At 32.9% G+C, this 42,580-nt stretch carries 41 protein-coding genes and 5 pseudogenes; 44 read left to right on the top strand and 2 right to left on the bottom strand.

Annotation, left to right across the window (positions count from 1 at the left end):
* Window positions 1–298 precede the first annotated feature (298 nt).
* The 27 genes and pseudogenes from EV203_RS14155 (at window position 299) to EV203_RS09945 (ending at window position 23,991) form a co-directional block, all read left to right on the top strand.
* Window positions 299–964 carry a methyl-accepting chemotaxis protein gene (locus EV203_RS14155; protein ID WP_207910885.1) on the top strand — a complete coding sequence of 222 codons (666 nt, stop codon included), beginning with the start codon at window positions 299–301 and terminating at the stop codon, window positions 962–964.
* A gap of 161 nt (window positions 965–1,125) precedes the next feature.
* The gene (locus tag EV203_RS10060; protein WP_132040421.1) at window positions 1,126–2,184 is read left to right on the top strand and encodes an Rpn family recombination-promoting nuclease/putative transposase; all 1,059 of its coding nucleotides are present in this window, start codon (window positions 1,126–1,128) and stop codon (window positions 2,182–2,184) included.
* Between the two features lie 115 nt (window positions 2,185–2,299).
* Entirely contained in the window at window positions 2,300–3,232 is a 933-nt protein-coding gene (locus EV203_RS10055; protein ID WP_132040419.1) for a glycosyltransferase family 2 protein, read from the top strand.
* A 5-nt stretch (window positions 3,233–3,237) separates the two neighbouring features.
* Window positions 3,238–4,506, top strand: a complete 1,269-nt coding sequence (locus EV203_RS10050; RefSeq protein WP_132040417.1) for an O-antigen polymerase — start codon at window positions 3,238–3,240, stop codon at window positions 4,504–4,506.
* Window positions 4,503–5,444 carry a glycosyltransferase family 2 protein gene (locus EV203_RS10045; protein ID WP_207910884.1) on the top strand — a complete coding sequence of 314 codons (942 nt, stop codon included), beginning with the start codon at window positions 4,503–4,505 and terminating at the stop codon, window positions 5,442–5,444. The genes EV203_RS10050 and EV203_RS10045 overlap by 4 nt, the downstream gene beginning before the upstream one ends.
* Entirely contained in the window at window positions 5,441–6,511 is a 1,071-nt protein-coding gene (locus tag EV203_RS10040; RefSeq protein WP_132040415.1) for a glycosyltransferase family 4 protein, read from the top strand. Before EV203_RS10045 ends, EV203_RS10040 begins: the two co-directional genes overlap by 4 nt.
* A 29-nt stretch (window positions 6,512–6,540) precedes the next feature.
* Window positions 6,541–7,593, top strand: a complete 1,053-nt coding sequence (rfbB, locus tag EV203_RS10035) for a dTDP-glucose 4,6-dehydratase (RefSeq protein WP_132040413.1) — start codon at window positions 6,541–6,543, stop codon at window positions 7,591–7,593.
* Between the two features lie 12 nt (window positions 7,594–7,605).
* Window positions 7,606–8,520 carry a glucose-1-phosphate thymidylyltransferase RfbA gene (rfbA, locus tag EV203_RS10030; RefSeq protein ID WP_132040411.1) on the top strand — a complete coding sequence of 305 codons (915 nt, stop codon included), beginning with the start codon at window positions 7,606–7,608 and terminating at the stop codon, window positions 8,518–8,520.
* Window positions 8,521–8,542: 22 nt separating this feature from the next.
* Window positions 8,543–9,454, top strand: coding sequence for a dTDP-4-dehydrorhamnose reductase (rfbD, locus tag EV203_RS10025; protein ID WP_132040409.1), 912 nt, complete (start codon window positions 8,543–8,545; stop codon window positions 9,452–9,454).
* Window positions 9,441–9,992 carry a dTDP-4-dehydrorhamnose 3,5-epimerase gene (gene rfbC, locus EV203_RS10020; RefSeq protein ID WP_132040407.1) on the top strand — a complete coding sequence of 184 codons (552 nt, stop codon included), beginning with the start codon at window positions 9,441–9,443 and terminating at the stop codon, window positions 9,990–9,992. Before rfbD ends, rfbC begins: the two co-directional genes overlap by 14 nt.
* Window positions 9,993–10,061: 69 nt before the next feature.
* Window positions 10,062–11,432 carry a nucleotide sugar dehydrogenase gene (locus EV203_RS10015; RefSeq protein ID WP_243700663.1) on the top strand — a complete coding sequence of 457 codons (1,371 nt, stop codon included), beginning with the start codon at window positions 10,062–10,064 and terminating at the stop codon, window positions 11,430–11,432.
* Complete coding sequence (locus EV203_RS10010) at window positions 11,432–12,367, top strand: SDR family oxidoreductase (protein ID WP_132040403.1); 936 nt, start codon at window positions 11,432–11,434, stop codon at window positions 12,365–12,367. The genes EV203_RS10015 and EV203_RS10010 overlap by 1 nt, the downstream gene beginning before the upstream one ends.
* Window positions 12,368–12,372: 5 nt before the next feature.
* Window positions 12,373–13,536, top strand: coding sequence for a glycosyltransferase family 4 protein (locus EV203_RS10005; RefSeq protein ID WP_132040401.1), 1,164 nt, complete (start codon window positions 12,373–12,375; stop codon window positions 13,534–13,536).
* A gap of 23 nt (window positions 13,537–13,559) precedes the next feature.
* Window positions 13,560–13,802 (top strand): glycosyltransferase, encoded by a 243-nt coding sequence (locus tag EV203_RS13910; RefSeq protein WP_243700662.1) that lies wholly within the window; start codon window positions 13,560–13,562, stop codon window positions 13,800–13,802.
* Window positions 13,789–13,938 (top strand): glycosyltransferase, encoded by a 150-nt coding sequence (locus tag EV203_RS13905; RefSeq protein WP_243700661.1) that lies wholly within the window; start codon window positions 13,789–13,791, stop codon window positions 13,936–13,938. The genes EV203_RS13910 and EV203_RS13905 overlap by 14 nt, the downstream gene beginning before the upstream one ends.
* Window positions 13,939–13,995: 57 nt before the next feature.
* On the top strand, window positions 13,996–14,682 hold the full coding sequence (locus tag EV203_RS13900; RefSeq protein ID WP_243700660.1) for a glycosyltransferase: 687 nt from the start codon (window positions 13,996–13,998) through the stop codon (window positions 14,680–14,682).
* Window positions 14,683–15,929: 1,247 nt separating this feature from the next.
* Window positions 15,930–16,922, top strand: coding sequence for a WYL domain-containing protein (locus EV203_RS09990; protein WP_132040399.1), 993 nt, complete (start codon window positions 15,930–15,932; stop codon window positions 16,920–16,922).
* 151 nt (window positions 16,923–17,073) lie between these two features.
* Window positions 17,074–17,331, top strand: a pseudogene (locus tag EV203_RS14150) (glycosyltransferase); the annotation flags it as partial.
* A gap of 9 nt (window positions 17,332–17,340) precedes the next feature.
* Window positions 17,341–17,937 (top strand): glycosyltransferase, encoded by a 597-nt coding sequence (locus tag EV203_RS09985; protein ID WP_279432263.1) that lies wholly within the window; start codon window positions 17,341–17,343, stop codon window positions 17,935–17,937.
* Between the two features lie 21 nt (window positions 17,938–17,958).
* Window positions 17,959–18,861, top strand: a complete 903-nt coding sequence (locus tag EV203_RS09980) for a hypothetical protein (RefSeq protein WP_132040397.1) — start codon at window positions 17,959–17,961, stop codon at window positions 18,859–18,861.
* A gap of 41 nt (window positions 18,862–18,902) precedes the next feature.
* Window positions 18,903–20,318 carry a sugar transferase gene (locus tag EV203_RS09975; RefSeq protein WP_132040395.1) on the top strand — a complete coding sequence of 472 codons (1,416 nt, stop codon included), beginning with the start codon at window positions 18,903–18,905 and terminating at the stop codon, window positions 20,316–20,318.
* Between the two features lie 13 nt (window positions 20,319–20,331).
* Window positions 20,332–21,282, top strand: coding sequence for an SDR family oxidoreductase (locus EV203_RS09970; RefSeq protein WP_132040393.1), 951 nt, complete (start codon window positions 20,332–20,334; stop codon window positions 21,280–21,282).
* 13 nt (window positions 21,283–21,295) lie between these two features.
* A complete protein-coding gene (locus EV203_RS09965) occupies window positions 21,296–22,369 on the top strand; it encodes a sugar phosphate nucleotidyltransferase (protein WP_132040430.1) in 1,074 nt (357 codons plus the stop codon).
* A pseudogene (locus EV203_RS13895) lies at window positions 22,362–22,460 on the top strand (capsular biosynthesis protein); the annotation flags it as partial. The gene EV203_RS09965 and the pseudogene EV203_RS13895, both read left to right, overlap by 8 nt.
* A 219-nt stretch (window positions 22,461–22,679) precedes the next feature.
* Complete coding sequence (locus EV203_RS09955; protein WP_243700658.1) at window positions 22,680–23,093, top strand: hypothetical protein; 414 nt, start codon at window positions 22,680–22,682, stop codon at window positions 23,091–23,093.
* A 47-nt stretch (window positions 23,094–23,140) separates the two neighbouring features.
* Window positions 23,141–23,530, top strand: a complete 390-nt coding sequence (locus EV203_RS09950; protein WP_043883915.1) for a helix-turn-helix domain-containing protein — start codon at window positions 23,141–23,143, stop codon at window positions 23,528–23,530.
* The gene (locus tag EV203_RS09945) at window positions 23,527–23,991 is read left to right on the top strand and encodes a preprotein translocase subunit SecB (RefSeq protein WP_132040391.1); all 465 of its coding nucleotides are present in this window, start codon (window positions 23,527–23,529) and stop codon (window positions 23,989–23,991) included. The genes EV203_RS09950 and EV203_RS09945 overlap by 4 nt, the downstream gene beginning before the upstream one ends.
* Before the next feature lie 252 nt (window positions 23,992–24,243).
* On the opposite strand, the pseudogene EV203_RS09940 reads toward EV203_RS09945, so the two are convergent.
* Window positions 24,244–24,558 (bottom strand): annotated as a pseudogene (locus EV203_RS09940) (hypothetical protein).
* 138 nt (window positions 24,559–24,696) lie between these two features.
* Between EV203_RS09940 and EV203_RS09935 the strand changes: the two are divergent.
* The 17 genes and pseudogenes from EV203_RS09935 to EV203_RS09855 form a co-directional block, all read left to right on the top strand.
* A pseudogene (locus EV203_RS09935) lies at window positions 24,697–25,321 on the top strand (Rpn family recombination-promoting nuclease/putative transposase); the annotation flags it as partial.
* Between the two features lie 179 nt (window positions 25,322–25,500).
* Window positions 25,501–26,787 carry a type III-B CRISPR module RAMP protein Cmr1 gene (cmr1, locus tag EV203_RS09930; protein ID WP_132040389.1) on the top strand — a complete coding sequence of 429 codons (1,287 nt, stop codon included), beginning with the start codon at window positions 25,501–25,503 and terminating at the stop codon, window positions 26,785–26,787.
* On the top strand, window positions 26,771–27,172 hold the full coding sequence (locus EV203_RS09925) for an HI0074 family nucleotidyltransferase substrate-binding subunit (protein ID WP_132040387.1): 402 nt from the start codon (window positions 26,771–26,773) through the stop codon (window positions 27,170–27,172). Before cmr1 ends, EV203_RS09925 begins: the two co-directional genes overlap by 17 nt.
* 11 nt (window positions 27,173–27,183) lie before the next feature.
* Entirely contained in the window at window positions 27,184–29,424 is a 2,241-nt protein-coding gene (gene cas10 / locus EV203_RS09920) for a type III-B CRISPR-associated protein Cas10/Cmr2 (protein WP_132040385.1), read from the top strand.
* Window positions 29,418–30,512 carry a type III-B CRISPR module-associated protein Cmr3 gene (gene cmr3, locus EV203_RS09915; RefSeq protein ID WP_132040383.1) on the top strand — a complete coding sequence of 365 codons (1,095 nt, stop codon included), beginning with the start codon at window positions 29,418–29,420 and terminating at the stop codon, window positions 30,510–30,512. The genes cas10 and cmr3 overlap by 7 nt, the downstream gene beginning before the upstream one ends.
* Window positions 30,509–31,726, top strand: a complete 1,218-nt coding sequence (locus EV203_RS09910; protein WP_132040381.1) for a putative CRISPR-associated protein — start codon at window positions 30,509–30,511, stop codon at window positions 31,724–31,726. Before cmr3 ends, EV203_RS09910 begins: the two co-directional genes overlap by 4 nt.
* 2 nt (window positions 31,727–31,728) lie before the next feature.
* A complete protein-coding gene (gene cmr4, locus EV203_RS09905; protein ID WP_132040379.1) occupies window positions 31,729–32,691 on the top strand; it encodes a type III-B CRISPR module RAMP protein Cmr4 in 963 nt (320 codons plus the stop codon).
* Window positions 32,688–33,143, top strand: a complete 456-nt coding sequence (cmr5, locus tag EV203_RS09900; protein WP_132040377.1) for a type III-B CRISPR module-associated protein Cmr5 — start codon at window positions 32,688–32,690, stop codon at window positions 33,141–33,143. Before cmr4 ends, cmr5 begins: the two co-directional genes overlap by 4 nt.
* Entirely contained in the window at window positions 33,140–34,117 is a 978-nt protein-coding gene (gene cmr6, locus EV203_RS09895) for a type III-B CRISPR module RAMP protein Cmr6 (protein WP_132040375.1), read from the top strand. Before cmr5 ends, cmr6 begins: the two co-directional genes overlap by 4 nt.
* Window positions 34,118–34,510: 393 nt before the next feature.
* On the top strand, window positions 34,511–35,536 hold the full coding sequence (locus EV203_RS09890) for an Rpn family recombination-promoting nuclease/putative transposase (protein WP_132040426.1): 1,026 nt from the start codon (window positions 34,511–34,513) through the stop codon (window positions 35,534–35,536).
* Window positions 35,537–35,699: 163 nt separating this feature from the next.
* Window positions 35,700–36,251, top strand: a complete 552-nt coding sequence (locus EV203_RS09885) for an ATP-binding protein (RefSeq protein WP_132040373.1) — start codon at window positions 35,700–35,702, stop codon at window positions 36,249–36,251.
* A gap of 54 nt (window positions 36,252–36,305) precedes the next feature.
* Complete coding sequence (locus EV203_RS09880; RefSeq protein WP_132040371.1) at window positions 36,306–38,123, top strand: heme NO-binding domain-containing protein; 1,818 nt, start codon at window positions 36,306–36,308, stop codon at window positions 38,121–38,123.
* Between the two features lie 14 nt (window positions 38,124–38,137).
* Window positions 38,138–38,683 carry a phosphodiesterase gene (yfcE, locus tag EV203_RS09875; protein ID WP_022588866.1) on the top strand — a complete coding sequence of 182 codons (546 nt, stop codon included), beginning with the start codon at window positions 38,138–38,140 and terminating at the stop codon, window positions 38,681–38,683.
* A gap of 24 nt (window positions 38,684–38,707) precedes the next feature.
* Complete coding sequence (locus tag EV203_RS09870) at window positions 38,708–39,622, top strand: aldo/keto reductase (protein WP_132040369.1); 915 nt, start codon at window positions 38,708–38,710, stop codon at window positions 39,620–39,622.
* 279 nt (window positions 39,623–39,901) lie between these two features.
* Window positions 39,902–41,164, top strand: coding sequence for an Nramp family divalent metal transporter (locus EV203_RS09865; protein ID WP_132040367.1), 1,263 nt, complete (start codon window positions 39,902–39,904; stop codon window positions 41,162–41,164).
* A gap of 60 nt (window positions 41,165–41,224) precedes the next feature.
* Window positions 41,225–41,602 (top strand): nucleotidyltransferase family protein, encoded by a 378-nt coding sequence (locus EV203_RS09860; RefSeq protein ID WP_132040424.1) that lies wholly within the window; start codon window positions 41,225–41,227, stop codon window positions 41,600–41,602.
* Complete coding sequence (locus EV203_RS09855) at window positions 41,602–42,111, top strand: ribonuclease toxin HepT-like protein (RefSeq protein ID WP_132040365.1); 510 nt, start codon at window positions 41,602–41,604, stop codon at window positions 42,109–42,111. The genes EV203_RS09860 and EV203_RS09855 overlap by 1 nt, the downstream gene beginning before the upstream one ends.
* 220 nt (window positions 42,112–42,331) lie before the next feature.
* On the opposite strand, the pseudogene EV203_RS13550 reads toward EV203_RS09855, so the two are convergent.
* A pseudogene (locus tag EV203_RS13550) lies at window positions 42,332–42,580 on the bottom strand (DDE-type integrase/transposase/recombinase); the annotation flags it as partial.

Raw genomic sequence — 42,580 nt, 5'->3', positions numbered from 1 at the left:
GAAGAAGGTATAAAGCAGCTTAAGAGGTATATAGAAAGTAGAGGTTTAAAAGATAGAAAGGATGTAAAACAAGCACTTGTCATATTCATAGGCAAAGATGAGTACCAAGTAATTGAAATATAGCCTAAAATACCTATCTAGTTTTTGTTTCGAAAAATATTCTGCTTGTGTACATTTGTTAAAAACATCACAATTAGATTCGGTAATCGAAGTAACAGGTAATCCTAAAGTACAGGAATTATTGCGCACGCATAAAAATGAGCAGACGGTAATAATTGATGCCAATGCAGCTAGACTGATGATGCGTATTGTCGAAGCAAAAGAAGACATGGCAAGAAAGCTTTATCTACAAGTGCAAGAACTAGCCAGAGAAGCTGAGAAATTGAGCAATACTATTAAAGAAATTAAAAATGCGGCTCAAGATGTAGCAGGTGGTGCAGAAGAACTTGCTGTGCGAAGTTCAAATTTAAACGACTCTGCAAATAGAGCCAGAAATTATGCCCAAAACATAGGGGATGTACTTTCGTTTATAAAAAGAGTGGCTAGCCAGACAAAATTGTTGGGTTTAAATGCAGCAATTGAAGCAGCGCGAGCAGGTGAACAAGGAAAGGGGTTTGCTGTTGTAGCTGAAGAAGTTAGAAAATTGGCAGAAGAAAGCGCACAGGCGGTAGAACAAATTGGGAATATTTTAAAAAATATTGAAGGTTCGGTGGAAACAATTGTAGGAGAAATAGATAAGACAACCCAGATTGCTGGACTTCAGGCTGGTTCTACTCAGCAGATTGTTAGGGAAATTATGCAGTTGGAACATACAGTTAACAATTTAAGAAATGTGGCACAGCAGCTGATAAGTTTAGGTTTATACATTTTACCTCAAAGAGTTATAAAATTTTCCTTAAACAAGAAGGAAAATCTTATTTTTTGTCGAATATATATTAATTGGATTGGTTATCCATTTTTCTGACATGATCCAGCAGGGTTTATGCGGCTGTTTCGGCGCCCGTAGATTCTGCTGGTGGTAATAGAAACACAGGGAAGGGGAGGGTGTTTTTCAAAAACACCTAATCCCTAATAGAAGGCTATTACCTTTTTTCTTAAAATGATATAATATAGGTGAGAGATATTATGAAAAATAATGAAAATGGAGATTTTTTGAATGCTCCTCACGATAAAGGTTATAAATACTTGCTTTCTCACAAAAAAGTCTTTATTGAGCTTTTAAGAAGTTTTGTCAAAAAGGACTGGGTAAATGAGATAGATGAATCCAGTTTAATCCGTATAAACAAATCTTTTATACTGCAGGATTTTAAAAATAAAGAAGCGGATCTCATCTATCGAGCAAAATTGAAAGATAAAGATGTTTTCTTTTACATATTGATGGAGTTTCAGTCAAAAGTTGACTTTCAAATGCCTTACAGGCTGCTTCTGTACATAGTTGAAGTTTGGAGAGAAATCTTAGGAGATATTCCAATAGAAGAGCAAAAAAGGAAAGATTTCAAATTGCCTGCAGTTATTCCTATTGTGCTTTATAATGGAGTCAACAGATGGACTGCTTCTTTGAACTTCAAAGAAATAGTAGACTCATATCAATTATTTGGAGAGAACTTAATAGATTTCAGGTATATATTAATTGATGTAAATAGATATGATGAAGAAGAGCTTTTGCAGTTATCTAATTTGATAAGTAGTATATTCTTACTCGATAGGCGAATAGATAAAGAAGAATTAATTGAAAAATTGAGGAAAGTAGCGGATACCTTGAAGAACATATCTGAGGAAGAATTCATAATACTTAGAAATTGGCTTTTCTCAGTTGTATCGAGGTTTCTGCCGAAAGATAAAGAAAAAGAGGTAAAAGAGATTTTGATGCAAAGTGAGGGGGTGAAGGAGATGATTTCTAATCTTGAGCGAAGCTTGAGAGAAGAATTTAGGAAAACGAGAAGAGAAGCACTACAAGAGGGATTGAAAAAAGGAAAACTAGAAGGCCTAAAAATAGGGAAAATAGAAGGGAAAATAGAAGGAATACGTATGGTAGTGTTTGAACAGCTCAGAGAAAAATTTAAAGATATTCCGACAGAATATATAGAAGGTATTGCAAAACTGGATGACAAAACTTTGCTCCAGTTAGCAAAAGACATTTTAAAAATGGAAAAATTAGAGGAGTTGGGAAAATATATAAATTGAAATAAGTTTGAACTATTTTTTCACCTAAGGAAAGAAAAAAGCTAATTGTACGAAATCATAATTTAGTATAATTGGGTAGGTAAGGTTAAAATGAAAAATGAAGAGGTGAAATACTATGGATGTAGATGTATCGGTAATTACTCCTACATACAATAGAGCTACGCTTTTGTTAAGAGTATGGAATAGCCTTAAAGATCAAGATATAAATTTTGAGTGGATTGCTGTTGATGATGGATCTACTGATAATACAGAAGAAGTTGTGAAGAAAATTGACGATGAAAGGGTAAAATATATAAAATTTAAACAAAACAAGGGAGTTAATGCAGCAAGGAATGCTGGTGTCCATTTTGCAAGTGGGCGATATATCGTATTTTTAGATAGTGACGATGAGTTATATCCGAATAGTTTAAAAACGATGGTTGAAATTATGGATAATGCTGATTATAGTATAGGTGCAGCAGCATTTGCAACGGTTATTGCCAATACAGGCAAGCAAGTATCCCAATTAAAAGATGGTGAAATATTGAATGAATACGATATTGTATGTAAGAGAAAAATTTATGACGGCGAAAAAATATTTGTATATAGGCGTGAAGTATTTAAAGATTTTCATCTTCCTGAAGATCTAAAGGGATGTGAACACGTTTTTTTAAATGAAGTTTCAAAAAAGTGGAAGTTTATAACTATTAATAAACCATTAAGAATTATTCATCGTCAAGAAGATAACTTGTCAAATGCTGACAGTTTAATCAAACGTTCGTATGATATAGCAAAATCCTATGAACGCGTATTAATAAATCATAAAGAAGTTTTAAAAGATCAAAATGAAGTTATTTTGTTTTATCTAAAAAAAACAATCTATAGATACGGCGTTGCTGGTTCACGCAAAGATGTGTGGCGGGTGTATAAAAATATGATTAAATATTCGAAAAAAATCTCGGATTATTTTGAAGCAACTGGTTTGTTATTGCTTGGATTAATTGGTGCAAAATATATTGAGTTTTTAAGGATAAATAGAATTAACAAACGATTATTGGAGGGAAAATAAATTAAATGCTTTTAATTATTTTTTTGTTCATGTTAGTTTTATTAGCAATTCTAAACTATTATATAGGAAAAACGCTATTATACCCTCCGGTGGTTTTCTCTTTATGGTGGGCATTATTATTATTTTCTTTGGTTATAGCAGGAGATATATTCTATGAAATATCAGCAGAAACTTTACTTATATATTTTATGGGAGCTTTTGCATTTAGTTTAGGTGGAATTATTCCATTTTTAGTTGCGAGAAAAAATATTAAGTCTGTATATACTATACAAAAAGCCTTTGAATATAAATCCTTTCACAAAAAAGTTATTAATGCAGGTTTATTGATATCTTTGATAGTGTTACCTTTCTTTTGGTTTAAATTAAGAGAAATTGCAACTTTATCGCATATTGATAATTTCTGGGTTGCTATAAGATATGAAACTGTGTACGGAAGTGCTAATTTAGGGTTTTTTAGGTATTTTCTTGGAGTTCTTAATCTTTTTACCATATTTTCTTATCTAGAAAGTTTAGATAAGATATCAAAAACTGATAAAATAAAAGCTTATTTCGTGATAGTGATAGCAATAATTTATAATCTATTACTCATGCAAAGAATTGGAATAATTTTTTTAGTGTTTGCATTTATAGGAGTAAAATTCATATATGAAGGGGAAATTAATTTTCAATTTTTATTTAAATCCATAGCTGTTTTAGTTATTTTGTTTGGTATACCTGCAGTATTGTTAGGTAAAGGTGGAAGTATACATAATAGCTTCATAGAGAATATAAAAGGCGTTTCAAAAATGGTGGCACTGTATACCTTAGGTGGAGCGGTGGGGTTTAATAATGTGGTCATGAATCCTAGTCGTTATATAGGTACAGGCTTTACAACTTTTAGATTTTTTTATGCAGTTTTGGATAGAATAGGTTTAGCTCATTACAATCTGCCTAAGATGGTGCCTATATATACCGATACTCCTTTACCTACAAATGTGTATACTATTTATTATACATATTTTTTGGATTACGGATATTTAGGTGTATTTATTCTAATGTTCATAATAGGTATATTTTCTTCACTTGTATTTAAACGTGCTTATATTAAAAAAGAGAAAATTTATATTTTTTTATATGGCATGGTATTTGCTGGGCTTATAATTAGCTGTGCTAATGAGTTTTTTTTCACAACAGTTAGTTATTGGATTCAAGCAATAATTTTCTTATACATTATTTATAGATTTCCAAAATTATTATTACAACCAGTGAAAAGGTGTGTGGAGGGTAGAAGTTGAAAAAATTGGATATAGTTATAGTTAATTGGAACAGTGGAGAACAATTGAAAAGTTGTCTTGAATCTATTGTTAAAACAGATAAAACCGGGTTTGAATTAAATAAAGTTGTTGTTGTAGATAATGCATCATCTGATAATTCGTTGTTTGGGTTAGAAGAAATTGATTTGCCGTTAAAAATAATTAGAAATTCTACAAATCGAGGTTTTGCTGCAGCTTGTAATCAAGGTGCTAAAGAGAGTGATGCAGATTATTTATTGTTTCTCAATCCTGATACTGTTCTTTTCAAAGATTCTCTTTCAAAACCGATTGCTTTTATGGAAAAAGCGGAAAATAGAAATATTGGAATAGTTGGAATTCAGTTAATTAATGAAAATAAAGAAATTAGTCGTACATGTGCACGGTTTCCTACATTAGGACAATTTGTTTCAAAAATTTTTGGTTTAGATCGTTTGTTTCCTAAATTAAGTTATTTTATGGCTGAATGGGATCATAAGAGTGATAGATTTGTTGACCATGTAATCGGTGCGTTTTTTTTAGTACGTAGACAATTATTTGAAAAACTTAATGGTTTTGATGAAAGATTTTTTGTTTATTTAGAGGATTTAGATTTTTCATATCGAGCAAAACAATTAGGATATAGTTCTTATTATTTAACATCAGCTCAAGCATATCATAAAGGTGGTGGTTCTTCAGAAAAAGTTAAAGATGTGCGATTATTTTATTCGTTGCGTAGCAGGATATTATATGGATATAAGCGCTTTAATTGGATTTCAGCAACTTTTCTTACTTTTTGTACGTTAATAATTGAGCCAATAACAAGAATTGTTTTTGCAGTTATGAAGGGCGCATTTGTTGAAGTTATTGAAACATTAAAGGCATATAAATTACTTTGGTCTGATATTCCACGTTTGATATTAAAGGGGAGAAAGTTTGAATGAAGGTATTACTTTTAAGCCGTTATGGTAATCTCGGAGCCAGCAGTAGAGTACGAACGTATCAATATATTCCTTATTTAAAACAGGAAGGTATTGATGTCACCATTGCTCCCTTATTTAATAATGAGTATGTTGAAAGTTTATACGAAAAAGGCAGAAAAAAGCTGAGTATTGTTTTATCTTCGTATTTTAGAAGGCTATTCGATCTAACAAAGATAAGAAAATATGATTTATTATGGGTAGAAAAAGAATTGTTTCCTATGTTACCTGCATGGGTAGAAGAGATTATTGCAAAATTAAAAATTCCATATATAGTAGATTACGATGATGCAATTTTTCATAATTACGATTTAAATAAAAACCCTATAATACGTGTGTTACTAAGAAATAAAATAGACAGAATTATGAAAAATGCATCAGTAGTTATTGTTGGAAATGATTACCTAGCGGAACGGGCCCAAAAAGCAGGTGCGCGGCGAATTGAATATCTTCCAAGTGTGGTTGATTTAAATCGCTATAAGTTAAAAGAATGGGGGACTGACCCGTATAATAATGAAACTTTCAATATTGGATGGATAGGTTCACCGGCAACATCAAAGTATTTATTCCATGTATATCGACCATTAAAAAAATTCGTTAAGAATAAAAATGCACGCTTAATACTCGTTGGTTCAGGTAAAATTAATTTACCTGATATTCCATTAGAAATAAGAGAATGGAATGAAGAGAAAGAAGTTAAAGATATACAAGATTTTGATGTTGGCATAATGCCGTTGCCTGATAAGCCTTGGGAAAGGGGTAAATGTGGTTATAAGTTAATACAATATATGGCTTGTGGTGTCCCTATAGTTGGTTCACCAGTTGGCGTAAATAATAAGATAATCATTGATGGAGTTAATGGTTTTAGGGCAAGCACGGATGATGAATGGATATATGCTTTCGAAAAATTATATAGTTCAGCTGAGTTAAGAAAACAAATGGGATTAAAAGGCAGAAAAATGGTAGAAGAAAATTATTCTTTTCAAGTTACTGCACCCAGATTAATTAAAATATTTAAATCGATATTTTAAAGTTATGTTGAAAAGGAGGCAAATAATCAATGAAAACAGTATTAGTTACAGGTGGGGCAGGATTTATAGGAAGTAATTTTATCAGGTATATGCTTTCAAAATATGAAGATTACAAAATCATAAATCTTGATAAACTTACATATGCAGGAAATCTTGAGAATTTAAAAGATGTAGAAGATAATCCTAATTACACTTTTGTTAAAGGAGATATATGTGATAAAGAGCTTGTAGAAGAGATATTTTCACAGGATATTGATTATGTAGTCAATTTTGCGGCAGAATCTCATGTAGATAGAAGTATTATAGACCCTGAAATATTTGTGAAAACCAATGTACTAGGAACAGTAACTTTACTTAATGTAGCAAAAAAAGCATGGGAAGAGGGAGATAGTTTTAAAGAGGGGAAAAAGTTTTTGCAGGTATCGACAGATGAAGTTTATGGTTCTTTAGGTGAGACAGGCTATTTTACAGAAACTACACCACTTGACCCTCATAGTCCATATTCATCGAGTAAAGCAGCGGCTGATTTAATAGTCAAAGCCTACTATGATACATATAAAATGCCTGTAAATATAACAAGATGTTCAAACAACTATGGTCCATATCAATTTCCCGAAAAATTGATTCCCTTGATGATAAATAATTGTTTAAATAAAAAGCCTCTTCCTGTTTATGGAGATGGACTTAATATAAGAGATTGGCTTTATGTAGAGGACCATTGTAAAGCAATAGATTTGGTTCTTCATAAAGGAAAAGCGGGAGAAGTATACAATATTGGTGGCAATAATGAAAAGACAAATATAGAGATAGTGAAGTTAATTGTATCATATATTCACGACAATGTAGATCCAACTGTAGATGAGAGCTTGATTACGTTTGTAGCAGATAGAAAAGGACATGATAGAAGGTATGCTATTGATGCGACAAAGATTAAAGAGGAATTAGGATGGTATCCCGAAACCAAATTTGAAGATGGCATCAAAAAAACGATAGAATGGTATCTTCAAAACAGAGAATGGCTTAAAAATGTTACATCTGGAGAATATCAAAAGTATTATGAAAGAATGTATTCCAATAGATAGGGGGAAAAGCAAATGAAAGGTATAATTTTAGCAGGCGGGTCAGGTACAAGGCTTTATCCTATAACAAAAGCGATATCGAAACAAATTTTGCCTATCTATGATAAGCCAATGATATATTATCCTTTGTCCGTTCTAATGCTTGCAGGAATTAGAGAAATACTGATTATATCTACTCCTAGGGATATAAACACCTTTAAAGAGCTTCTGGGAGATGGAAGCCAGTTAGGATTGCACTTTGAATATGCTGTACAGGAGGCACCTCGTGGTATAGCTGAGGCCTTTATCATTGGAGAAGATTTTATTGGCAAAGACAACGTTGCTCTTATATTGGGCGATAACATTTTTTATGGCTATGGATTTACTGAAAGGCTTGAGAGAGCGGCAAGCAGAAAAGAAGGGGCTACTATATTTGGCTATTATGTAAGCAATCCAAGTGATTATGGTGTTGTAGAATTTGATGAAAACTTTAATGTTATATCAATTGAAGAAAAACCAAAACATCCCAAGTCCAATTATGCTGTACCTGGTCTTTATTTTTATGATAATGAAGTGATTGAAATAGCCAAAAATATTGAGCCATCTGCAAGAGGAGAACTTGAGATTACCTCAGTTAACAACGAGTATCTGAAGAGAGGAAAACTCAAAGTTGAATTGTTAGGCAGAGGGATGGCATGGTTTGACACAGGCACACCAAGCGGGCTTTTAAATGCTGCTAATTTTGTTGAAGCGATTCAGACGAGACAGGGGCTGTATATTGCCTGCATTGAAGAAATTGCCTATAGAAAAGGCTTTATAGATAAGGAACAGCTATTAAAACTTGCTGAACCTTTAAAAAAGGTTGAATATGGGAAATATCTTTTAAAATTAATAGATGAAGAGGAAAATGATGCAATTAAAGAAGTAGCGGCTACAAGTGAGATCTTTTAATAAAAGGAGTTGATTTGGCAGAATGAAGATACTTATTACAGGGGCTAGAGGGCAATTAGCTTTGCAACTTCGTTCAATTATAGAAAAAGGCAGAAGTGAGATTGGAGAAATAGATCCCATATATAAAGAGGCTGTAATAAAGTATACATCTCATGATGAACTGGATATTACTGATTTAACAAGTGTTTTAAGATTCGTGGATGAGTATAGACCAGATATTATAATAAATTGTGCAGCTTATACTAATGTAGACAAATGTGAGAGTGATATTGATACTGCCTTTAAGGTAAATGCTATAGGGCCAAGGAATCTGGCAATAGCAGCTCAGAGAGTTGGAGCAAAATTATTACATGTATCTACAGATTACGTTTTTAATGGAACGGGAGATATTCCTTTTAGGGAATATGACATTCCACAACCGATAAATGTATATGGAAAAACAAAATTTCTTGGAGAACAGTATGTAAGAGAGTTTTGCGATAGATATTTTATAGTAAGGACGGCATGGCTCTATGGGAAATACGGAAAAAATTTTGTGTACACTATCCTGAAAGCAGCAAAGGAGAAGGAATATTTAGAAGTTGTGAATGATCAGAAAGGAAATCCAACAAATGCGGAAGATTTGGCCCATCACATTTTGAAACTGGTACTTACTGAAGAATATGGAATATATCATTGTACAGGAAAAGGCAAGTGCAGTTGGTATGATTTTGCCTGTAAAATTGTAGAATATGCAGGAATAAATTGCACTGTAGTTCCTATTACTTCTGATAAGATAAATAGGCCTGCCAAAAGACCTTTTTATTCCTCTCTGGATAATATGATGTTAAGATGTACTATTGGGGATGAAATGAGAAACTGGGAAGATGCCTTAAAAGCTTTTATTGATGATTTTAAAAATACGGGGCAGGAGGATTTGTATGGGAAAGTTTAAGTTCATAGAAACAGAAATAGAAGGATTGTACATAATAGAGACAGGAGTTTTTGAAGATAATAGAGGATATTTTATGGAATCGTACAATTACAGAGATTTCAAAGCAGCAGGGATTGATGTAGTGTTTGTACAGGACAATCAATCAAAATCCAAAAAAGGTGTTTTAAGGGGATTGCATTTTCAGAAGAAACATCCGCAGGGCAAACTGGTGAGAGTTTTAAAGGGAGAGGTTTTTGATGTAGCAGTTGATTTAAGAAAAAACTCCAAAACTTATGGTAAATGGGTGGGGGTTATTTTGTCTGACAAAAACAAAAGGCAGTTTTATATTCCAGAGGGATTTGCCCATGGTTTTTTAGTTTTATCAGATGAAGCTGAGTTTTTCTATAAATGTACCGATTTTTATTATCCTGACGATGAGGGCGGGATAATATGGAATGACCCTGATATAAATATACAGTGGCCATTGGAGGGTATTGAAGAAGTAATTTTGTCTGAAAAGGATAAAAAATGGCCGAGATTAAAGGATATTGATATATAAAAATTTAAGTTTGTTGATTTTTAGTGAAAGTTAATCCAGCAGAGGGGATGTATAAATATGTCAAGTAAGTTGAAAGAAAGAATACAATTAAAAAAAGCTACTGTAGGAGTTATAGGTTTAGGCTATGTAGGTTTACCATTAGCTGTTGAATTTGCTAAAGGTGGATACAAAGTTATTGGATTTGATATAAATGACAGGAAAATACATACATTGTTAGAAGGCAAATCATATGTTTTAGATGTTCCATCAGAAGAAGTAAAAACCCTGGTTGAAAATAAGCAATTAATTCCAACCACAGATTTTAGTAAGATATTAGAGATAGATGCAGTGAGTATTTGTGTTCCAACGCCTTTGAGAAAAACAAAAGACCCAGATATTTCGTATATAATCGATGCTATTTCGAGAATAAAAAAGTATTTCCATAAAGATTTACTGATTATTTTAGAAAGTACAACATATCCTGGTACCACAGAGGAGTTAATCCAAAAAGAATTTGAAAAAATGGGGTATGTAGTGGGAAAAGATTATTATTTATGTTATTCACCAGAAAGAGTAGATCCTGGTAATAAAAAATACAATACAAAAAATACACCGAAAGTTATTGGTGGAGTTACTAGACAGTGTTTGGAATTAGGATATTTATTGTACAGTAGCGTGATAGATACTGTAATACCTGTTTCATCTACAAAAGTAGCTGAAATGGTTAAACTACTTGAAAATACATTTAGAGCTGTAAATATAGGACTTGTAAATGAGCTGGCTATGATGTGTGATAGGATGGGTATTGATATATGGGAAGTAGTTGATGCGGCAGCTACTAAACCTTTTGGTTTTATGCCATTTTACCCAGGACCTGGTATTGGAGGGCATTGTATTCCCTTAGATCCGCAATATTTATCTTGGAAGGCTAAAACATATGATTTTTATAATAAATTTATAGAGTTAGCAAGTGATATAAATGGTAATATGCCACGGTATGTAGTAATGAAAATTAATGAGGTACTTAATAGACATAAAAAATGTGTTAATGGTGCTTATATTTTAATTTTAGGGATGGCTTATAAGAAAGATGTTGATGATATAAGAGAATCTCCTTCGTTAGAAATATATAAATTGTTAAAAGAGCAAGGCGCTCTCGTAGAATATAATGACCCATATGTCGAGGAATTTATAGATGAAAATAATAATAAAGTTAAATCAGTTGAATTAAATTATAGTGACTTACAAAAATATGATTCTATAATTTTATGTACAGACCACAGTTGCTATGATTATAAAGCAATTGCAAATAATGCTAACATAATAATTGATACAAGGAATGCTTTTAGGGGCATTATTAAAGAAAATATATATAAAATAGGTGCTCCAACTTATGATAATATTGATATATATGAATATATAAAAGAGATAGCATCTACAAAAGAAAGGATGGGTATATAATGGCGACATTTTTAATTACGGGTGGAGCAGGATTTATTGGATCCAATATAGCTGAAGAGCTTATAAAAAGAGGTGAAAAAGTAAGAATTATAGACAATTTTTCAACAGGTAAAATGGAGAATATAGAAGAGTTTAAAGATAAGATTGAGTTAATAGAAGGCGATTTAAAGAATATTAGTGATGTAAAAAAAGCAGTTAAAGGTATAGATTATATACTACACCAAGCAGCATTATCATCTGTTCCCAGATCTGTTGAAGATCCTCTATCTAGTAATACTAATAACATTGATGGCACATTAAACTTATTGGTTGCAGCTAAAGAAGCAGGGGTAAAACGTGTTGTAATAGCTGCTTCTTCATCTGCATATGGTGATACGGAGATATTGCCTAAAAGTGAAGATATGACACCCAATCCATTATCTCCTTATGCTGTAACAAAATATGTTGAAGAACTATATGGAAAGGTATTTTATAATATATATGGTTTAGAAACTGTATCATTAAGATATTTCAATGTATTTGGTCCTAAACAAGATCCTAATTCGCAGTATGCTGCAGTAATACCTAAGTTTATAACCAAGATTTTAAAAGGTGAATCTCCTGTTATATTTGGAGATGGAGAACAGACGAGGGATTTTACATATATAGATAATGTAGTTGAAGCAAATATATTAGCTGCAACATCGAAGAATGTTGGACATGGTGAAGTGATTAATATAGCATGTGGTGAGAGAATTAGTTTAAATCAATTAGTTGACAAAATAAATGAAATACTTGGAACTAATATAAAGCCTTTATATGATAAACCAAGAATTGGTGATGTAAAACATTCATTGGCATCGATAGAAAAAGCCAAAAAACTACTTGGATATAGAGTTAGTATTAAGTTTGAGGAAGGGTTAAGGAAGACGATAGATTGGTATAAAAAGAGGTGAAAGTTTTGCCTAAGATATTACAAGTTTCTGCAGTTGATTATACAGTCAAAAATTTACTTCTTCCATTAATTGATAGATTAAAAAAAGAGGGATTTATAGTAGAGATTGCTTGCTCAGAAGGTAAGGAATCAAAAGAATTAGAAAAGCGTGGATATGTATTTAAATATGTAAAAATAGATCGAAAGATAAGTCCAATATCCAATATAAAATCGATAATTAACCTGTACAAAATTATGAGAGATGGTAAATATGATGTAGTTCATGTTCATACACCAGTGGCTGGTGTTTTAGCTAGAATAGCAGCAAAATTAGCACGTATTCCTGTCGTAATTTATACAGCTCATGGGTTTTATTTTCATGAAAATATGTCCTTTTTAAGTTATAAATTATTTGCTACGATAGAAAAAATAATGGGGAAGTATTTTACAGATTATATATTTACTCAAAGTCAGGAAGATTATAAGCTTGCACTGGATTTAAAAATTATAGACAAAGATCGAATAGCATGGATTAACAATGGAGTTGACTTGAATAAATTTAATCCTGAGAATATAAAAATTGATATAAAAAGTTACAAAGAGAATTTGGGTATTACTGTTGATAGTAAAGTTATATGTTTTATAGGAAGACTGGTAGAAGAAAAGGGTATTTTAGATCTTTTAGAAGCATTTAAATATCTGATTAAAGAGTATAACAATTTATATCTAATGATAATTGGTGATGCTTCGTTAGATGAGAGAGATAAAGAAACAAAGCAAAAAATAAAATCATATTTAGATGATACAAAGTTAAGAGAAAGAATTATATTAACAGGCTTTAGAGACGATATTCCAGAATTATTAAAAATAAGTGATATTTTTGTATTACCATCTTACCGGGAAGGAATGCCTAGGTCTATTATAGAAGCAATGGCTATGGGTAAACCTGTTGTTGCAACAAACATAAGGGGATGTAGAGAGGAAGTAGTGCATGGAGAGACAGGATTTTTAGTGAGTGTTAGTTCACCGAAAGAAATATATGAAGCGATAAAAAGATTGGTAGATAATGATGAATTAATAGCGGAAATGGGTGCAAAAGGCAGAAAAAGGGCTATAGAACTATATGATGAAGAAAAAGTGTTGGAGAAGCAAGTGAACATAATAAAAAACTTGTTAAAAATCGAAAATTAATTATCAAAGTTAGGTGAAGTATTATGAATAAAATATTATTCATAGCAACTGTAGAAAATCATGTATTAAACTTTCATCTACCTTTTATACAATACTTTCAAAACAAAGGATACAAAGTTCATGTAGCTACAAAATTGGGCGATAGGCAGGATGAGCTAAAAGGTTTAAATGTTATATGCCATAATATTGATTTTTCACGTTCTCCTTATTCTTTGAGCAATAAAAGAGCACTAAATCAATTAATAAAGAGTAATGAGAAAAAATAAATTTTCATTGGTTCATGTCCATACGCCTGTTGGAGCTTTTTTAGGAAGGTTAGCTGCAAAAATTACGACTAAAAAAGCTGTACTTTATACAGCACATGGGTTTTATTTTTATAAAGTGACTTCTTTAAAAAATTGACTTATATATTAGACAATGGAAAAAATAACTGCTCATTAGACAAATGAACTTATAACTATGAATGAAGAAGATTTTAATATTACAAAGAAATTTAAACTGAGAAAAAAAGATGCAGTGTTTTATGCGCATGGTGTTGGTTTAGACATTGATAAATATTGTATAAACGATGAAGAAAAAAGAAAAAAATTGAGAAAAGAATTAGGCTTTTCAGAAGACGATGTTTTAATATTGACTGTAGCAGAAATAAATATCAACAAAAATCATAAACAAATAATCGACACTATAAAAATCCTGAAAAATTACAGTAATATTTACTATCTCATTGTGGGTACTGGAGAAGAGGAAGAGAAATTAAAAAATCATGTTTTGCTTAATAATTTAGGAAACAGAATAAAATTTCTGGGATATAGAAGAGATATTTCAAAAATTTTAAATGCTATAGATATTTTTGCATTAACATCTTTGCGGGAAGGTCTTCCAAGAGCTATAATGGAAGCAATGGCAGCAGGTAAACCTATTATTGCTACAAATGTAAGAGGAAATAGAGGTTTGGTTGTAGATGGTGTTAATGGGTACTTAGTTCCTGTAAATGATGTAGAAGCAACAGCTAAAGCAATTACAAAATTAGCCGAAAATAAAATCTTGAGGACTAAGATGGAAGAAGATGGTGGAAAAATTATACAAGATTATGCTATTGAGAAAGTTTTAAGCGAAATGGATGAGATATATAGTTTGTATTTGTAATTATAATCATGAAATTTCCCAAGTAACTATTTGATATAAATTTTAATAGCAAAATATAGGAGATGATGTCTTTATGCATACGCATTTTTCATAAATTTTTCAAATTAAGCAAATTCATTGTCTTTATTACAGATTTACTATTAATCCATACAGGATTTATAGTTGCTTATATTATCAAATTTGGAACAAATCCTCCAATTGTGAACCTTGAGTCATATTATGAATTAATTCCCGTAATTACATTGTCTGCTATTATTTTATTTCATGGTTATGGTTTATATACTATTTCACGAAAAAGTTATGGAGATATAGTATTTTCTTTAATTCTTTCTTTATTGCTATTGCAGGTTATAATAGTAGCTTCAACATTTTTTATAAGACAGTTTGCATTTCCACGAAGCATATTTATTATAGCTTTTGTAATTTAGCTCATATTATTATCACTGTGGAGATATTTAGTACAAAATGTAAGAAAATATGTGCATGGCGAGAAAAAGATAATGATTGTAGGTGAAAAAGAAGTAGGAGAAAAATTGGCGAAGAACATGCCTGCTATTTAGATTTTGAGCTAAGGGAAAATTTATTTTTTATTCCTGGCATAAGGGTAGAGTGTAGGGGTAGATTTAAGTCGTTTTTCTTCCCTATCAACTCAAGAAGAATTTATCTGGGGAGGATTGGTTTTTTCCTCAAGATATAGTTATAACTTGCGTGGAGGAGATAAATGCCAACAAAAATCAGGAAATGCTTTTAAAAGCCTGAAAAAATGGCTCCTAAAGTATGCAAAAGGCATTTTGCTTTTAGTGAGGCAGGTTTTTTTAAATCACTTAAAAGATAAAGATAAAAGCTAGAGGGAAGGTCTCTCACGGGTGCAATTTTTATGCTACTGGTTAAATGTGCCTGAGATTTTATCTGTTAGCGATGTGGTGGTGTTGACTTCTAAACATGAGGGATTAGGGCCATAAAAGTCCATCATTAGTTCTACCTATGACGTCTATCAAAGATATCTGCACATGATCTAGGAAAATCACCAGAGATTATTTAATTCCCACGTGACTCGTGATATACTGGCATTGGGGGCAGTACTTTTTTGGCTGGTTTGTCTACCCCTGTTACATCACAGGTGGTTGAGGACTGCCACCTTCAATTTCCACAATTTTTGGAATAACGTCCTGTTGAAAATACAAGCTCTGTTTAGGAAGGAGAGGAATTCTTATGTCTCGAATCGAGGGGGTATAGGGGGGTATTATATGGAAAACCGGGCGGCTAGTGCTGCAATAGACGAAAACAAAAGGATAATCAAAATTGCTATAAAGTACCGATGCAAGATAAACTTTCGCTATGTTAATGAAAAAGGGGAAGAAACAAGACGCACTGTCCATCCGTGGGTATTGTTTCAGTACAGGACTTTTGGTAGTGGGGTAATATATGTGTATGTCGCTGGATTTTGTGAGTTACGCGGAGAGCTTCGTACCTTTCGCCTTGACCGAATGAGCGGAGTGACGTTGGTTAATGAATACATCTTCTTTGAAGACATTGATATTGGCTCTTTGAAGGATAAGTTTGATGATACCTTTATAGGAAAGGCAAAAATTCTCCAAAGCGTTTGCGAGTTAAATAATCAACTTTCAATCTCGCAGGATGGTAGTGCTAGGAAATCCTCTGTAGATGGAAAAGTATACGGCTACTATGGGTCAAAGCCGGTGTTACGGCAAAAACCATCCTGGGTTGACGAAGTGGGTGCAGATAAAGAATATCCAAAACTATGGCATTCATTAAAATTAACAAACTCCTTTGGTAAATGTAGATCGCCCCTGGAAGAAAAGGTGATGACTGCACTTGATGAAGACGATGAAGTTGTTGCCTATGAAATAGAACCGTTTAAGATTCGCTTTTGGGCAGGATCAGTTCAAAGCTTCTATATGCCAGATCTACTTGTTACATACAGTAACGGCAGAAAGGTAATTGTTGAAATAAAATCCAAGAGAGATGTTTCGTTGGCTATAAACCTGGCAAAATTTCAAGCGATAGAACAGTATGCTATTGAGAACGGATATACCTTTGAAGTATGGACAGTCGGACCCGGTGGCGTGGTAACTTCCATACCATGGAAAGACAGAGCCATTACGAGTTTCGAAGGACGGAGACGGGGGATAAGTTCGCAGAAGAAACAGGAATCTGGCTGCCTGACTGTTGTGATTATTTTCATTATAATCATATTTCTATTATGGGTGAGAGCGTAGACAGCTTTTTGCAAGTAGAAACAATTAGCAATAGAGAGATTAAACCACTTATGTATAACATACAAGACGGAACCATCAGAGTGTTGGCAAAAAAGATTGCTATACGTAGAAAATGTTCACGGATTACTGAAAGGGATTATTTGAAGTAAAACCTGATATTATTTTTTTGCATTCATCAAAAGCTGGATGGTTAGGCCGATTGGCTGCAAAGTGGTTGAAAATACCTGTAGTTTTTACAGCCCATGGTTGGGCTTTCACTGAAGGAGTTCCTAAGAGGCAACAGATAGTTTATAGGTGGGCAGAAAAATTAGCAGCTCCCTTTGCTGGTAAAATAATTACAGTTTCTAACCACGATCGTGAACTTGCTATAAGGTACAAAATTACCCACCCAAGCAAAATTGTTACAATTCATAATGGGGTGCCTGATATTGATAGTACTCTTTTTGCTAAACCTGAAGTTGAACCAGTACATTTAATTATGGTAGCTCGCTTTGAAGAACAAAAAGATCATATTTTATTGTTAGAAACTCTTGAGGAACTGAAAGATTTATCCTGGACATTTGAATTAGTAGGTGATGGGCCATTGATAGGAATAGTTAGAGAGAGAGCTGAAAAGTTAGGAATTTCAGATAAAGTTCAATTTTCTGGTGCTTGTGATGATGTGCCTTTTAGATTGGCAAAAGCACAGATTTTTATTCTAACATCAAAATGGGAAGGATTTCCACGTTCTATTTTGGAAGCAATGCGGGCAGGACTTCCAGTTATAGCTTCTGATGTAGGAGGAGTAAAAGAAGCGGTTATTGATGGACTAACAGGATACATTATTCCAAGGGGAGATAAAGAGGAACTGAAAAAACGTTTGAAGGAACTAATATTAGATTCTCATAAGCGTATTAGGTTTGGATTAGCGGGGCGAAAAAGATACGAAGAGTTTTTTACTTTTGAACGCATGGCCAAACAGACTATGGAAGTGTATCAAGAAGTCATTAGGCAAAAATCTAGCAAAATGTTATAATTTTACGAGGAGTAAAGCAAAATGCTAGAAAATTTTAGCAATAGGGAGTTAGCAATTGGTTTTTGGCTACTCATATTATTGGTTTTAGTGATCTATAAAAAAGATACTAGGCACTCGTTATGGGATCTTCTCAAAGCATTTTTTGACAGAAAATTGATTGGTTGGCATATAAGTATGGTTTTATATGTATCATTAACAGTTTTTATATTGTTTAAAATTGGACTCTGGGAGTTTAAATTATTAAAAGATACTATTATATGGTATATAGTTACTGCTATTCCTTCTACTATAAAATCGATAAACGAAGCTAAAGATATGAAATACTTTAAAGAGATGGCAAAAAATAATCTCAGCATAGGTGTTCTGGTGGGATTTATTGTGGATTCGTACAACTTTTCATTAATCTGTGAAATTATTTTAATTCCTTTGTTTGTTTTTTTATCTCTTATGCTAGGAATTGCTGAACACGAGGTAGAGTATGAAAATAAAGAGTACGAAGTAACAGCTAATCTGTTGAGATACACGACTGCAGGTGTTGGTTTGTTTTTAATATTTAGTTCATTAAACAGATTTTTAAGTGATATAAAAGATATTGTTCTTTTGGAATTTATAAAAGATTTTATTTTACCAATAACTCTTTCAATGATGTTTATTCCATACATATATTTTCTCGTGTTATATTCATCTTATGAAAAACTTTTTATGAGACTGAAATTAAAAAAGACTATTGATGATAAATATAGAACTTTTCTGTATTTGAAGATATTATTGTTCTGTAGATTTAATATTAATAAGGTAAATAATTTTATCGATTATAGTGAAATAATGAAAAGTTATGTCAAAAGCAAAGATGATATAAACCGGTTGTTTAAAAATTATAAGATAAATGCACGTACCCAAAAAGCTTTAAATCTGCAACGATAATTCTACCCAAGTGACAAATTATTTTAATAGGTGGTGTCTCTATGCATACTCATTTTCATAAATTCTTTAAATTAAGCAAATTTATTGTCTTTATTGTAGATTTACTATTAATCCACGTAGGATTTATACTTGCATATATCATCAAATTTGGAACGAATCCGACAATTGTAAATCTTCAACCTTATTATAAATTAATACCTGTAATTACATTGTCTGCCATTATTTTATTTCATGTTTACGGTTTATATACTATATCGCGAAAAAGTTATGGGGACATAGTTTTTTCTTTAATCATTTCTTTATCGTTATTGCAGGTTATAACAGTAGCTTCAACATTTTTTATAAGACAGTTTGCATTTCCACGAAGCATATTTTTTATAGCTTTTGGAGTTCAGCTTGTATTATTATCCCTGTGGAGATATTTAGTGCAAAATGTAAGAAAATATGTACATGGCGAGAAGAAAGTAATGATTATAGGTGAAAAAGAAGTAGCAGAAAAATTGGCGAAGAAATTAATTTCAAGTTCCAGAGGTTGGTTTGATATAAAGTACATAATAAGTCCTCAAAGATATGATGAGATTATTAATCACATTAATGAAATAGATGCGATATACATATCTAGTGGAGTTAGTGAGGACCTTAAGACCACTCTCTTTTACGATTCAATAAAATTTAAAAAACATCTTTTCATCGTTCCAAATTTAAGAGATATCCTTTTAGTGAGATCTCAATTTGTGCAATTTGATGATGTTCCTGCTATAAGTGTGAATTATCCTTCATTGACTAGTGAAGATAAATTGATTAAAAGACTTTTTGATATTATCTTTTCACTAATTGGCATATTGGTTACTTTGCCGCTAATGGTTATAATTGCTGTATTAATTAAAGTGACTTCACCCGGTCCAGTGATTTATAAGCAGCTAAGAGTGACAGAAAAAGGTAAGAAGTTTAATGTGTATAAGTTTAGGACGATGGTCAAAGATGCTGAAAAGATGACAGGACCTGTTTTAGCTACAGAGGACGATCCGAGGATTACAAAAGTAGGCAAGATATTAAGAGCAACTAGACTTGATGAACTACCACAATTATTTAACGTTTTGAAAGGCGATATGAGCTTTGTAGGTCCAAGACCTGAAAGACCATATTTTGTAGAACAATTTGAAAAGCAGTATCCTTCATACAAGTACAGGCATAATGTAAAGGCAGGGATAACAGGTCTTGCACAAGTTTTTGGAAAGTATAAGACAGATGTGGACGACAAATTGAGATTGGACCTTATATATATCACAAATTACTCTTTGTGGCTTGATATTAAGATAATATTATTGACATTAAAAACCATCTTCATAAAAGAAGCATCTTCTGGTGTAAGAAGGGAGATGGAATTAGAAGAGCTGTTGGAATCTTTGAACTATAATGTCTACAGTGAATTAGGAATCACAAAAATAGATAAGTAAGGAGATATATACGATGAAAGTTTTAGTCACAGGTGGGGCGGGGTTTATAGGCTCGCATATAGTAGATTTGCTGATTGAAAATGGATATGAAGTCGTAATAGTGGATAATCTTTCAACAGGAAAAGAAGAATTTATAAATAAAAAGGCTATTTTTCGTAAGAAAGATATCACAGATGAAGACTTATATAAAATTTTTGAAAAAGAAAAACCTGATTATGTTATACATCAAGCAGCCCAAATAGACGTACAGAAATCAATTGATAATCCTGTGTTTGATGCAAAGGTAAATATACTTGGAACAGTAAATTTGCTGGAATATTGCAGAAAAAGTGGTGTTAAAAAAGTTATATACGCTTCATCAGCAGCAGTGTATGGAAATCCTGAGTATCTTCCTATTGATGAAGAGCATAGAATAAACCCCATATCTTACTATGGCATATCAAAGCAAACACCAGAGCATTATTTTGATGTATACAGCCAATTATATGGATTGAAATATACGATTTTGCGATATGCAAATGTATATGGCGTAAGACAGGACCCAAAAGGGGAAGGTGGGGTAATATCTATTTTTATAGATAAAATGCTTAAAGGAGAAAGGCCTATTATTTTTGGAGATGGAAACCAAACGCGGGATTTTGTTTATGTGAAAGATGTGGCAAAAGCCAATTTTTTAGCACTTGAAAAAGGCGATAATGAAATTGTAAATATAAGTACAAATAGGACTACAACTATAAATGAGCTTGTATATGTAATGAATAAAATTATGGGAACATCTTTAAAACCTATTTATACAGAACCTCGAAAAGGAGATATAGTACATAGTTATCTTGATAATAAAAAAGCATTAGATGTGCTTGGATGGAAACCGGAGTATAGTTTAGAAGATGGGTTAAGGGAGACAATTGAGTATTACAGAGTGAAGTATGCGGAAGATGAGGTTGCGGTGATGAAGGAGAAGTGAAAGGATGATGCAAATGATAACAGGTGTTATTATGGCAGGTGGCAAAGGCGAAAGGTTTTGGCCAAAAAGCAGGATGAAAATGCCGAAGCAGTTTTTGAATCTTTATGGAGATAAAACAATGATTCAGCAGACTGTGGACAGGCTCAAGAGAATCATGCCTATAGAAAATATCTTTGTTGTGACTAATATAGATTATGCAGCAATAATTAGCGATCAAATTCCTGATTTGCCAACAGAAAATATTTTGATAGAGCCTATGGCTAAAAATGCTGCAGCATGTATAGGCCTTGCTGCACTGCACACAGAAAGGCGTGATAAAGAGTCTATAATGGTTGTTCTTCCTTCTGATCACGTTATAAAAGACGAAGAAGCATATATTGAAATATTAAAAACAGCAATAGAAAAAGCAAAGTTAGGAGATAATCTTGTGACAATAGGTATAAAACCTACGCGTCCTGAAACAGGGTATGGCTATATAAAATTCAGGAAGATGACAAAAGAGATAATAAATGGGAATCCCGTACATAAGGTAGAGAAATTTGTAGAAAAACCTGGTTATGAGGTAACAGTGGGATATGTAAAAAACGGAGATTATCTCTGGAATAGCGGTATCTTTATATGGAAGACATCCTCAATATTAAGGGCTATAGAAAAGTACATGCCTGAGTTACATAAAGCATTGGAGAATATAAGGAAAAATTTTGATGCAGATGATGTAGAAAAAGCGTTATACGATGAATACTCAAAACTTGAAAGCATATCAATAGATTACGGCGTAATGGAAAAAGCTAAAAATGTCTATGTCGTGCCAGGAGATTTTGGGTGGGATGATGTGGGAAGCTGGGCATCTATTGAAAGGCTCTATGAAAAAGATGATAATGGCAATGTCATAAAAGGCAATGTAGTAAGTGTAGATACAAAAAAAAGCATAATAACCGGTAATGAAAGGCTCATTGCGACATTGGGTATAGAAGATGTAATAATTGTAGATACAGAAGATGCACTTTTAATTTCCTCAAAAGACAAGGCACAGAATGTGAAAGAGATATTGAAAAAGCTTGAAAAAAAGAAAGTAGAGTACTTATGAGGCTACTACTGTTTTAACTGTAACTGATGTGACACCGGCGACATGCTTTTTTGGTTCCAATCCTACTGTAATACTACCTGGCAAAGATTCAGCTGTTTCTATTCAAATACCTGTTTTTTATTTTTGTCGATATATGTCGAAATATTTTTAATATTTGAGTTGGTTTTTAGGAGATAAAATGGTAAAATATTGTGATGTATCAAATATTTGCTTAATCTAAAAACTTAACTTTAAGATAACTTATAGGTAATATTTTTATAAAAAATGTTGATTTTATTACCTATAAGTTATATAATATGGTCAAGGAGATATGAAATTGGAAATGCTGTGCAAAATAATATACCCAGAGCAGTTCCATAGTGTTAAAATCTATATACACCCTGAGGTTGAAAATGAATTAAAGAATATTTTAGAATATAGTGGATATAAGGAAAGGTTCATTAGGATGTATAGGCAAAGGCTTAAATTCTTAGAGAATTATCAAAATAAATGTTATCAAAAAGGAGATTGGTTTGAAATCTTGAAAGGAACTGAAGGTTTGTATTCAATGAAGTTTAAAGGAGCAAAAAATATAAGAATAATTTTTAAGTTTGTGAGGTATAATAAACAAAATATTGCGTTATTATTATGTGCTTTTGAAGAAAAAAATGATAAGGATAGTTATAGAGATGCTATACAAATAGCACAAAAAAGGTTAGAGGAAATAAAAGAGTTTTTGGATTAATTTAATTAATAATTTATGAAGTAGTTAGTGTGAGGAGGAGGGTTAGTATGGGCAATAAATTGGAATTAGGAAACGCATGGAAGCTGATTGATGAACTAGCTGATGAAGCGACAAAGGAAAAATTTGAATTGGATGATATATTATATGATATTTCCATGAAGATATTTGAGTTTAGGATTAAAAACAATTTGACACAAAAACAGCTGGCTGAGAAATTGGGAATTACACAATCTATGGTATCAAAACTTGAAAGTGGTCAATATAATCCTACAGTGGAACAGCTGTGGAAAATTTCAAAGAAATTAGGTTGGAATTTTAAGATAATATTTGGAGAAGAGGATGACAAACCTCAAATCTGGGATACAGTCCATTTTGAAGAAAGTCAAGATAGTGATACAAATCAGAGAATAGAAAAAGAATTGGCGGTGGGGGCATGATTGATTCAAATCAAGTATTAGCGGATTTCCAATTTATAGGTAATAGAGTATCTAACTTTAAGATTGAAACAAAAGATATAAAAACAAACGAAGCAAAGGCAAAAGTCACTTATAATTTTGACTACAATGTAAAAGAGATTGAAGAGTTAGAAGATAAATATGTAGGATATATTGAATTTATAACAGAAATAAAAGCGAAGATCAAAAATGTGATACTTTTTAAGATTAATTTAACCATGGAAGGTGCTTTTATCGGAAATAATCAAAAACTAACAAAAGAGAATTTTCTCAGCATGTTAGAGTTAAATGGCTTAACAACACTTTCACAATTGTCAAGAGCTTATGTTTTAAGTGTCACTGCTCTTTCTGGAATAACTCCTCCAGTAAAATTGCCGATGATTAATGTTTTTAAATTAAGACAACAGAAAAAAGAAAAGGAAGTAAATGATAATTATAATTGATAACAAAATGCGAGTTTAATTTGCAAAAAGATTTGCTTTTACTGAAAATTATCCTGATGATAAACCAGGATGGGGCACTTACTTTGGTCCAATGTACACTTGGCAATTGAAGCTTCCATTAGAAAATTAGCAAAGAAGATAGGAGCACCTATATTAAAACCATCTCGTTCAGAGGGATTTCGTTATAAAAATTTAGATAATTTATTGGCTGATGAAAATATAATCAATGTCTTGGGTGAAATATTTTTAATGTCAATTTTTGTTGCATTTATGGGAATACTGCTTAGGAATTACCGGAGAAGAGGGGAGACCTGCTCATTCATGATGTGGAGAGTGTACAACAGTTATACTATTCATTATTATCTCTATCTCTTCCTCATTATCTTTTATCTTTTTTCTAAGCTCAACTCTTGGGACTACTACTGTTACTTCATGTGGAATATTGATATTTGTTTTTCTCTCGACGCTTATATTAAGACCATAAAGGCTCAGTGTTATTTTATCACTGCTCTCATTTTTATTTTTACAAATACCTTTTATGATGTTTGCTAATTTACCAACACACATTATAGATATCCCCCTATATACATATTATGCATCAATATATATATGTGCTTCACATATGGGTCAAGTCTAAATTTTTGTAAAAATTTCTCTGTATAACATTAATAGAAATGGTGGTTAACGACGTATCTACACGCAAAATTGAAGAAATCACCTATAAGCTTTGCAGTACAGAGTTTTCAAAATTTACAATTTGTATTACAAGACTTTGCAGATAAAGAGGCAGACTTGGTTTACAGAGTAAGATTGAAGGAAAAAGAAGTCATATTTTATATATTGATGGAGTTACAATCAACAGTTGACTATCAAATACCCTACAGGTTACTTTTATACATGGTGGAGATATGGAGGAGCATATTAAAAGACGTACCAAAAAAAGAATTCAGAAAGAAAGATTTTGAATTACCAGTTATAGTGCAGATAGTACTGTACAATGGAAGTCGTAAATGGACAGCAAAGACAAGCTACAAAGAAATCCTGAATTCTTATGAAACTTTTGGAGAATATGCAGTAGATTTTAAATATATACTGATAGATGTAAATAGGTATACAAAAGAGGAGTTATTGAGGTTAGAGAATTTAATAGCGTCTGTATTTTTATTAGAGCCAAAAGGTAGAATTCGAAGAAATGATGGCAAGGCTTAAGGAACTGTCAAATACGTTAAAGAAATTAGATGAAGATGAGATTTTGCTATTTAAGACATGGTTTAAAAGGATATTAATGGCAAGGATGCCAGAAGAAGAGAGAAAGAATGTAGAAAAAATATTTCTCAGTGGTCATCCTTTGACACTTTTCCAAAGACAACTATAGGAACGATCAAGGACAGACGGAATATCGGATTGCCCAAGTAGTTGACTTACAGTACATACGAGATGAGTTCAGGAAAGAAAGAAACTTTTTATAAGTTTTGTTGATAATTGTGAAGTAGGAAGGTGTATATTAAAATGAAAAAGATCAAACTTACTTGTAAAGTTATAACTCCTATGTTTATGTATGGAATAAATAAAGAGAGACCGGAGCTTAGGGCTTCGGAAATCAAAGGGATGATGCGTTTTTGGTGGAGAGCCATAAAAGCGTGTAACGATGTACAAACATTGAAAGAAGAAGAATCAGAAATTTTTGGAGATGTGAACAAAATAAGTTCAGTGAAAATAAAAATTTTCCCTCAACCATCTGAAGAACAAATTAGAGAGAATGTATTAATAAATGGAGATGCTGGTGTAAAGTATTTATTCTATTCTGCTTTAATACTAAAAAATGAGGGAAAACATATAAAAGAAGGATTTACTTTTCATATAGTTTTGGAAGCTCAAAAGGAAAAACATCTAAAAGAGGCGCTGGCTTCTTTGTGGAGCGGTATTTATTTAGGAGGATTTGGTGGGCGGTCAAGAAGAGGGGGAGGAAATATCACGGCAACAGAAATAGAGGGGTTAATTCCGGAGATTGAGTTTATCCCAAGGGGTGAAAATTCCGAAGAGGTGGCAAAATGGCTGATAGAGAATTTTAAAAAAGCAAAAAAAATTATTAACGAATCCCAGAAAACAGATTTTGCCTTTAGTTATAGTAATTTAAGCATCTCGCGTTTTATTATAAGTGATAAGTCGTTTGATACGTGGGAAAAAGCTCTTGCTGATATTGGAAACAAATTTAGAGAGTTTAGAAAAGAACCTGAAGCTAAAATACTTGGAAAAGCCGTTTTTGGGTTACCTGTTTTTCACAGAAGAAAACCTGTTAAAGGTGTAAGAAGGATTAATACTGTAGAAAAAACTTTTGACCGAAGAATGTCTCCTTTAATATTTAAAATACTTAACGTGGGAAATAAGTATTATTGGGCAGTCATACGTTTAGCAGGCGAGTTTTTACCTGAAGGAACCATATTAAAATCTGGAAAAACCACACAAAAGCCTGATTACTCTCTTATTGAGAAGTTTTGGGAAAAATTAAAGGCTGAAAATAAAGAATATGTGCTTTCTTTGCCTGAGACATTGAATGATGTGTTAGACAAAATAAAGAGTAGAGTCGAACCTAAAAAAATTTACTTGTATGGTTCAAGGGCAAGAGGGGATTTTGGTAAAAAATCTGACATTGATATAGCGGTAGAAACGGATAAAAGCATAGAGAATATTGATTTAATTGGGCTTTTTGATATTGTGAACTTAAATAAAGTGGGCAGCGATTTGAGAGAGAAAATATTAAAAGAAGGGATATTGCTCTATGAGAGGAAAAGTTAGGAAGTTTTTTGAAGATTTTGAAAAAGCCTTTCTAAATCTAAAAAATGCTGTAGAAATGGCAAGAGATGATTTAGATGTGGATGGAACTATTAAAAGATTTGAAATTTGTTATGAACTGTCATGGAAGTTAATGAAGGAATATCTTGCTGATGTGGGTGTGATTGTAAAAAATCCTCGCAACACTTTCAAAGAAGCTTTTAATAATGACCTTATTGAGGATGTAGAAACGTGGATGCAGATAATAGAAGATAGAAATTTGCTTGTTCATACGTATACCCTTGAGGAATCAAGAGAAGTTTTTAATAGAATTAAAGGGAAATATATTATTGAACTAGAAAAATTTTATCTGGCGATGCAAAAAAGGATACAGCAAGAAGATATCTAATAATTTTAAAAATGTCAAAATATATAGTAAAGTTTTACAGAAGAGGTGATTTTCTAATGTATAAAAATATTTTAGAAGATTTTGGTGGGTCATCTCTTTTTCTATTTACAATAGGGCCGGTTCAACAATTTATTTCACAGGCGAGAAAAACACAAGATTTGTACGCTGGGAGCTTCTTATTATCATATCTTACTTTTATCGGTTTAGAAGAAATAATAGAAAAATATGGTGTTAGTAATGTGATTTATCCGAATTTGGAGAGTCAGCCTTTTTTAGAGTGGCATAATTTAAAAGTTAGTGGAAACAAAGATGGAGCTGTCTTTAATATAGATTTGCCTACTATTCCTAATAGATTTGTAGCTTTAATTCCGGAAATTGAAGAGAAAAACATTACTGAGTTGGCAGAAGGTATAAAGAGAAAAATAAAAAATGAATGGAATAATATGGTTAAAAAGATTTTATACGAGTTTAGCTTGATAGATAATTTGCATTTTTCAAAGAATGGGACAAACCGCCGAGAGTTGATAGTTAATCAGACAAAAGATTTCCCTGAAATTTATTGGGTGGCGATACCTTTTAAAAAAGATGGAAGAGAAATTGATATAGAAGATTTTTATGAGTTTTTTGAAAAGGGATTAATTGATGAAGAGATAAGAAAATATAGAGAAAAAAATGTCAAAAGTTTTCTCTATCATTTTGCTTATTCGGCTCTGGAAAGGGCGATGGGAGTAAGGAAAACTGTAAGGGAATTTGAACAAACAGAAGAATATGGATATAAATGTAAAGTTTGTGGAGTGAAGGAAGGGGTTATTAAAGCTGGTGTTGGGAGTTTAAAAGTAGGGAAATACATATCAAAAAAGGAGAATATTTGTATCAGTTGTTTTACAAAAAGATCTATTGACAAATATCTAAGTAAAGAAATAAGTGAAGTATTTAAGGATTACAGTTTTCCCTCAACAGCTGAGATAGCTGTTTCAAGTTTTAAAAAGAGAATACTAAATTCAGAGAAAGGCAAGAGGATATATGAAGCGTATTTTGACAAATTAAAGGAGGTTATTAAGGAAGAGGAAGTCTTTAAAACGATTTTAGTTAAACCTCTGAAAAGTTTAGAAAAATATTTCACTGACAATCTTGTCAATATTGAAGGTGAGTGGCTTTTTGAAGAGAATTTAACTATAAAGAATTTTGAAGAAGAATTAGGGATAAAAGTAAGTGGTAAAGAAGTAGAAATTTTGAAGCAGAAGTTGAAGAAACTTACAGAGTTACAGGAAGTAGGTGAGCCCAATCCCTATTATGCAATTATTTTATTTGATGGAGATAATATGGGTAAGTGGTTGTCAGGACATTTCCTTTCTCATATGATGCATGCTACAGAACATGAAGAAATAAAAAAGATAGGTGAAGAGATAAAAAAAGAATTTGAAATGACTTTAAATCATGGTGTCCTTTCTCCTATCTCTCATTCCCTTATTTCTCAAGCACTGAAAAACTATAGTCTAAAATTTGTAAGAAAAATAGTTGAAGAGGAACATTTGGGAAAAGTGGTTTATGCAGGTGGAGATGATGTTTTAGCATTTGCAAATGTGGAAGATTTGTTTGATGTTATGAGGAAATTGAGAGCATCTTTTTCTGGGAATGTGAGAGTTGAAAGTGATGAAATAAAGGTCGATTGGGAAAATACAAGTGGTTTTGTAGTATATGATAAAGAACATGTTTTTACACTTGGAGAAAAAGCGACAGCCTCCTGTGGAGTAGTAATAGCCCATTACAAAGAACCTCTTCAGAAAGTGTTGGAGAAATTAAGAGCTGTAGAAAGGAAAGCGAAAGAGCGTAGTGGTAAGGATAGTTTTGCCATTTCTCTCTTAAGGCGCTCAGGAGAAGAAAGAATAGCTGTGAGTAAGTGGAGGATAAACGGAATTGATATGTTAGAAAAGTTAAAAGAATTGGCTGTTGTTTTCTCAGGAGATGATGAAATATCTGTCTCAGATAAGATTATATACGTTTTAAGAGAAGAATTTAAGCAGTTAAAGGATGCTGATAATTTAGTTCCTTTTGACCTTGCGAGGGAAGAAATTAAAAGAGTTATTAGGAGGTCTATAGGTGAAAAAGATGATAAAGAGAAGAAAGAAAAAGTGGAAAAAGTAGTTAATTCTTTTATAGGAGTTTTTGAAAGTTATGGTGGGGATATAGATAATTTTTTGAATTTGATTTCCATTTCTGCCTTTGTAGGAAAGGGTGTGAAACGATGCTAATTAAACTAAAACCTTTTGATACATTATTTTTCAGGGATTCTAGACCTTTTACAAAAGGAGAAGATACATGGGCGGATTTTGTTTTTCCACCATATCCCTCGACTGTTTACGGTGCTATAAGAAGCTATCTGATTTTTAAAATGGGTAGTTTGCAGGATTTTAAAGAAGGTAAGTTTAGAGATATTTTAGGTGTTCCTAGCGAACCTGCTAATTTTACAATAAAAGGGCCTTTTTTGATGAAAGAAGACAAGCTTATTTTTAAGGTGCCATATGATCTGGTCAAATTAAAAGATGAAGATGGAAAAGTATTTTTACTTAATTTTATAAAAAAACCGTCATTACTTGTAAGTGATTTTCCCTTTGATTATGGGCTTTTGTGGAGAGGAAAAGAAAATGTAGATGATACTGTAGGATGGATGGAGCAGCTTAATTTTGAAGATTATTTGAAAGGGAGAAGGCAAGAGTTTGGTTTTGAAAAAGATGGGACATTCTACAAATTGGAAAATAAAACAGGAATCAGTATTGATAAAATTAGGGGGACAGTAGAAGAAGGACGTTTATACAGATTTACTATGGTGAGACTTGTAGAAGATACCAGCATTGTATTAAAGATTGAAGGCATTGAAGAGTTTGATGATAAAGGAGTTTTACAGTTGGGAGGTGAAAGAAAGGCAGTTGCCTTTGAGAAGATGGGGAAAGACTCTTTTGAAGATTTAGAAAATTTAGATCTTAATTTAGAAACTGGTATGTTTAAGATTTACTTGGCCACGCCTGCAATTTTTAAAAAAGGTTGGTTGCCTGATTGGATAGATGAAAAAACTTTGGAAGGAGAATTTAAGGGGATAAGGGTAAAACTTTTAACTTGTGCAATTGGAAAATATATCACAATTGGTGGCTGGGATATGGCAAAAGGAAAGTCTAAGCCTTTAAAAAAAGCTGTTCCTGCGGGCAGTGTGTATTATTTTAAAATTTTGAATGAGGTTGATAAAGAAAGGGTAAGAGAGATTTTTCACTTTAAAAATATCTCAGACGAAAAAGCGGAAGAAGGTTTTGGACTATCGATTATGGGGGAGGTTAAGAGATTATGAGGAAAGTAATAACAATGGTGGGGACCTCAATTTTTGATAACTATAGAGAAGAAAACACCAGTGATACTTTATTTAAAAGATATATAGAAGATTTGAAAGATAAGGGAGAATCAGAATATGGCGAAGAAATAAGGAGAATAAGGGATATAAAAAATAAAATTGCAAAGTGGATAAATGAGAAAAAATTGGAAGATAAAGTAGACATTTCAGCTGAAGTAAAAAGTTTGATTAAGTTAAAAGAAGAATTGAAAGAAGAATTGGAGATATACCTTTTATGTTCTGATACACTTTTGAGTATAGTAGCAGGTGAAATTATTGAAGAATTTATTGAAGATAATGAGGAGATGTTCAACATTCAAGCTGATCGTGTGAAAAAAGAGATTATAAAAGATTTACAGGTTTCAAATAGAGAAAAATTTGAAGATGGTATGAATAGGCTTGTAAATAAAATGTATGAGATTTCAAATGATTTTTGGGAAAATGTTGTTGTAAATGTAACTGGAGGGTTTAAAGCAACAATACCTTTTTTGACCATATTAGCCCAAGTAAATAAATGCCCTGTTTATTATATTTTTGAGAAAACTGATGTGCTGATAAAAATACCAAATGTTCCTATTAATATTGATTGGAGCATTTTTGAGGAACATGAAAGACTTTTTTCCGATATAGAAAAAGAAGGAATTAAAGAATTATCTGAGGGCTTAAAAGATATAGCAGATATTAAGGCTATAGTAGAATACACGGGGGATTTAATTAGTTTTAATCCTCTTGGTTTGACGCTTTGGAAAAAATATAAAGAACGATTTGAATTATTTTATATTTCGCCAATAGTTAAAGAGTTTATTGAAAGAAAAGAGAACAAACTAGTTGTTGATAATTCATTGATGGAGCTTAAAAGAAGATTATTGAATAATCCTGATCATCCTGATTTGGATCATAAGCTTCATGGCATAGATTTGAAAGGGTTTAAATGTTTTAAACATAAAGAGAGAAACTTACAGGTGAGAATTATATACACAACTGAAAGATGGGAAACAAGTTATGGAAGTGAAGAATTGAATATATATATTGGAGATATTGCAATAGGTAGTGAGGTACATAATGCTGAAACCGAGTACATAAAACAGTTTGCTAACAGTTTGCCTAAGATTGAAAACTTAAGTAGCTACGAAATTTACCGAATAGATAAAATAATTCAAGGGGAGGGATATTAATCATGTTTTTAAAATTCCAGCCTTTCTTTTTAATTTCAGAAACACCACTTCATCCGGGGAGTGGTAATGAATTAGGACTTGTGGATTTGCCTATACAAAGGGAAAGACATACTAATTTCCCTAAAATTGAAGGGTCGGGGTTGAAAGGAAGTATCAAGGAGGCATTTGAAAATTCGGAAAAAGAAATAGTAATGCCAAACAAAGGAAAACAGGGGGAGAAGATAAAAGTAAAAGATTACGTGTCACTGATTTTTGGGCCTGAAAGTGGGAATGAACATGCAGCTGCACTTGCTTTTATGGACGCAAAAATTTTGTTCTTTCCTGTAAAGTCATTGAGGGGGATTTTTGCTTGGATTACATGCCCTCAAGTGATAGAGAGGTTTAAAGAGGATATGAGAATGATAAAATTTAATAATGATGTAGAGAATTTTAAAGCAAAAGAAGGAACTATTCCAAAGGATTCAAATTTAGTAGTTTCTTCAAAAATTGTATTAGAGGAATATACATTTGAGGTTGTGCCAGATGATGAAACAACAAAAATTGCTAAATGGTTTGCTGAAAAAATATTTCCTTCAAAAGAACCTGATATATATAAATACTGGAGAGAGAAATTAATGAAAGATCTTGTGATACTTTCAGACGATGAATTTAAAGAATTTGTTTCTACCTCTACCGAAGTCATTGCAAGAACGATTATTGATGATAAAAAAGGTACAGCAAAAAATTTGTGGTATGAGGAGTACCTACCTCAAAATACGATTTTATATTCAATAGCTATGGCAACTGCAATAACGGAGGAGGAGCAAAGGAAGGGGGCTTTTGCTGACGAAACTTCTGAAAAAGAAGCCGAGAAAGTTATCAGCTATTTTAAAGAAGGACTTCATGAGGTTATACAAATTGGAGGAAATAAGACTATAGGTAAAGGCATCACAAGGATTCAGCTTCTAGAGGAGGGTAGACCATGAGTAATGAGCTGTCTACTATGCGCAAATTGGAAAAAGGTAGAGCAGAGTTTGCGTATGACTGTGTTAGACAAGCTATAGAAGAAGTATTTAAAGGTGAGGATGAAAAAGAAAGGAGAAAAGAATATAGATCATATGCTCGAAAAATTCCTACAATGATATTGACAAATGGACTTGGACAGGCACTTGCTTTTTTAAAAGCAAAGGCAGGAACTGATGAAGAAGAAAACGAAGCAGAGAAAGGGAAAAGTCGAGTATACCGATTGTTATATGAACAAATCACCAGGTACATGAAAAGTGAGACTACATCACGAATTTCTATGCCTCCTGAAAGAGAAGATTTATTGGGATGGGTAATTTCATGTGATTCAGTAGAGTATAGATATATAACTCAAGAAATATTGGCTTTCTTGACGTGGCTTTCAAGATTTGCGGAAGGAATGATAGAAAAATGACAAAATCTAGAGAAAAACGTAAGGATGATAAATACATTTTTTATAACCCTGCTGACACAAGAAGTTTGTTATTTAAGGAAATTGAAAAATATTCTATATTTAAATGGAATTCTCATACAAGAAAAGAAGAGGAAAAATCATTTGAATACCGCTCTTCATCATATATCAAGAACCCAGCTCTTATTTTTAGTAGATTAATTCCTTATTCTTTTGATGAGGAGGGGATTGTGAGAAAAGATAATAAAGTCGAGTATTTAAAATTAGTAGTTAATGAAATGGACAAACTAGGGAATGAGCTGGATTATATAAATGATCGGTTTGAGAGAGTGATAAATAGTTTTAGAAATAATGGGTTTGAAGTGAAAAGTTTCAAAGGGAAACCTTTATGGAGATTTGTAGTTGGTTTAGGAGCTTCACATCCCCAAGAGACTTCTATGGCACTTCATCACATCTATGGTGTGCCCTATATTCCAGCAAGTGCAATTAAGGGAATTATTAAACACTGGTCTGTTTTAAAATTTGCCGAAGAGTATGTAAAAATTAAAAAAGGTGAAGATGTTAATTTTGATACTGCGGTAGGAGAGGTTTCAGAAAAATTAAGAGAAGGGAAAAATTTATCCATAACAGTAGATAATATGTCTTTTTACGATTTAATTAGAATTTTTGGCACGCAAGAAAGAGAAGGAGAGATAATTTTCTTTGATGCGTATCCTTGTGGTAAGATAACATTGAAAATTGATGTAATGAATCCCCATTATAAGAATTATTATTTCGGTACACAACCTCCTGCTGATTGGGATCAACCACTACCTTTGTCTTTTTTAACTGTAGAAAATACTAAACTTGTATTTTATATTGCTGGAAAAGATGAAACTTTAACTTCAAAAGCCGTAAAATGGGCCAAAGATGCATTAAAGGAACATGGAGTTGGTGCGAAAACTTCTCTTGGGTATGGGATATTTATTGATTTCTAAATTTGATTCATGCAGCAGAACTATTTACAGAGGAATATTCTTTTTTTAAAGGCACATGGGTGATTGATTTTACGTTTGTGCTATTAATCATGGCTGTTATAGTGCTGGTTGTAGACTATTTTCTAAACTCCTTGTAATTTTATACTAAGACTGCTCTTTTAAAAGTTTTATAATTATGTGTCTTCTAAAAAATTTTCTTAATTTCATTGCATTATATCTGGTACCGTCTTTCGACAGAATATCTTTATTCTTCCAATGAAGTAGAAATTTTTAGTATTTACAATTTACATTAGTTTTTGAAAAGAAAAATGTAAAATAATGATAGGGTGAAAAATTATTATTCAAAACTTATCATTTATGAGATATAATGATATTGAGAAGGAGCAAAATGTCATGGATGATAAAAATGTAAAGGAAGCTGTTCACAATCAGCATGACAAAGGGTATAAATTTTTGTTATCCAGTAAGCGAGTGTTTATAGAGTTATTAAGAAGTTTTGTAAAACATGAATGGGTAAATGATATAGACGAGGCAAATGTAGTTAAAGTAGATAAGTCATTTGTATTACAAGACTTTGCAGATAAAGAAGCAGACTTGGTTTACAGAGTAAGATTGAAGGAAAGAGAAGTCATATTTTATATATTGATGGAGTTACAATCAACAGTTGACTATCAAATGCCCTACAGGTTACTTTTATACATGGTGGAGATATGGAGGAGCATATTAAAAGACGTACCAAAAAAAGAATCAAGAAGGAAAGATTTTGAATTACCAGTTATAGTGCAGATAGTACTGTACAATGGAAGTCGTAAATGGACAGCAAAGACAAGCTACAAAGAAATCCTGAATTCTTATGAAACTTTTGGAGAATATGCAGTAGATTTTAAATATATACTGATAGATGTGAATAGGTATACGAAAGAGGAGTTATTTAGGCTGGAGAATTTAATAGCGTCTGTATTTTTATTAGAACAAAAGGTAGAATTCGAAGAAATGATGGCAAGGCTTAATAAGGAATTGTCAAACACGTTAAAGAAATTGAATGAAGATGAAATATTATTATTTAAAGCATGGTTTAAAAAGATATTACTAGCTAGATTGCCTGAAGAAGAGCGAGAAAATATAGAGAGGATAATAGATGAAAACAAAGAGGTGGAAAAAATGATATCGAATCTTGAAAAAACCATATTGCAAGAGATGAAAGAACGAGAAAAGAAAGGTATGAAAAAAGGCATCGAGAAGGGTATGGAGAAGGGTATAGGGGTGACTGTTCTTAAATTGTTAGAGAAAAAGTTTGGAAGTGTTCCTGAAGAATATGTGAAGAAAATAGAGGGAGCAGGTAAGGAAACGTTGCTTAAGATTGTCGATAAAATATTTGAAATAGATAAGATAGAAGATTTGGAGAGGTTGCTGAAGTGAATGAATTTCAACAGGGTTATTCCTGTTTTTTTGTTTTTATATGGTAAAAGCTATAGAGACGGCCATAAAGGTGATTGTAAAAGCAATGGCATAGAAAAAAATTTTGTTTTACGGCTCAAACTTGTTAAAATAGAGTTAAATAAAAAAGAATGAGGGGAGAGGAATGGGGGCTCTTGTCCTTCTCGTAGGGCTTCCGGGTGCTGGCAAGTCAACTTTTGCGGCAGAGCTCAAGAAAAAACGACCTGATATAGTTGTAGTAAGTTCTGATGAGGTTCGCAAATACTTTTTTGGAGTTGTGTTTGAGCCGAAGGTGGAAAAGCAGGTGTGGTCTATAGTGCATTCTGCTGTTATAGGCAATTTAAAGCTTGGGAAGACAGTAGTTTTAGATGCGACAAATCTTACGAGAAGCGCAAGGTACAAATGGATAAGGTGGGCTGGGTGGTTTAAAAAACCTGTGATAGCTGTTTTTATCAATCCTCCTCTGGAGACAGTGTTTAAGCAAAATGCCATGAGAGAAAAAGAGTGGGTAGTACCCGAGGAGGAAATGAGAAAAAAGGTAATGATTCTAAAGGTTCCTCAGATGGAGGAAGGTTTTTATTCTGTTGTAAATATTGAAAAGGCAGATGAAGAATCGGTAAAGAAGGTTATTGAAGAACTTGAAAAAATAAAAGGTGAAACTTTTGAAAAGAGAAAAATTGTTCAAGTTAAGCAGTGAAATAAAATTATTTTTTGTCGAAAATAATTAAGAATAATACATTATTACTGGGGAGTGAGAAAATTGAAGGGGACAATCGTCGGGACATGGATAAAGACTCTAAGGGACCTTTACGGGAGTGAAGTGGTTGATGAATCTTTAAAAAGTGTGGGTTGGGAGGTAGACAGGGTAATTACGCCATTAGAAGACATTGAGGACGATGAAGTTAAGAGAATTTTTGCAAAAGTGAGTGAGATTACAGGCAAAAGTGTCAACGAAATATGGAGAGAGGTAGGAAGGCAGAATATAAAGACTTTTAGCGAATGGTTTCCTTCCTATTTTGCAGGGAGAAGGCTGGTGAATTTTTTAATGATGATGGATGAGGTACACCTACAGCTTACCAAGATGATAAAAGGAGCCACTCCTCCAAGGCTTATTGCAAAGCCTGTTGCAAAAGATGCCATTGAAATGGAATACGTTTCTAAAAGGAAGATGTACGATTACTTTTTAGGGCTTATAGAGGGTAGTTCTAAATTTTTCAAGGAAGAAATTTCAGTGGAAGAGGTCGAAAGAGGCGAAAAAGATGGCTTTTCAAGGCTAAAAGTCAGGATAAAATTTAAAAACCCCGTTTTTGAGTATAAGAAAAATGTCTGGGGAAAGATACTGGGCTTTGGCTTTATAAGGAGCAACTCTTTTAAACTGGCTTTATGGAGCTTTATCATAGGCTTTTTGGTAGTAGGATTTATATCTTCATGGGACCTTCTAAAAAGCTTTTCTGGCGCATTTATAATAGGAGCATTTACGTACCTATTTTCTTATGTTTTGAATATGTCTTCAAAGAATCTTCATGAATTTGTAAAAATCATGGGAAGCAGAAATTTAGAAGAGGAGTTTAAACTAGAAAGTGGTGACGTTTTTGAAGCTATTGCAGAGGAGTTAAACAGCGTAAAAGATACTATTAAGAAGGACATGCTGTTTTTAAAAGGCGGCACAGACGACATGCACAATTTTGTTCACAGGTTTAATGAGATTGCAGAGAACATGAAGAAGGTGTCTGAAGATATATCTTCTGTGGTGAATGATGTAGCTTCTTCTACAGTTCATCAGGCAGAAGAGATAGAAAGGGCTGTCGGAATACTGGACGAAAATATAAAAAAGATAAATGAGATTGCAGGAACTAGCAAGGAGAGCAATGAAAAACTGGAAAATTCTATAGGAAATATAAAAAGGGCAAATACCGATGTAACGGACGTTGCAAAAGAGTTGTCACAGGTAGAAGTGGATTTTTCTAGTATATACGAAATGGGCAGGTTACTTTCAGATAGCGCTAAAGATATCATGGCAATAGTCACTACTGTAGAGGAGATTTCAGACCAGACTAATTTGCTTGCACTGAATGCGGCTATTGAAGCAGCAAGGGCAGGAGAGGCAGGAAGAGGATTTGCAGTAGTAGCAGAAGAAGTGAGGAATTTAGCTGAAAATTCGAAAAATGCTGTAAAGACCATAACAGAAAGCCTAGTTAACTTTACAGGTCAGGTAGAGACTTTGGCAGAGAAGATAAGTGCCCAGTTTGAGAGGCTTAAAAAGAGCATTTCCACTCTGGAGAAGGTGGTAGAAAAAAATACAATGGCTACAGAAGAGGTTGCAGGGATATCAAGCGTGATAGTGGAATCTGCAAACAGGCTTTATGAGGAGGCAGAGAAGCTTTCAGAGGTCTTTGGGCATCTTGAAAATCTAGCCGCCATTTCAGAAGAGAATTCGGCTTCTTCTGAGGAAATGAGTGCCAATGTTACAGAGTATTCAAACAGAATAAGGGAATTTATAGAGCAGATAAAGCAGATGGAGACACTTGTTACAAACTTTAAGAAGGAGCTTGATAAATACAAAGTTTGAAGAAGGTGGTATTTGTGAAAATAGGGCTTGTAAGTGACACTCACGGGGATTATAAGTCTTGGGAGAAGGCGTTTAGGTTTTTGAAAGAATGTGATATAATCCTGCACGCTGGTGATGTGCTTTATCATGGGCCTAGAAATCCCCTCCCGGAAGGGTACGACCCTAAAAAGCTGGCAGAGGCGATAAATTCCTGTGAGATTCCTATCCTCATAGCGGAGGGAAACTGTGATGCCTATGTAGACCAGATGGTTATTAATGTACCTATTACACCTTATGTTTTTACCGTAATTGAAGGGAAAAGGATTATGGTAAATCACGGGCATCTGCTGACTGATGAGGAGATAGAAAAGCTCATTTTAAGATACAGTTTAGACTACTTTATTGTAGGCCATACTCACATCCCTGTCGTGAAAAAGATAGGCAAATGTACTCTGATAAATCCCGGTTCCACTTCTCTCAGCAAGAGGGAGGATAAAATAAATTCCATTGGGTTTGTTGAAATTGAGAAAGACAGAGCTTATGTGATTAATCTGGAAAATGGGGAGAAAATCATTGATTGAAATTGAAAGGAGAAGGTGTAAAAGGTGAAGTATATAAATATTGGCAATGAGATAAAAGCTTCTTCCATAGCTTTGGGGTGCATGAGAATAAGCGATAAACCTACAAAGCAGGTAGAAGAGCTTATTGATACTGCTTTAGAAGAGGGTATAAATTTTTTTGACCATGCTGATATATACGGAGGAGGAAAGTCGGAAGAAGTATTTGGAAAAGTTTTAAAAAAGAAAAAAGGCTTAAGGGAAAAAATTATTATACAGACGAAATGCGGAATAAGAAGCGGCTATTACGATTTTTCAAAGGAACACATATTAAAATCTGTAGAGGGAAGTTTGAAAAGGCTTGGAACTGACTACATAGATATTTTATTATTACATAGGCCTGATACTTTGATGGAACCCGAAGAGGTTGCAGAGGCATTTTCGATATTACATAGCAGTGGAAAGGTTAGAAATTTTGGTGTGAGCAATTTTAACCCTATGCAGATTGAGCTTTTGAGTAAATATTTAAATCAAAGACTTATTGTAAATCAGTTGCAGTTTAGTATTGTTCATACTGGTATGATTGATTTTGGTTTTAATGTGAATATGAAGGTAGATCAAGCGATAAATAGAGATGGAAGTGTCCTGGAGTATTGCAGGTTGAAAGGAATTACTATACAAGCATGGTCTCCTTTCCAGTATGGATTTTTTGAGGGGACTTTCTTGGGGAATGAGAAATTTAAGGAATTGAATGAAAAAATTGATGAGATAGCTATACAAAAAGGAGTACCCAGTATTGCTATACCTATTGCGTGGATTTTAAGACATCCTGCAAAAATACAGGCTATTGTTGGTACGACGAACCCAGCTCGATTAAAAGATATCTGTAAGGCAGCAGATATTGAACTTACAAGAGAGGAATGGTATGCTTTATATAGGTCTGCGGGAAACAAATTGCCATGAGATAGCGCGTTTGCGCGCTATTTTTTATTATTTAGCCTTACAAGTGTGGTATAATGAAATCACCGAAAGATTTGGGAAGGTGATGAAAATGGATAGTAGAGATAATTCAGGGAGTTATGGCTATAAAGAAAAAGGGGTTATTTCCGAGAGAGCTGTAGGTATGATATTAATTGTGGTGTAAGGCTTTTAAGAACTAGCCTTGAAGCAGCATAAGACTAAAAAATCAGTAAAAAGGAATTTGAAAAGGCGCAGATTAAAATTTTAAAATGAGGTGAACAAATGATTACAAAGGTCAAAAATTTATTTAAAGGTGAACATCGCCCTGAACTTATGGCTTTAGATTTTATTAAATACATAGGTCCTGGGCTACTGGTTACTGTGGGTTTTATTGACCCGGGAAATTGGGCTTCTAATGTTGCTGCAGGTTCGTCTTACGGTTATAAGCTTTTATGGATGGTGACTTTATCTACTATCATGCTCATTATACTTCAACATAATGCTGCACATCTGGGTATAGTTACAGGTTATTGCATGTCTGAAGCTGCAACTAAGTTTTTAAAGCCTTTTACTTCGAGGTTAGTTCTTATTTCAGCTGTCTTTGCGGCGATTTTGACGGCGATGGCAGAAATTTTAGGTGCCGCGATAGCTCTTCAAATGCTTTTTAAGATACCTATAAAGGTAGGAAGTTTGATTACTGTTGTTTTTGTGTCATGGATGCTTTATACAAATTCCTATAAAAAGTTGGAAAAATGGATTATAGGTTTTGTATCTCTTATTGGCATTTCTTTTATATTTGAGCTTTCGCTAATTGATGTGAAATGGGCAGAGGTAGCTTCAAGCTGGGTGAAACCAGAATTTCCAGCAGGTTCTATGCCTATAATTATGAGTGTGCTTGGTGCTGTTGTTATGCCCCACAATTTGTTTTTGCACTCGGAGATAATACAAAGCAGACAGTGGAATTTAGAAGATGAGAAAGTCATTGTGAAACAGCTTAATTATGAGTATCTTGACACTATCTTTTCTATGATAATAGGTTGGGGGATAAACAGTGCTATGATTATTGTTGCGGCATCGGCTTTTTTTACCAATAATGTAACTGTAACAGAGCTTAATCAAGCACAGCAGATGTTAAAACCTCTTTTGGGAAATGCATCAGCAGTGGTTTTTGCTTTGGCTCTTCTTTTTGCGGGAATTTCTTCATCTATAACAGCAGGTATGGCAGGCGGAAGTATTTTTGCAGGGATATATGGAGAACCTTATGATATACACGATGCCCACACAAAAGTTGGCGTAGGAATTACATATATTTTTGCAGTGCTAATAATATTCTTTGTAAAAAGCCCCTTTGAAGGACTGGTTTATTCGCAGATGTTTTTAAGTGTACAGCTTCCAATTACAATCTTTTTGCTCATTTATTTGACTTCTTCAAAAAAGATCATGGGTAAGTTTGCAAATACATTGCTTTATAAGGTATTGTTGTGGACTATAGGAGTTATAGTGACGGTTTTAAATGCGATGCTTCTTATGAGCTTTGTTGGGTGATTGATATGAATGCTATAAAATGGTAGAATATATGTAAAGAAATTTTGTGTGGTGAGGAAGATGAGTATCACTGATGAAGAGAAAAAGAAAATACGTGAAAATTGGCGTATAAGAAGTGAAAAAGAGAAAGAAATGCTAGAAATACGAAAAAGGGAGGCATTAGATAAAGCGTATAAGATTGCTAAATTTTTGAAAGAAAAATATAATGTGAGTAAAGTTGTCTTGTATGGATCACTGGCAAGGGGATTTGATTTTTGGGAGTTTTCAGATATTGATATTTTTGTAGATGATTGGGATGATGATAAGTTTAACTACTGGACAATGTTTGTTGAGATAGAGAATATTGCAAGGCCTTATAAAGTGAGTATAGTTACACAACGGGATGCTACGGAGGCTTTGTTAAAGGAAATAGAGAAAGAGGGGAGGGAAATAGGGTAGTGGATGTGGGTAAAATAAAAGTTACTTCAGCAAGACTCAAAATGGAACTTGAGAATATACAAAAATTGTATGATACTTTAAAAACCAAAGATATGTTTGACAAAAAAACTTTGAAGCAAAAACTGACTGATGATTTTGTGTTAAGAGCTGTTGGCTCTATTTTCCATGATTTTTATACTGCTGTTGAAAATATGTTTAAAATTGTTGCAAAAAATATAGATGGTTTTATGCCATCTGGGGCTGAATGGCATTTAGAATTACTTGAGCAAATGTCTATGCCGATAGAAGGGGAAAGACCAGCTTTTATAAATACAGGTACTAAATTATTGCTTAATGAATTTAGGGGATTTAGACATATTTTTAGAAATATTTATGGGTTTAATCTTATGCCCGAACGAATAGCAAGATTGTTAGAGATTTTTCCAGAAGCTGTGGATAATCTAAAAAAGGATGTTGAGAAATTTATCAATGAGATGGAATCTATTATAAAAGAGGGTAGTGTCAAGTAGGAACATGAGGATTCCCTAAAAAATAGAAATTGTAGGTAGTAGTTAGCAAAGAAATCAGTGATTATTAAATCAATAACTTAAAATGACACCTAGGAAAAAACTATAGGTAAATAAAATCTAAGCTTTTATGGGCAAAGAAGGCAAATATCACCCTATGGTAAGCTAGACTATTTCAAATACAGTCTAACTTACCACACAAAAGTTGTCAAGATTATAAAGTTTAATTAAGCTCAACAAACCATTGAATCAGTTTAGCCCAATTATCCACTTGGTGGCCATGTTTATCTTTAAGGGGTGCAAGTACTTTGCTATTGGAAGCCTCATGAGGTTTCAAGTGATTGTAGTATAGCTGATATAGCAATGCATGAGCGACAGCACCTTCAAAAGAACTAAAAGACTTATGGCGCTTGTAATGAGCCTTGTAAGAGCCAAATAAGCGTTCTAAACGGTTTTTATACGGTCTGTAAGT

Source organism: Caldanaerobacter subterraneus (assembly GCF_004345675.1).
Taxonomy (GTDB): Bacteria; Bacillota; Thermoanaerobacteria; order Thermoanaerobacterales; family Thermoanaerobacteraceae; genus Thermoanaerobacter; species Thermoanaerobacter subterraneus.
Note: the sequence above shows the minus strand (reverse complement) of the source record. Positions and strands in the feature narration are given on the sequence as shown.

Coding starts and splice junctions, on each gene's coding strand:
- EV203_RS14155 (WP_207910885.1), top strand. CDS start 299: ATGATGCGTATTGTCGAAGCAAAAGAAGACATGGCAAGAAAGCTTTAT.
- EV203_RS10060 (WP_132040421.1), top strand. CDS start 1,126: ATGAAAAATAATGAAAATGGAGATTTTTTGAATGCTCCTCACGATAAA.
- EV203_RS10055 (WP_132040419.1), top strand. CDS start 2,300: ATGGATGTAGATGTATCGGTAATTACTCCTACATACAATAGAGCTACG.
- EV203_RS10050 (WP_132040417.1), top strand. CDS start 3,238: ATGCTTTTAATTATTTTTTTGTTCATGTTAGTTTTATTAGCAATTCTA.
- EV203_RS10040 (WP_132040415.1), top strand. CDS start 5,441: ATGAAGGTATTACTTTTAAGCCGTTATGGTAATCTCGGAGCCAGCAGT.
- rfbB (WP_132040413.1), top strand. CDS start 6,541: ATGAAAACAGTATTAGTTACAGGTGGGGCAGGATTTATAGGAAGTAAT.
- rfbA (WP_132040411.1), top strand. CDS start 7,606: ATGAAAGGTATAATTTTAGCAGGCGGGTCAGGTACAAGGCTTTATCCT.
- rfbD (WP_132040409.1), top strand. CDS start 8,543: ATGAAGATACTTATTACAGGGGCTAGAGGGCAATTAGCTTTGCAACTT.
- rfbC (WP_132040407.1), top strand. CDS start 9,441: ATGGGAAAGTTTAAGTTCATAGAAACAGAAATAGAAGGATTGTACATA.
- EV203_RS10010 (WP_132040403.1), top strand. CDS start 11,432: ATGGCGACATTTTTAATTACGGGTGGAGCAGGATTTATTGGATCCAAT.
- EV203_RS13910 (WP_243700662.1), top strand. CDS start 13,560: ATGAATAAAATATTATTCATAGCAACTGTAGAAAATCATGTATTAAAC.
- EV203_RS13905 (WP_243700661.1), top strand. CDS start 13,789: ATGAGAAAAAATAAATTTTCATTGGTTCATGTCCATACGCCTGTTGGA.
- EV203_RS13900 (WP_243700660.1), top strand. CDS start 13,996: ATGAATGAAGAAGATTTTAATATTACAAAGAAATTTAAACTGAGAAAA.
- EV203_RS09990 (WP_132040399.1), top strand. CDS start 15,930: ATGGAAAACCGGGCGGCTAGTGCTGCAATAGACGAAAACAAAAGGATA.
- EV203_RS09980 (WP_132040397.1), top strand. CDS start 17,959: ATGCTAGAAAATTTTAGCAATAGGGAGTTAGCAATTGGTTTTTGGCTA.
- EV203_RS09975 (WP_132040395.1), top strand. CDS start 18,903: ATGCATACTCATTTTCATAAATTCTTTAAATTAAGCAAATTTATTGTC.
- EV203_RS09970 (WP_132040393.1), top strand. CDS start 20,332: ATGAAAGTTTTAGTCACAGGTGGGGCGGGGTTTATAGGCTCGCATATA.
- EV203_RS09965 (WP_132040430.1), top strand. CDS start 21,296: ATGATAACAGGTGTTATTATGGCAGGTGGCAAAGGCGAAAGGTTTTGG.
- EV203_RS09955 (WP_243700658.1), top strand. CDS start 22,680: ATGAAATTGGAAATGCTGTGCAAAATAATATACCCAGAGCAGTTCCAT.
- EV203_RS09950 (WP_043883915.1), top strand. CDS start 23,141: ATGGGCAATAAATTGGAATTAGGAAACGCATGGAAGCTGATTGATGAA.
- EV203_RS09945 (WP_132040391.1), top strand. CDS start 23,527: ATGATTGATTCAAATCAAGTATTAGCGGATTTCCAATTTATAGGTAAT.
- cmr1 (WP_132040389.1), top strand. CDS start 25,501: ATGAAAAAGATCAAACTTACTTGTAAAGTTATAACTCCTATGTTTATG.
- EV203_RS09925 (WP_132040387.1), top strand. CDS start 26,771: ATGAGAGGAAAAGTTAGGAAGTTTTTTGAAGATTTTGAAAAAGCCTTT.
- cas10 (WP_132040385.1), top strand. CDS start 27,184: ATGTCAAAATATATAGTAAAGTTTTACAGAAGAGGTGATTTTCTAATG.
- cmr3 (WP_132040383.1), top strand. CDS start 29,418: ATGCTAATTAAACTAAAACCTTTTGATACATTATTTTTCAGGGATTCT.
- EV203_RS09910 (WP_132040381.1), top strand. CDS start 30,509: ATGAGGAAAGTAATAACAATGGTGGGGACCTCAATTTTTGATAACTAT.
- cmr4 (WP_132040379.1), top strand. CDS start 31,729: ATGTTTTTAAAATTCCAGCCTTTCTTTTTAATTTCAGAAACACCACTT.
- cmr5 (WP_132040377.1), top strand. CDS start 32,688: ATGAGTAATGAGCTGTCTACTATGCGCAAATTGGAAAAAGGTAGAGCA.
- cmr6 (WP_132040375.1), top strand. CDS start 33,140: ATGACAAAATCTAGAGAAAAACGTAAGGATGATAAATACATTTTTTAT.
- EV203_RS09890 (WP_132040426.1), top strand. CDS start 34,511: ATGGATGATAAAAATGTAAAGGAAGCTGTTCACAATCAGCATGACAAA.
- EV203_RS09885 (WP_132040373.1), top strand. CDS start 35,700: ATGGGGGCTCTTGTCCTTCTCGTAGGGCTTCCGGGTGCTGGCAAGTCA.
- EV203_RS09865 (WP_132040367.1), top strand. CDS start 39,902: ATGATTACAAAGGTCAAAAATTTATTTAAAGGTGAACATCGCCCTGAA.
- EV203_RS09860 (WP_132040424.1), top strand. CDS start 41,225: ATGAGTATCACTGATGAAGAGAAAAAGAAAATACGTGAAAATTGGCGT.